At 44.0% G+C, this 45,409-nt stretch carries 46 protein-coding genes and 1 pseudogene (1 of these 47 running past the window's edge); 28 read left to right on the top strand and 19 right to left on the bottom strand.

Translation table 11 applies throughout. From position 1 onward, the window contains the following. Nucleotides 1-140 precede the first annotated feature (140 nt). Genes L3V30_RS19685 through L3V30_RS19675 form a run of 3 tightly spaced genes read right to left on the bottom strand, consistent with a single transcriptional unit; the run spans nucleotide 141 to nucleotide 2,597 of the window. On the bottom strand, nucleotides 141-1,496 hold the full coding sequence (locus L3V30_RS19685) for an FUSC family protein (protein ID WP_237309619.1): 1,356 nt from the start codon (nucleotides 1,494-1,496) through the stop codon (nucleotides 141-143). A gap of 14 nt (nucleotides 1,497-1,510) precedes the next feature. Further along, entirely contained in the window at nucleotides 1,511-2,374 is an 864-nt protein-coding gene (locus L3V30_RS19680; RefSeq protein WP_134646498.1) for an HlyD family secretion protein, read from the bottom strand. Nucleotides 2,375-2,384: 10 nt separating this feature from the next. Continuing rightward, the gene (locus L3V30_RS19675) at nucleotides 2,385-2,597 is read right to left on the bottom strand and encodes a DUF1656 domain-containing protein (RefSeq protein ID WP_237309617.1); all 213 of its coding nucleotides are present in this window, start codon (nucleotides 2,595-2,597) and stop codon (nucleotides 2,385-2,387) included. A 302-nt stretch (nucleotides 2,598-2,899) separates the two neighbouring features. Between L3V30_RS19675 and L3V30_RS19670 the strand changes: the two genes are divergently transcribed. Next, the gene (locus L3V30_RS19670; RefSeq protein WP_237309615.1) at nucleotides 2,900-3,817 is read left to right on the top strand and encodes a LysR family transcriptional regulator; all 918 of its coding nucleotides are present in this window, start codon (nucleotides 2,900-2,902) and stop codon (nucleotides 3,815-3,817) included. A gap of 221 nt (nucleotides 3,818-4,038) precedes the next feature. Here the strand turns inward: L3V30_RS19670 and L3V30_RS19665 are convergent, their stop codons facing one another. The 7 genes and pseudogenes from L3V30_RS19665 to L3V30_RS19635 form a co-directional block, all read right to left on the bottom strand. Then, nucleotides 4,039-5,031, bottom strand: coding sequence for a DUF2955 domain-containing protein (locus L3V30_RS19665; protein ID WP_237309613.1), 993 nt, complete (start codon nucleotides 5,029-5,031; stop codon nucleotides 4,039-4,041). Continuing rightward, nucleotides 5,021-6,084, bottom strand: a pseudogene (locus L3V30_RS19660) (HlyD family secretion protein). The gene L3V30_RS19665 and the pseudogene L3V30_RS19660 overlap by 11 nt, the downstream one beginning before the upstream one ends. 259 nt (nucleotides 6,085-6,343) lie before the next feature. Then, complete coding sequence (locus L3V30_RS19655; protein WP_237309612.1) at nucleotides 6,344-7,495, bottom strand: ABC transporter permease; 1,152 nt, start codon at nucleotides 7,493-7,495, stop codon at nucleotides 6,344-6,346. Next, nucleotides 7,492-8,658, bottom strand: a complete 1,167-nt coding sequence (locus L3V30_RS19650; RefSeq protein WP_031780620.1) for an ABC transporter permease — start codon at nucleotides 8,656-8,658, stop codon at nucleotides 7,492-7,494. Before L3V30_RS19650 ends, L3V30_RS19655 begins: the two co-directional genes overlap by 4 nt. A gap of 22 nt (nucleotides 8,659-8,680) precedes the next feature. Further along, nucleotides 8,681-9,661: an efflux RND transporter periplasmic adaptor subunit gene (locus tag L3V30_RS19645; protein ID WP_237309610.1), complete on the bottom strand. Its 981-nt coding sequence runs from the start codon at nucleotides 9,659-9,661 to the stop codon at nucleotides 8,681-8,683. 3 nt (nucleotides 9,662-9,664) lie between these two features. Further along, complete coding sequence (locus L3V30_RS19640; protein WP_005397359.1) at nucleotides 9,665-11,080, bottom strand: TolC family protein; 1,416 nt, start codon at nucleotides 11,078-11,080, stop codon at nucleotides 9,665-9,667. A gap of 130 nt (nucleotides 11,081-11,210) precedes the next feature. Further along, on the bottom strand, nucleotides 11,211-11,438 hold the full coding sequence (locus L3V30_RS19635; RefSeq protein WP_005377125.1) for a hypothetical protein: 228 nt from the start codon (nucleotides 11,436-11,438) through the stop codon (nucleotides 11,211-11,213). A 477-nt stretch (nucleotides 11,439-11,915) separates the two neighbouring features. Here L3V30_RS19635 and L3V30_RS19630 point away from each other — a divergent pair, with 477 nt between their 5' ends. Beyond that, the gene (locus L3V30_RS19630; protein WP_237309608.1) at nucleotides 11,916-13,535 is read left to right on the top strand and encodes a sensor histidine kinase; all 1,620 of its coding nucleotides are present in this window, start codon (nucleotides 11,916-11,918) and stop codon (nucleotides 13,533-13,535) included. Beyond that, the gene (locus L3V30_RS19625) at nucleotides 13,532-14,218 is read left to right on the top strand and encodes a response regulator (RefSeq protein WP_005397363.1); all 687 of its coding nucleotides are present in this window, start codon (nucleotides 13,532-13,534) and stop codon (nucleotides 14,216-14,218) included. The genes L3V30_RS19630 and L3V30_RS19625 overlap by 4 nt, the downstream gene beginning before the upstream one ends. An 80-nt stretch (nucleotides 14,219-14,298) precedes the next feature. Here the strand turns inward: L3V30_RS19625 and L3V30_RS19620 are convergent, their stop codons facing one another. Then, nucleotides 14,299-16,434 carry a TonB-dependent siderophore receptor gene (locus L3V30_RS19620; RefSeq protein WP_237309606.1) on the bottom strand — a complete coding sequence of 712 codons (2,136 nt, stop codon included), beginning with the start codon at nucleotides 16,432-16,434 and terminating at the stop codon, nucleotides 14,299-14,301. 117 nt (nucleotides 16,435-16,551) lie between these two features. Continuing rightward, nucleotides 16,552-17,484: an AraC family transcriptional regulator gene (locus L3V30_RS19615; RefSeq protein ID WP_203347176.1), complete on the bottom strand. Its 933-nt coding sequence runs from the start codon at nucleotides 17,482-17,484 to the stop codon at nucleotides 16,552-16,554. Between the two features lie 539 nt (nucleotides 17,485-18,023). Between L3V30_RS19615 and zwf the strand changes: the two genes are divergently transcribed. From zwf to gnd, 3 genes are read left to right on the top strand one after another with little or no spacing between them, the layout of a single operon-like run. Continuing rightward, nucleotides 18,024-19,526, top strand: coding sequence for a glucose-6-phosphate dehydrogenase (gene zwf, locus L3V30_RS19610; protein WP_005397367.1), 1,503 nt, complete (start codon nucleotides 18,024-18,026; stop codon nucleotides 19,524-19,526). Further along, a complete protein-coding gene (gene pgl / locus L3V30_RS19605) occupies nucleotides 19,523-20,239 on the top strand; it encodes a 6-phosphogluconolactonase (protein ID WP_152814862.1) in 717 nt (238 codons plus the stop codon). The genes zwf and pgl overlap by 4 nt, the downstream gene beginning before the upstream one ends. Before the next feature lie 37 nt (nucleotides 20,240-20,276). Further along, nucleotides 20,277-21,725: a decarboxylating NADP(+)-dependent phosphogluconate dehydrogenase gene (gene gnd, locus L3V30_RS19600; protein WP_005397369.1), complete on the top strand. Its 1,449-nt coding sequence runs from the start codon at nucleotides 20,277-20,279 to the stop codon at nucleotides 21,723-21,725. Between the two features lie 82 nt (nucleotides 21,726-21,807). Here gnd and L3V30_RS19595 read toward each other — a convergent pair whose 3' ends face one another. Next, entirely contained in the window at nucleotides 21,808-22,011 is a 204-nt protein-coding gene (locus L3V30_RS19595) for a hypothetical protein (protein ID WP_005464314.1), read from the bottom strand. Nucleotides 22,012-22,586: 575 nt separating this feature from the next. Between L3V30_RS19595 and L3V30_RS19590 the strand changes: the two genes are divergently transcribed. Next, on the top strand, nucleotides 22,587-22,724 hold the full coding sequence (locus L3V30_RS19590; RefSeq protein WP_005464410.1) for a hypothetical protein: 138 nt from the start codon (nucleotides 22,587-22,589) through the stop codon (nucleotides 22,722-22,724). Between the two features lie 60 nt (nucleotides 22,725-22,784). On the opposite strand, the gene L3V30_RS19585 is transcribed toward L3V30_RS19590, so the two are convergent. Beyond that, entirely contained in the window at nucleotides 22,785-24,545 is a 1,761-nt protein-coding gene (locus L3V30_RS19585) for a sigma-54-dependent Fis family transcriptional regulator (protein ID WP_237309604.1), read from the bottom strand. A 239-nt stretch (nucleotides 24,546-24,784) separates the two neighbouring features. Here L3V30_RS19585 and L3V30_RS19580 point away from each other — a divergent pair, with 239 nt between their 5' ends. Further along, a complete protein-coding gene (locus L3V30_RS19580; protein ID WP_237309603.1) occupies nucleotides 24,785-26,305 on the top strand; it encodes an aldehyde dehydrogenase family protein in 1,521 nt (506 codons plus the stop codon). A gap of 133 nt (nucleotides 26,306-26,438) precedes the next feature. Here L3V30_RS19580 and exsE2 read toward each other — a convergent pair whose 3' ends face one another. Continuing rightward, a complete protein-coding gene (gene exsE2 / locus L3V30_RS19575; RefSeq protein ID WP_005397379.1) occupies nucleotides 26,439-26,744 on the bottom strand; it encodes a T3SS regulon translocated regulator ExsE2 in 306 nt (101 codons plus the stop codon). A gap of 8 nt (nucleotides 26,745-26,752) precedes the next feature. After that, nucleotides 26,753-27,199, bottom strand: coding sequence for a type III secretion system regulatory chaperone ExsC (exsC, locus tag L3V30_RS19570; RefSeq protein ID WP_005397386.1), 447 nt, complete (start codon nucleotides 27,197-27,199; stop codon nucleotides 26,753-26,755). A gap of 387 nt (nucleotides 27,200-27,586) precedes the next feature. On the opposite strand from exsC, the gene L3V30_RS19565 reads away from it, so the two are divergent. The 20 genes from L3V30_RS19565 to L3V30_RS19470 all read left to right on the top strand — a co-directional run bounded on the left by L3V30_RS19565 (nucleotide 27,587) and on the right by L3V30_RS19470 (nucleotide 43,701). Next, nucleotides 27,587-27,994, top strand: a complete 408-nt coding sequence (locus L3V30_RS19565) for a YscW family type III secretion system pilotin (RefSeq protein WP_134646525.1) — start codon at nucleotides 27,587-27,589, stop codon at nucleotides 27,992-27,994. A 615-nt stretch (nucleotides 27,995-28,609) separates the two neighbouring features. Next, the gene (locus L3V30_RS19560) at nucleotides 28,610-29,470 is read left to right on the top strand and encodes an AraC family transcriptional regulator (protein ID WP_006741517.1); all 861 of its coding nucleotides are present in this window, start codon (nucleotides 28,610-28,612) and stop codon (nucleotides 29,468-29,470) included. A 148-nt stretch (nucleotides 29,471-29,618) separates the two neighbouring features. After that, the gene (locus tag L3V30_RS19555) at nucleotides 29,619-30,599 is read left to right on the top strand and encodes a T3SS regulon anti-activator ExsD domain-containing protein (RefSeq protein ID WP_152814876.1); all 981 of its coding nucleotides are present in this window, start codon (nucleotides 29,619-29,621) and stop codon (nucleotides 30,597-30,599) included. A gap of 12 nt (nucleotides 30,600-30,611) precedes the next feature. Next, a complete protein-coding gene (locus L3V30_RS19550) occupies nucleotides 30,612-31,040 on the top strand; it encodes a YscB family type III secretion system chaperone (protein WP_012841763.1) in 429 nt (142 codons plus the stop codon). Further along, nucleotides 31,028-32,911 carry a type III secretion system outer membrane ring subunit SctC gene (sctC, locus tag L3V30_RS19545; protein WP_237309601.1) on the top strand — a complete coding sequence of 628 codons (1,884 nt, stop codon included), beginning with the start codon at nucleotides 31,028-31,030 and terminating at the stop codon, nucleotides 32,909-32,911. The genes L3V30_RS19550 and sctC overlap by 13 nt, the downstream gene beginning before the upstream one ends. Nucleotides 32,912-32,916: 5 nt before the next feature. After that, nucleotides 32,917-34,218: a type III secretion system inner membrane ring subunit SctD gene (gene sctD, locus L3V30_RS19540; RefSeq protein WP_237309599.1), complete on the top strand. Its 1,302-nt coding sequence runs from the start codon at nucleotides 32,917-32,919 to the stop codon at nucleotides 34,216-34,218. Further along, entirely contained in the window at nucleotides 34,205-34,408 is a 204-nt protein-coding gene (locus tag L3V30_RS19535) for an EscE/YscE/SsaE family type III secretion system needle protein co-chaperone (protein WP_012841766.1), read from the top strand. The genes sctD and L3V30_RS19535 overlap by 14 nt, the downstream gene beginning before the upstream one ends. Before the next feature lie 17 nt (nucleotides 34,409-34,425). After that, on the top strand, nucleotides 34,426-34,674 hold the full coding sequence (gene sctF / locus L3V30_RS19530) for a type III secretion system needle filament subunit SctF (RefSeq protein WP_047009831.1): 249 nt from the start codon (nucleotides 34,426-34,428) through the stop codon (nucleotides 34,672-34,674). Between the two features lie 3 nt (nucleotides 34,675-34,677). Beyond that, nucleotides 34,678-35,037 (top strand): YscG family type III secretion system chaperone, encoded by a 360-nt coding sequence (locus L3V30_RS19525; RefSeq protein ID WP_237309597.1) that lies wholly within the window; start codon nucleotides 34,678-34,680, stop codon nucleotides 35,035-35,037. Beyond that, complete coding sequence (locus tag L3V30_RS19520; RefSeq protein WP_237309595.1) at nucleotides 35,034-35,669, top strand: YopR family T3SS polymerization control protein; 636 nt, start codon at nucleotides 35,034-35,036, stop codon at nucleotides 35,667-35,669. Before L3V30_RS19525 ends, L3V30_RS19520 begins: the two co-directional genes overlap by 4 nt. Before the next feature lie 8 nt (nucleotides 35,670-35,677). Next, a complete protein-coding gene (gene vscI, locus L3V30_RS19515) occupies nucleotides 35,678-36,022 on the top strand; it encodes a SctI family type III secretion system inner rod subunit VscI (RefSeq protein WP_005377202.1) in 345 nt (114 codons plus the stop codon). Continuing rightward, complete coding sequence (gene sctJ / locus L3V30_RS19510; protein WP_086012989.1) at nucleotides 36,022-36,768, top strand: type III secretion inner membrane ring lipoprotein SctJ; 747 nt, start codon at nucleotides 36,022-36,024, stop codon at nucleotides 36,766-36,768. Before vscI ends, sctJ begins: the two co-directional genes overlap by 1 nt. Continuing rightward, nucleotides 36,761-37,426, top strand: a complete 666-nt coding sequence (vscK, locus tag L3V30_RS19505) for a SctK family type III secretion system sorting platform protein VscK (RefSeq protein WP_114322286.1) — start codon at nucleotides 36,761-36,763, stop codon at nucleotides 37,424-37,426. The genes sctJ and vscK overlap by 8 nt, the downstream gene beginning before the upstream one ends. After that, the gene (locus L3V30_RS19500; protein ID WP_006741524.1) at nucleotides 37,405-38,043 is read left to right on the top strand and encodes an HrpE/YscL family type III secretion apparatus protein; all 639 of its coding nucleotides are present in this window, start codon (nucleotides 37,405-37,407) and stop codon (nucleotides 38,041-38,043) included. Before vscK ends, L3V30_RS19500 begins: the two co-directional genes overlap by 22 nt. 132 nt (nucleotides 38,044-38,175) lie before the next feature. Then, a complete protein-coding gene (locus tag L3V30_RS19495) occupies nucleotides 38,176-38,661 on the top strand; it encodes a CesT family type III secretion system chaperone (protein WP_237309593.1) in 486 nt (161 codons plus the stop codon). Between the two features lie 3 nt (nucleotides 38,662-38,664). Then, entirely contained in the window at nucleotides 38,665-39,828 is a 1,164-nt protein-coding gene (locus L3V30_RS19490) for a VopS family T3SS effector adenosine monophosphate-protein transferase (protein ID WP_006741525.1), read from the top strand. A 264-nt stretch (nucleotides 39,829-40,092) separates the two neighbouring features. After that, nucleotides 40,093-40,539 (top strand): type III secretion system chaperone, encoded by a 447-nt coding sequence (locus tag L3V30_RS19485; protein ID WP_237309591.1) that lies wholly within the window; start codon nucleotides 40,093-40,095, stop codon nucleotides 40,537-40,539. Between the two features lie 10 nt (nucleotides 40,540-40,549). Next, a complete protein-coding gene (vopR, locus tag L3V30_RS19480; protein WP_237309589.1) occupies nucleotides 40,550-41,524 on the top strand; it encodes a type III secretion system effector VopR in 975 nt (324 codons plus the stop codon). Between the two features lie 230 nt (nucleotides 41,525-41,754). Continuing rightward, on the top strand, nucleotides 41,755-42,213 hold the full coding sequence (locus L3V30_RS19475; protein ID WP_237309587.1) for a CesT family type III secretion system chaperone: 459 nt from the start codon (nucleotides 41,755-41,757) through the stop codon (nucleotides 42,211-42,213). Between the two features lie 9 nt (nucleotides 42,214-42,222). Next, on the top strand, nucleotides 42,223-43,701 hold the full coding sequence (locus tag L3V30_RS19470) for a cation transporter (protein ID WP_104969407.1): 1,479 nt from the start codon (nucleotides 42,223-42,225) through the stop codon (nucleotides 43,699-43,701). A gap of 75 nt (nucleotides 43,702-43,776) precedes the next feature. On the opposite strand, the gene L3V30_RS19465 is transcribed toward L3V30_RS19470, so the two are convergent. From L3V30_RS19465 to L3V30_RS19455, 3 genes are all read right to left on the bottom strand, one after another. Next, nucleotides 43,777-43,980, bottom strand: a complete 204-nt coding sequence (locus L3V30_RS19465; protein ID WP_005395134.1) for a hypothetical protein — start codon at nucleotides 43,978-43,980, stop codon at nucleotides 43,777-43,779. Between the two features lie 596 nt (nucleotides 43,981-44,576). Continuing rightward, nucleotides 44,577-45,320: an SDR family oxidoreductase gene (locus L3V30_RS19460; protein WP_047009819.1), complete on the bottom strand. Its 744-nt coding sequence runs from the start codon at nucleotides 45,318-45,320 to the stop codon at nucleotides 44,577-44,579. 63 nt (nucleotides 45,321-45,383) lie between these two features. Further along, nucleotides 45,384-45,409, bottom strand: partial view of a MarR family transcriptional regulator gene (locus L3V30_RS19455; protein WP_005395130.1) — the final stretch only. Its footprint extends 427 nt past the window's final position; 26 of the gene's 453 nt are visible here — the last part of the coding sequence; the start codon falls outside the window, past its right edge; its stop codon occupies nucleotides 45,384-45,386.

Raw genomic sequence — 45,409 nt, 5'->3', positions numbered from 1 at the left:
ACCTAAATCTGATCATCAAATCGATCTTGGATGTATTGAGATTATTGTGACTTCAGTATCTAATTAGTGAAAATATGACTTCACGTCATCCCTTATTCCATAAGGGGTTTTCATGATCTTGCCCTGGTTTAATTGCTTGTTTAAGCGGTTACGCGGGGATGAAACAGGTCATTAAATAACTTGGCGATCATCAAAATGAGCATGATGTTTACCAGCATGAGTAAAGGTGTTTCGATACGATACTCCGGGGTCAAGTTAAGTGCGCCTGAGGTTAATACCACTAATAAATTGACGCCTAAGACCCTATGGATCATCAGCTGTGGTGTAGAAAATACCTCCCAAATCAAAATAATATTGATGAAATAAAATAACCCTAGTTGCCAGAGCTCAGTCATCATGGGCATCAAGAAGATGTATTGCAGCAGTATCACTGAACCTGTTCCCAAAACGCCAAAGAAGGCACCTTTAACAACGCTAGGAGGCATTGTAGGTACTATTGATGAAAAGACACCGGCCAACATAGGGAAGATAAACCCACCTGGTACAGGGAGATAAATCCAAACCAATAACGAGGTGATAAACATCGATAGGCCTTGTAAAACCTTTCTGCGGTCTTCTTTCAAGTGCTGTATGAAAGTCCGGTGTTCACGATGCCAAGATGTTTTCTGTTTCACTTGTTCTGTCAATAAGGTACGACCAATTAGATGCGTGGTTGGCTGAGCGATATCAAATAGCGTCAGGTTTTGAGCCACAGGTTTCCAGTCAATATCATCACAGTGAGGCTTTTCCACTTGTTCAAGTAATCGTTCTTGAATACGTTTCATCTCTTCGAGGCGCTGATGCCACAGTTTTCGATGTTCTTTGAGGTGGTAACTGCCCGTGAGCGGTAATCCCAGTAGTTGGCACATCTTCTCAATGTTTGCTGTGTTGGTTTCAAGCGCATCAATATCAATGTCATTTGGTTTGTCCATAGCTTTAAGCAACACCTCACGGCTGCTCTCAAAGCGTTGAATGAAATTCTCTTCAGTATTCACTGGCCAAACCAAACGATAAACAACGGAGAAGGTAATGATGCCAAGGATAGTTTCCTGCATTCGAAGTACTGCGAAATGGAACGTCACTTGACTATCAAACCCTCCCATACAAGCGATAATAGAGCACACAGCAAAGCCTATGGAGAACACATAACCGTACTTTTCGTCGCTCGACATGAAAATGCATACACCTAAAAATAGGGTAAAAAAAGTCAGGAACAAAAAGCGATCTTGAGAAAATGCTGTGATTAGGAAAAAGGCATAGCCAATGCCCAGTAGGGTTCCCACTAGGCGATTATGACCTTTGTTTATCGAGTGAGCGAAGCTTTCATTTAATGCCATTACCGCGACGGCGATCGCTGCCCAATAGGGTTTCTCCCATTGAAACCATAAGGCGAGGCAGATTGCGATAACGATAGACAGCGCAGCTTTAATAGCTTCTTTGGTTGAGGCATTAAACATACATTTCACCGCATTTATTGTTTGATGATTTTGATGGATGCCGTCATACCGACGCGTAGTTGAAAATCTTTTGGTAAGTTGTCTAATTTCACTTTAATTGGAATGCGTTGAGCTAAGCGTATCCACTGAAAGTTAGGGTTCACATTAGGCAGTAGGTCGTTACCTGTACTACCGTCTTGCTTCGCGATGCCATAACCAATGCTCTTGATTTTACCTTCCAGCACCATTTCGTCGTGCATCATTAAGGTCACGTATGCTTTATCTCGTGGATCAACACCAACTAAATCCGTTTCTTTGAAATAGCCTTCGATCCAAAAGCTGTCTTCATCAATTAATGCTACAACTGGTGAGTTTGCGACAACTTGGGAGCCGGTGCGCAGATTAAAATTAGTGATGTAACCATTTGTTGGAGCGTACACCTTGGTGTAATCAAGGTTCAGTTTTGCTTCTTCGACGTTTGCTTTCGCCAGCTCCACGTTTGCGATTGCTGTCTCTACGGCGTTGTTCAAATTGTTCAACGTCAGCACAGATACCGCGCCAGGTGTACGCTTTTCTAGTTCCAGTGCACGTTGTTCTTCATTTTTGGCTTTCGCTAACAACGCAATGGCTTGCTTTTGAGCCGCCTGGGCTTTGTGGTAAGACGCTTTATAAATGCTTGGGTCAATCTCAAACAGTAAGTCGCCCGCATTAACTTGGGAGTTGTCTTCAACATATACCTTGATGACTTGCCCGGTTACACGGGGCGTTATAGACACAATGTACGCGCTGACATGACCATCTCTAGTCCAAGGATTGTTTGAGTATGATTGGTAGTAACTGAAAATCACAGTGCCAGCGGAACACAGTAATAAAAATGTGATTAGATAACGTTTTATCACGGAATTTGCCTCAAAAGATGGTTATGAATAGACCAATAACGCCAGTAAAAATCACAATTAGGCTCAGCTCAGCAAGTGCTGGAAACGCAACGTATTTGTGTACCCCTAATTTTGTTGCAACGGTTCCAACCAAAATGGTGAGAATGTAAGCCAATGCAATAACCAGCAACAAGGGTGGGAAGTAAACTTCACCCCACACAAGCTCATGTGGCATTGAGTTCATAGTGCTTTTCTCTATTTATTTGATGAATGCAAAGATAAGAGAAATCCTACAAATGTAATAATCGCTTTTGTAGGATCAAATCCATCAATGTATTTTTTTAGAGAGTTCGTAATGAGTTACGTCTGATGTCGAACGTGCTTTAAGGGGAGTGTGAGTGCGATAAGTTTTCGCATTTACGTGCGGAATAACTACGTATCTAATGATGAAGATAAAGGCCTCGGGTTAACCGTCGCTCTTTCGGGCTAGTATTCTCAATAACTTGTGATAGTTTAGCCATGTAGCCCTAAGATATAAGAAAACCTATGAATTTTAGTCTTGAACAACTATTGGCATTCGTTGCTGTTTACGAGGAGCTTTCGTTTAGCAAGGCTGCTGTAAAATTGAATAAGCACAGAACAACCATCGGGCAGGTTATTACGAATTTAGAAGATTTACTTGCTGTGAGCTTGTTTAATCGGGTTGGCCGTTCCGTAGAACCCACTGAAGATGCTCGCCTTCTTTACCACTATGCAAAGCAAACAATTGAACAAGCCCGTACGTTTGACAAAGTCGCATTGAGCCTTGCTCATGGTGGCTTAGAGAGTGTCAGCATTGCCTATTCTAGTGCCATCCCACATCGTTTGCTGGTGTTACTTCGTGTTCAATTAGCGGCAGATTTTCCGATGATGCGAGTTAACTTTTTTGTTCGTAACCGTAACGAGATCAAAGAAGGTTTAGCGACTGGTGAGTACCAGTTCGGTATTGTTAATGTGCATGATAGCCGTGCAATACACAGTCTAGACTCGACGTTTTTAGGTCACTTTGAATTTGTTCCCTTTGTCCAGAAAGGTGGTGAACTGGCTTCTATGGCACCCGACCGAGTGTTAACTGCGTTGAGGAATAGCAAGCAATTTGTGTTGCGATCTTTCGTTGAAGAAGGAATGGGTGAAAAAGTTATCGTCAGTTCGAATCATGAAGAAGTCGATCAGTTGGCTCTTGTTGTAAAAATGGTTGAAGCAGGGCTAGGGTGGGCGATTCTTCCTAGAACGCTGGCTCATTCCGAATTTTCTAATAATGATATAGAGCCCGTTGAAGTCTGTGAATTACTAGAAGGCTTTAAGTTTGGTTTTGGCCTTTGGTGTCAACCCTCTAAGCAAATAGGGGATGTAAAAGACTCTATCATGAGGGTCATTACGGCGTATCGGGAGAAGCTAATCCGCGATTTTAAAGCGACGCCATAACTGTATTCATCCAGACCACATTTATAAACAAGACTCAATTCGAGTCTTGTTTTTTTACTTGAAAAATTCTTCTCTTCTGATTGGACGTTAATGGTTATTGGGAGGGAGTAATCCTCTGTATGTGAGTATAAGATCGATGCTTTTTTTATTTATTCAAGCTTCGTTCAATGAGAAAGCTCATATCGCTCAGCCGCTGTTAGTTTAAGAAAGAGAGGCTGCAGTTATTTCACCTCTTGATCTGATCTAAATAAATTGAGAACCAGTACCCCTAGAACTATAGCGATAGAAATAGAGACGAATCGAGTCATTTGAGCAGAAAATGATTCGATGCCCGTATTGTTAATAATCTGGTAAGTCAGCACAGTGAAGTTAGTAAAAAGCAATTGATAGATGGTTAAGTGTGTCTGTCGACGTATTGCAAAACACGCTAGTTGCAGGCCACAAAAGATGGTAACGCCAAGTACAACGTAAGTAGGTGCACCTGTGGCTACTGCAAGCATGCATGGAATAGTAAACAAGATCCCTAGGCTTGTAGTGATAATTCGATACCGCCCAAAGGAATGACTGTCTTGATTAACTGGGTGCTTAATCATGCTGCCAAATGTTATTGCGATCAATAGCGTTTGAGAGCTTCCAGATGATATTAGCGCGTACAAAACAACACACAATGCGGTTGCTTTAAAGACGATAAGCCCGGTATGTTCGTTTGCACCATCAAGAGTGGTTTGGTCTGGTTGTATATCTTTTTCGTCCCCAGGGAATAACCAAAAGCTAATATATGTGGCAACCAACGCAACAATGAAGCTAGTAAATAAGACCCATGGCAACCCCTCAAGCGACAACCCCATTTGTTGGCTTGTGACCACGATAATCAATACAACAATCAAAGTGAGTGTCGAAACGATGTCTTTGGGATCGCGATGACTTCGGTAATAACTCCAACAGAGAAGTGACCAAGTAAACAGTAAGAAGCCACTAGGAGAGCTCATGAGCGCTCCTGCTAAAGTTACGATGCCAAAGCTGAGAAGTGAGAGTATTACCAGCAATTTCAACATCATGTTGAACGGGGGTTTAGATGGCATCAGTGTTAGAAAAATCACAACGAATATTGGCGCGATAAAGGGAGTAGGTGCACCTGAATACTGTAAGTAAAACAGTAAAAGAATCGGAGTGAAAACCAATCTAATGATTGGGTTTGCTGAACTATGAAACATAAGTCCAGATACTCAACACTCTCATCCAGAAAGAGGCCAGCCACTCTCCAAAGGTGCTTTGCTCAGTTAAAAAAGCGACCGTTGCTTTCGAACCATAACGTACGTTTTCGGGAATATCTCCGCCTTCAAAAACAATATTTACAGGATAGCGCTGTGCGTTTAAGGAATTATTGTCTGCAACCAAAAAGCCAGTTGTCGGATCGACGTCGTTACTGCCACCAGTACCCCAACCAATGCTTTCTACTCGCCCTTCAAACACTCTGCCAGGTAAAGCATCCAACACAATCTTTGTTTTTTGTCCCGCACGAACATGCTCGAGTGAGTTTTCGCGAACAAGCGCTGATACCCACACGCCTCTCGGATCAATGAAAGTGACAAGAGGTGAGCCAGTCGTCGCTTTTTGCCCAACAGTGAGTTGTAAGTTAGAAACGATCCCCTTTGATGGAGCAATCACTTTCGTCCGTTGTAAGTCGAGTTGCGCTTTTTCAAGATTTGCTATAGCTGCGAGAATCTGGGGATTATCTTGCCCTTCGGGGCCAAGATTATGCTTGGCTTGAGCTAAGGACGCTTCTGCTGCCTCTAATGTGGCTTGAGCTCGTGCTTTGGCTTCGATGGCGTTGTCTAGCTCAGATTTACTCAATACCCCTTTTGCGGCGAGCTCGGTTACGCGAGCTGCTTGTTCTCTGCGTTGTCACGAGCTGCGAGTGATTCAATGACCTTAGCTTGTGCCACTTCAACAGCCGCTGTGTTGGCTCCAATGTTTTGGCCAGCAATGGCTAAGTTTGCTTCGGCTGAACGCAGATTAATTTGATAATCTCTTGGATCAATTTCGAAAAGCACATCACCAGCATTAACGACTTGATTATTACGAACATGGATTTCAGTTAGGTTCCCCGAAACCTCTGGAGTAATACGGACAAGATAAGAATGAATCCGAGCGGTGCCAGTGATTGGTGTTACTCGATCAGCCCACAAGCTATATAGCCAAACCACAAAAACGAGGCCAATAATAATAAAGCTTAACTTTCTGGAAGATGATTCCGCTTTAGACATCCAATTCTCTCTTGTTACAATACGTTAGGTAAGCAATGTTACAACATGTGACATAAACAATGCTTCCAAAAAATCAACTATTTGTCGATAAGGCTATAGGATTGTTCCGAAGGTGCCATTTAGAGAGGCTGAAGCATGCTAAACGAACTTTCCAATCACGTTGGCTAACATCGCCAATAAAAAAGGGGCGATACTTCGCCCCTCAGATCGTCCATCAGGTTTTTGATTTGTGATTATATCTTTGAGCTGTAGAGAGAAATCAACTTAGACTTTCTGTTACAACTGGCTTGTTATTGCGCTTAGCAATCCAGTACGCAACGCTACCCCAAAGCACGGTGAGTGCCCAAAGTGCCGTCCAATGTGGAGCGACTTGTTGCCAGGTTGCCCCCATTTGGTTTAGCGCTAAGAAAGCTTTGATCGCCCATGTACTTGGACTTAAATCTGCAATCCATAGTAGGGGAGCAGGAATGGCTTCAATCGGCCAAATAAAACCCGCCAAGAAAATGAGAGGCATAGAACTCACGAGGACGACTAAGGTAACCAGTTCACGCCGAGGTAATAAGTAACCCAGCCAGAAGCCTAGTCCGCAGCAACCTAAAAAGAACGGGAACAACATGGCCAGTAGTTCGCTCACATTGGCGATATGGTTTACGCTCAAACGTTCGAAGCTAAAACCAAAATAATAGGCGCCGAGTAAATAATAAATTGCCACAAATACTAACGTTCTCACAAGCAGCAGCGATCCCGTTGATACTTGAGACCAGTAGCCACGACCATGACGCTGTGTTCCCGTTTGTAATCCAACCGCCATGATCAACGTTTGTTGTAAAATCAGAACAAATACTGCTGGCACTACGTATTCGATGTAACCCATGGTTGGGTTGAACGTCGGTTTCATATTAAGCTTAATAGCAGAGTAATTATGGCTAGCCATACTCATGGGCACACCATCTATCACCATTTTACTGACTTTCACTTGGGCCCCTAATGTGCCTCCCGCTTGGGCCAATCCCTCTACCACGGTTCCGTACACGAGAAAATACGAGGCGTCCGCAGCATAGGCTAGAGTCGGGCTTTTACCTAACATGAGGTCTTTGTAAAAGTGTTCCGGTATGACTAAAAAACCGGTGATCTCTCGTTGTAAAAATGCTTGTTTTGCATCAGCAATCGTATGAAGTCGAGTAACTACGTTGACTTGTGGAGTGGCATCAACCATACGTTCCAGCTTTAAACTCGTCTGACTACCATCTAAATTAACAATCGCGATTGGTTGTTCACGAGGCGTTTGTTGTGCATAAGGCAAAGGGTATAAAAACGAGTAAAATACGACACCACCAAAAACGGTCAACGTAACGACTGGATTGGTTAGAACGGCCTTCAGTTCCGCTTTAATCAGTTGCCACAATGTCATACCGCCTCCTTCGCTTGGCGTGTTGATGAAGCTGTTCGATGTTTACCCATCAAGGCTGCGGTAATGAGCAAGGGCACAACGTAGCCAACCATAGGCCATAGCGAGCTTAAAGATTGTGCGGCCGATGCTCCATAGCTTGCTTGACTCACTTGCACTTCAATGTAATGGGTAATCGGCAATAATGAACGCCATGCATAAGCGAGCGTGTTCATGTCAGAAACTGGGAATGTAATTCCCATGAACGCGAAACTTGGAGCCGTAAACGCGCCAGCAAAACTCATCGCACGTGCAGGATCCATCGACAAGAAGAAGAACAACGCCCCCATAATGATACAGGCGATAACCGTCGCCAATTGTGCTAATAGCATAACCAAAAAACTGCCTTCCATTGGCCAATCAAGCACGGAATAAAACCAGTATAAGAACAATGCACCTTGCGCCATAAAGACCGGAATGTACTGACTTAATAGGGAAGTGAGCTTGGCGTATGGCTTTTCGCCCAAAAACGCAAAGCCATTCTTTCCACCATAAATGCGAAAGTGCGCGGTAAGAATCAAAATAGTGCTTACTACAATACATATTTGCCAAATGGCTGGCACGATAGCCGTTACCAAAAATTGTGCGTAGTTATTGTTACGGTTAAATAATGCGGTTATTTGTGTCGACACGGGTACAGCCTGCCCAGCCGCCGCTAGCGTTGTGGTGTTACCCTTAGCCAAGTTGCTCATTACTTCAACCTGAGCATCGAAATAGCCTTGTGCTTGCGCAACGGCAGAGTTGATCAGTTTCGCAACCAAAATGTACTGACTGTTGTAAAAGACAGAGAGTTGAGGTTGGCGGTGTTGGAGAATATCTTGATCGAATTTAGATGGGATAACCGCGTAAGCGTAGATATCGCCTTCAATCATCGCATTTTTTGCTTCGCTTGCACTGGTGTAGTGATAATTAACAGCCAGACTCGACGACGCATCCAAAGATTGAATGAGCTTTCGAGAAAGTTGGGAATGTTGCAGATCAACCACACCGATTGGCAGATCCCGGGCAATGCCCGCAGAGAACACTCCCCAAATCATCATCGCGAGCAAAATCGGTATCCAAGTAAGGCACGAAAGCAACCACTTATCTCGTCGTAAGATATGCCGCTGTGAAATCTTAATCGTCATAGCATTAACCTAGTGGTTGTGATTAAAGTTCAACGACAACACTCATTCCCATACGCAGTTCAGGTTCGGGTTGAGCTGGACGAGCTTCTACTTCAAAGGTACGAAGATCAAAACCTTGAGAAGCATCGGTTGCTCTCCACGTTGCAAAGTCACCCATAACGGCAACATGCGTTACTTTGAACTCAACATTTTTATTTAAGGCAGGCAAATAGGCATCAAAGGTTGCTCCTTTTTTAAAGTGTTGAAGGTAATCTTCACGCACATTAATTGTCGCCCAGGCATCTTCTGTATCTATCACAGTAACAACCGGGAAGCCCTGAGGTGCTAATTCACCACTTTGAAGTAGAACTTGAGAGACTTCGCCGTCAAACCAGCTGTAGATCTGAGTATCTTTCGCATACGCTTCTACTTCGGCTACGGCACCTGATGCCATGCGCGCTTTTTCCGCCGCCGCCACTTTGGTTTCACTTCTGGCGCCTTCTTTTGCCATTTCATACATTTGAAACGCGGCACTTTCTGTGTATTTCGCTGCTTGCCATTGCGTTAAAGCTTCATCGCGCTTTTGTTCTGCAACCACGCCATCGTTATAAAGGTTATTCACACGATTGTAGGTTTTTTCCATTAAATTCGCGGCGGCTCTAGCTTTCATCCACTGATCTTTTGCTGCTTGGATTTGTTGCTCACGTGCGCCTTTCTCAGCTTCTTGAGCTAAGGCGTCCGCCGCTTTTTCACCTGCTTTTGCTTGTTCTAACTTCGCTTCAATTTCAGGACTATGAAGGGTAAAAATAAGCTGGCCTTTCTCTACATCGTCGCCTTTACGGACCATGACCTCATCAATACGCCCTGGAACTTTTGAGGAAATGCTGTATTGCTGGGCTTCAATTAATCCCTGTAAGCGGATCGGTTCCGGTTGATAGGCTTGGTAAAATTGATAGCCAACCCAAGAGGCAACACCCAAAGCACAAAGTGAGAGTAAAACGGGTTTTAGTGATTTAGCTGCCATGATTTATTTCACCTCTTTGGATGTTGAAGCAGGGATATAAGCGGTATTTTGATATTGTTCGAAGCTGTTCATTTCACTGCTCAATGCGAGTAGTTTGGTTAAAGATATTAAATAGCGGAAACGTGCCGCTGAACGTTGTGTTTCTATACTCGCGACATAAAGTTGTGCATCCACAACATCCAGAGAAGACGACAGACCCTGAGTAAATGCTTTTTCACGCAAGCGCAGGTTTTCGTTAGCGAGTTCAATGCTAGATGCGAGCCCTTGTACTTCATCAATGGCTTGCTGAGCCTCCAAGTATGTCTTTTGGACTAGCAGCGATAAATCTTGTTTGGCTTGGGACTTTAATGAATCGACCTGCGAGACGACGCTTTGAGCTGCTTTGACTTTTTCGCTTCGCCCTGTTGATTCAATCAGTGGAATGCTCACACCGACACCAACTAACCAGTCAGGCTTCATTTGGCTTGCGAGAGAATCGTCTTCATACAAGCTGTAGTCTCCGTAAAGGTAAACTTCAGGATAGTATTTCCCTTTTTCTGCTTTGATTAAGCTAGAGGCTTGTTTGTGTTTAGCGCTCAGAAGTTCTAACCCCGGATAGGTAAGCAACGTTTGATCGACAAAAGCGGTAAGAGGGGGAAGACTGTCGTTGATAAACAAAGATTCAGCGGGCTCTACGGCATCATCTTGCGCAAGTAATTTACCTAATGCTGCTTGAGCAATACTCAAATCGCTGGCGGCTTTACGTGTTTCTACTGATGCTTTATCTAGAGAAGCCTCGGCTTGCAGGCGCTCAACGTGTGCGATTTGTCCTTGCTCTTCAAGCTTAATGGCAAAATCTCTATGCTTTTTTAGTCCAGCTTCAACCGCTTGCCGCGTTGCGAGTACTTCCTTTGCCAGCACGACAGAAAAGTAGTACTTCGACAAATCTTCAAAGCGCGCTTGTTGTTCCATTAGAAGCTGGCTTTTAGCCTCATCTGTTTTGCCTTCTGCTGCTGATTGAGCCGCAGAAATACGACCACCAGTAAAAATTGGCCAAATGGCACGAATAGACGAAGAGAAAATATCGCGTTCGGTTATGGTCGAAGTGGTATTAGCTAAGGCACCAAAAATAGGTTGAAAAGCAGGAGGTACGTTAATGTGTGTTCCTGTGCTGTCTAGGATCTGTTTTCCCGACAGCGTGATATCGGTATCTAAACGCGTGTAATTCGCGCCAATGGTAACCTGAGGTAAGTTGAGATTGCTGGTGGCACTCTCTTGGTATTGGTAATTCTCGACGTTTGAGCGTTGAGCTTTAAGAGAATAGTTGTTTTCTAGCAATAGCTGCCATGCGGTATCAAAAGTGATCGGTGCCGCATGACAGGCAAGGGAAATCGAGCTGCTAAGTAAGCCCAGTATCCAAAACTTTCCTGTTTTTTTCATAATGGCTGCTTTGTCGTAGAGTATAAGCTCTAATATAAAGGATTCGTAACTTGGTGTTAAGTAGGAGGGGAAATTGGGTAGTAGTATGCGCCCAGTTATGTTTGTGCTGGGCGCGGGAGATGTTACAAGTTTACTTCGTATATGGACAGTGAAACTCTGCTCTCCACTCAAGCTGACGAGAACCTCGCATCGTATTCAATAGGTCTTTTCCACTCATTTGAGGGAACGATAACAGGACCTTGAGATCAGAAGTACCGCCTCCGTTTTTTTCATAAGCCCTGACGTGTGTAAACGTTGAATACATATTCTCTGACAGCATCGCCTTATTCAGGCATATTCCAAAGGTATCGCGTTCCATGTTTGGTGTTCCTTCTAACTATAAATGCACCTCTGTTTATAGTTTTCCAGTTTTCAGATGGTGTCTAAGTGTTTGTCATATAGTCAGTATTTGTGTTTTGTTTTATTTGTGTCCAAATCACTGACATCAATGTTGAGCTTTTAATAGACTTCCAGCTTCACTGCTTTCTAACCGAAACTCTCAATGGTTTCGTTGATTAAAAATTATACGCTGGAAAGTCTAAAAACGCCTCAAAAACCGCTAAAATCGATGTGATCACGATCATGTTTTAAAGGGCAATTTATGTATGGAATTGAGTATCAGAGAGGAATGCTGAATTTGGTGAATGGTTGTAATTTTATGTTTCAGCTCGTCGATTAATTAACCGTAAACTCTGCGGTTTGCTTGCCTTCCTCACAGATTTATCACCGCAACAAAGCCATGCTGTTAACTGAGTGTTAACGTAATCGCTTGGGAGTGAATCATAAGGATGTATCAATGAGTTGGAAAACGATCAGCTTTCGTAAGCGAATGCTCATTATTATGACGCTGTCGGGGTTGATAGAGCTTCTATTGCTTGTCGCTGCAGGATTCACTTATCTCAAAATCAATCAAGAGCAAGAAATGGGAGAAAAAGCACTAGGTGTTGCCCGTTTTTTAGCAGACTCCGCCGTTGTTCGCGAAATGGTCGCAGCCCAAAATCCTCAGCCATACCAACTTCGTTTCCGAGAATTAACCGAAGCCATCGGTGCTGCATTCATCGTTATTGGCGACCATAAGGGAGTGCGCTTAATTCACCCCGTTGATGAGCGGTTGGGTAAACCAATGAGAGGTGGTGACAATCGTCGAGCGCTAGAGCAGGGGTTGTCTTATGTCTCGACAGCTCAGGGGTCGTTAGGTTATTCAGTTCGTGGTAAAGCCGCGATTTTTGACGAGCAAGGGAACATCATTGGTGTGGTTTCGGTTGGCTATTTGCTCGACCGGCTGCAAGACCGCATCGAACCATTTTTGGCCTTTTTGATTTTAATGGTCATCGTAGTTGTTGTCGCTAATGCCATTGTATCCAATTATGCGTCGAGAAAGTTTCAGCGCGCCATTTTGGGGTTCGAGCCTGAAGAGATAGGGCGGTTGTACGGCGAATTAGAAGTGACGATGAGTACCATTAAAGAAGGCGTGTTAAGTATTGATGCCCAAGGGATACTTCGCTCGATCAATCGTAGCGCCTGTCAGATTCTCGGTATTGATAGAGAGGCAGCTCTTAATAAACCGTTGACTGAGACGTTACGCGATAGTGACTTATATACGGTGCTAGAAACCGGACAGGAAGATCATGATATTGAGATATTCCTTAATCATAAACGTCTGATCGCAAACCGTTCGCCAATTTATGTGGATGGAAAAATAGTGGGGGCAGTATCGAGTTTCCGTTTAAGGGATGAAATCAACGACCTAACCGAGCAGTTATCACAAACCAAAGAATATGCAGATTTATTACGTTCGCAAACCCATGAGCATCGAAATAAGCTAAACACCATTAGCGGGTTAGTTCAGATGGGTGAGCTGGATGCCGTACAAAAGTTAATTGGGCAAGAAACCGCACACTATCAAGCGATGATCGAATTTTTAAGAGACACCGTTAAAGACCCGTTAATTGCTGGTATGTTGCTTGGAAAAACTGAACGTGCTCGCGAGTTAGGCTTACAGCTGGTGGTTGAAGAAGGCAGCCGTTTGGAGCCTCTGCCTGAGTGGCTAAATTCGGAAGACCTTGTCACCATTCTGGGCAACTTAATTGATAATGCTTTCGATGCAACGTTAACCTCGATTCGTGATGAATCGAATGTCGCATCGGAGCGCAGAAATATCGATGTGTCAGTGAGCGATTACGGAAATGAAGTGATACTTGAGGTGATAGATCAAGGCTGTGGTTTACCAAGCGATATAGAGCCGCAGGCGCTATTTAAAAAAGGGGTGTCGACGAAATCTCGTCAAAATCGGGGGGTAGGATTGCATCTTGTCAACCAGTTGGCCACTCGATATCACGGCCATGTTGAGATGATGCCCAACACAAATTATGGAACAAGAATAACGGTGTATTTACCCAAGGAAGAACAATTATGAGTATGGCGACTCGCGTAATGATCATTGAAGATGATCTGGCTATTGCTGAGCTGCACCACAAATACTTAAGCCAATTGGCAGGTTTGGAAGTGGTCGGCATTGCGACCACGAGAATGGAAGCGGAAATGCAACTCGATATTCTTAAGCCAGACCTGTTGTTGATGGATGTATACCTTCCTGATGGAACAGGGCTTGAGATACTCAATACATTACGTGCGAACAACCAAACTTGTGACGTCATTTTGATTACCGCGGCAAGGGATGTCGATACGCTACAACAGGCAATGAGAGGGGGAGTCGTTGATTACCTACTCAAACCAGTGATGTTTCCACGTTTAGATGCCGCACTGAAAAAGTATGTGTCCCAACGCCAACAACTAGACATCGCAGAGAGTTTGGATCAGAACCTCGTTGATAAAATGCTGCAGTCTCACGCCAATCAAGACAACTTGCCGAACCGATTACCGAAAGGGATTGATGGTGTAACCTTAGATAAGATCAGAGAGTTGTTCCCAAATGGTAGTGTGCTTACCGCTGATGAGGCAGGCGAAAAGATCGGTGCTAGCCGAACAACGGCAAGGCGCTATTTGGAGTATCTGATCAGCACTGGTGAACTAGAGGCTGATTTAAACTATGGGTCGGTAGGTAGGCCTGAAAGGTGCTATAAAAAAGTGACGCGGTAGCGTTTATATTGATGCTCTATGCAAAATAAAAAGCGATGGCTTATTGTAGAAACCATCGCTTTACAAATTATTGCAAGAGACTAGAAGTTGTATTCTAACTTCGCTTCAATAGAACGCTCAGCGTTAAACCAACAGTTATTTTTGTCGTAACAAGAATAATATTCTTTATCGAATAGATTGCTTGCAGAAAGGGTGACGCTAGCCCCTTTCATTGATTCAGATACTGTTGAGAAATCGTAACTTGCTGCCAAATCAAACAAGGTGTAGTCAGGCACTTTTTCACTGTTTTGAGCATCAATTTGTGCTTCTCCGACATAGCGAACGCCAGCACTGGTACGAAGGCCTGAAAGATTTCCTTCAAAGAAGTAATTTGCCCATAGAGAGGCCGTTTGCTCAGGTACCCAAACCGGCGTTTTACCTTCTTGGTTGTAATAACTGTCCTCGGTAATCTCCATATCGGTATATGTATAGCCTAGAGTGAAATCAGCTTGTGCTGTGGCTTGCCATTTTGCCTCAAGTTCAATACCTTGTGATACCACTTCGCCCGCTTGATAGTTCGGTGCATAAGGATTATTCGGATCGGTCAAGATCGCGTTTTTCTTCGTAATATGGAAGAGTGCTAAGTTACCTGAGATATCACCAGATAATGGGGCGTATTTAAAGCCTAACTCCCATTGATGACCGGTTGATGGCTCAAATGCTTTACCAGAAGAGTCGGCACCCGCAATTGGCTCAAAACTTTCCGAGTAAGTAAGATATGGCGAGAGACCAAAGTCTAGCTCATACAAACCGCCGACTCGGAAAGATACGTTGGTGTCGTCTAACTCTTCCTTGCTGTTGGATATTGTTCCTAGATAATCGCTCACGGCGTCCGTATTTAAATCGTATTTATCCCAACGAAGACCTGCAATCATTACAAGTTGGTCGTAACGAACTTGATCTTGCAAATAAACGCCAATTTGCTTCGTTTTGATATCTAAGTTTTGTTTGTATTGGAAATTCAGTGCATTACGATCAATGCTGTTGTGGTCAGGATTGAAGATGTCCTGAGTTAGCGAATACCCAAGCGTATCTTTGTATTTTACATCCGAATCTAGATACTGATAATCAATTCCGAACAATAAGTTATGTTCAAAGTCTCCTGTTTTAACGTAGCCAGATAGTTGGTTGTCAATCACAAAGGATTTGGACTTTTCATCGGTTAAATAGGCATTTCGACCAACGGTACGGTTATCCGCTTCAAGTGCACCGTTATATGTGTTTTCCTGATAGGCATCGGCGGTCATGTAGCGGGCATTCTGTAGAAATTGCCAATTGTTGTTAAAGTCGTGTTGGACTTTGTAACCCATCATCAGAACTTCGCGTTCGTAAGTGTTCCAGTCCTCATCCCCCAAATAAGTGCTTGGTGACATCGAGCCAAGTGGGTTGTCAATCACTGAGCCAGACGCTGGCACGGTCGTGTAGATACCTGCTGATGGATCATTTTGATAGTAAACATTCACGTTGACTAAGGTGCTTTCTGTGGCTTGCCAATTGAAAGATGGAGCGAGGACATAACGTTCGTCTTCAGACGTATCGGCTTGACCATCTCGCTGTTTTGCGAGGCCGATAATACGGTAATCAACATTAGAATCACCAATTTGTCCTGTGGTGTCGAACGTCAGTTCTTTTAGGCTGTTAGTCCCAGTACTAATCGAGACAGAGTGCGAAGGTGTTGACTGAGGCGCCTTGGCGATAATATTGACCATGCCTCCTGGTGGAATATTGCCGTAAAGAACAGACGTTGGCCCTTTAAAAACCTCGATTTGTTCAAGGGCAACGGAATCGACCTGAGGTTGAAGATTCCAGCCGTTGTACAGCAAAGGCAGACCATCATAAAAGTTGGTGTAGTTAATAAAACCACGAATATTGAATAGGTCAAGTCGGGAAACGGCACCGCCACGCAGCTCTGTATTTACGCCAGGCGCGTAACGCAATGCTTCGCTCACCGAGTTTACGCCGCGCAGGTCCATGTCATCTTTAGTGATTACCGTGATCGCTTGCGGCGTTTCTTCCGGTTCTAAAACGGTTTTAGTTGCGGTGTTTCGGTATGTTTCGCCAAGTACTGTGATAGTTTCGTGCTGAGAAGTGCTCTCAGTGGCACTGGCGTGACCAGCAATAAGCGCGGATACCACGACTGCAACCGCAGAACGATGAAATCGATTCGGACTTTCCATATTTATTAATTCCACTACTTTTATTTGTTGATAATGATTGTTGTTTGCATTCTATAGCGAAAGAAATAGGAAAAGTTAACAATTTGGTGCAAAGCCAGAACCTAAGTGCTTAGGCTTCTATCTAATAGGCGTGGCTTCGTTCGGTTTGACAGGTATCCAGTAATGCATTTGGGCATTCTCGCTCTCAACCTCATAGTCTTCTGGATAAACTTCTAACTCGTATCCATCAATACCGTGATAATTGGAATAGGGGAGCCAGTGCAAAATGAACCACTCAAGCGTCGCCGCTAGATTTGATGCTTTACCTATGTGCGTAATCACTGCGTAGGTTTGCTTAGGAACAACCAGAAGATCTGGTTCTTGCGTAGAGCCTTTGGATATTGAAGTTCTTGACGCTGAGTTGTACTCATAACCAGCCCAATACTCGAGTTGCTGGTTGTTTGAATACGCTTTTGTTACGTCAATCACACCAAGATAGTTTCTTTCCAGATGAGTATGGTTTTCAGATGAATAGAGCTGTGACCATAATGAGGGCACTTTGGATTGGAAGTTGGGCGTTGCGGAAAACAATCCATAAATAGGTTCATGATAACCAGCAAGCACAAAAGCAGGTTTTGTTTCTATTCGAACTTCGATAAAGCACTTATGTCTATTTTCGTCTTCTGGTGTATCGCGCAATGTTAAAGGTTGCCTCAAGCCCGTTAGTTGCTGAGCTTTACGATAATCTCGAGGGCTCTTTGAAAACATATTTTTGAACGCTCGACTGAATGCATGTTCAGAAGCAAACCCCATTTCTATCGCAATATCTAACGAGCGATCTGATGTATGGATTAAGCGTTCAGCCGCAAGGCTTAGTTTAAGCTCTCTAATATAGTGAGCGACGGACACGCCAGTGTGTTGCTGGAAAACGCGTTGCAGTTGCCAACGTGACCAGCAGCTTGCTTTCGAGATTTCATCCACGCTAAGTGCGATATCTAGATTGTTGTGAATGTAATCAAGCACAGAGTGTATTCGGTTTATCGGGTGCAGATTCTTTGTGCTTGGTTTCATGACATTCTACTTTCGCATTAATAGTATCCTCATTATCTTTAATTGAGTATCATTATCAATAGAGTAAGAGGATAAAATTCAGGCCACATAGATCACAATAAAATTGTAATGGATTGCAAGGGTGGGTAAGGATTGTCCATATTAGAGTTTTTGCTTAATTTTTGTCTTACGTTAGTGCAACTTTTTTTATCCATAAAATACAAATGTTTATGATGTTTTGTGCAACTTATTTAAACGTTTGCACTGGCAAGTGTTGATGTAAATCAAATAGTCGTAGACAATACTGCACCGTGTCGGACTCTCCTCCAGCGAGTACAGTGTGTACTTTTGAGACATAAGTGACCTAAATGACCTTAATACGTCGTGTTTCCAACAGATTTGGGAGTGCTACTTCTTGAGGTTCTTTGGGCCTATAGACTTTACCTATCAACGTAATAGGTAAGACCAATTTTCTATTTTGAGGTGCCATTGATAGGGTTGGCTCATCCTTTAGCCGTATCCGGGCACACAATAAGTACCTCGTTTTTAAGGGAAAGATGATGGTAATACCAGAAAACAGCAGCATCGTTATTTTTGGTGCTTCAGGTGACCTTACATACCGTAAGCTCATTCCTGCTTTATACCACCTCTATGCGAACAAACAGCTTCCAGAAAATTTTGCCATTCTGGGTGTAAGTCGCACTGAATACAGTGATGAGTCTTACCGCGCGAAGCTGAAAAAATCGCTTCAGGAAATGGAAAAGACTGAGCCAGAAACGCTTGATGCATTTATTAACCATCTGCACTACCAAGCTATCAATACTTCTGACACACAAGATTACAGTAAGCTATCTTCTCGTTTAGACCAACTTGCTGACGAATATCGTTTCGATCAGCGCAATACGCTTTTCTACTTAGCAACCCCACCAAGTTTATACAGTGTGATTCCTGCAAGTCTTGCAGCACACGGCCTAAACAAAGAAGAAGATGGTTGGAAACGCCTGATTATTGAGAAACCATTCGGTTATGACCTTGAATCAGCACGTATTCTGGATAAAGAAATTCACGAGCACTTCCAAGAGCATCAAATTTACCGAATTGACCATTACTTAGGTAAAGAGACGGTACAAAACCTTCTTGTACTTCGTTTTTCAAACGCGATGTTTGAGCCGCTTTGGAACCGTAACTTCATTGATTATGTTGAAATCACGGGAGCAGAATTCCTCGGCGTAGAGGAGCGTGGTGGTTACTACGACAACTCGGGTGCCGTGCGCGATATGTTCCAAAACCACCTGCTACAAGTATTGGCGATGGTGGGTATGGAGCCACCTGCACAGATCAATGCAGATTCGATGCGTGATGAAGTCGTTAAAGTACTCCAGTGTTTAAAACCTTTGGACGAAAACGCTCTGCGTAACGATCTAGTATTAGGTCAATACACCGCTTCTGAAGTTCGTGGACAAAGTCTACGTGGCTACCGTGAAGAGCCGGGGGTTGCAGATGATTCTCGTACCGAAACGTACATCGGTTTGAAAGCATACATTAACAACTGGCGTTGGAATGGCGTGCCATTCTACGTGCGTACTGGTAAGCGTCTTCCAACACGCGTGACTGAAGTGGTTATCCACTTTAAACAAACACCGCACCCAGTGTTTGGTCAAAACGCACCAGAAAACAAGCTGATCATTCGCATTCAGCCAGACGAAGGCATTCAAATGAGCTTTGGCTTGAAAGAGCCAGGCGCAGGTTTTGAAGCGAAAGAAGTGAAAATGAACTTCCATTACGCTGACCTACAAGAAACGCAAATGCTAACTGCGTATGAGCGTCTTCTACTTGATGCTTTGAATGGTGATGCTACGCTATTTGCACGTAGTGATGCGGTGGAAGCGTGTTGGCAGTACGTACAGCCAATTTTAGATTTTAAACAAGATCCACAATCCCTCTTCGGGTACGCATGCGGCACATGGGGTCCTAAAGAGTCAGACGACCTGCTACAGCGTGATGGTCGCGCTTGGCGCTTCCCATGTAAAAACTTAACAGATACGGATTACTGTGAACTATGATCAACCATAAGATCTACCAAACAGCAGAGCAGGTAGTTGAAAGCCTAGCTAACGACATGAAAGCGTTCAGCGAAATGGGCCGACCTGTTCACATCTCTCTTTCTGGCGGCAGCACTCCTAAAATGCTGTTCAAACTGTTGGCTTCAGAGGCTTACGCAACCTCTATTCAGTGGCAAAATCTCCACTTCTGGTGGGGTGACGAACGTTGTGTCGCACCTGACGATGCGGAAAGCAACTACGGAGAAGCGAACGCGCTACTGTTTAGCCAAGTAAACATTCCAACAGAAAACATCCACCGTATACGCGGTGAAGATGACCCTAAAGTGGAAGCGGAACGCTTTGCGAAAGAGATGTCAGAGGTGATTCCGACTGAAAACGGAACCCCTGTGTTTGACTGGATCTTATTAGGTGTTGGTGCAGATGGTCACACCGCTTCTCTGTTCCCTGGCCAAACCAATTATGATGATGCGAATCTATCTCTTGTGGCGCCTCATCCTGAGTCGGGCCAACTTCGTGTGTCAAAAACGGCACGCGTTTTAGAAGCAGCAAAACGCATCAGTTACTTAGTGCTTGGTGCAGGAAAAGCGGACATCGTTGAAGAGATCAACAGTTCACCTGCACACGCACTGCCATACCCAGCGGCTAAGATTCAAGCGAAATCTGGTCTGACGGAATGGTATTTAGATTTGGACGCAGCAGCAAAAATTGCTTAAACGCTGCTCGTCAATGAAACAAAATTGGAGAGAAACAATGAAAGGTGATATCGGTGTAATTGGCCTAGCGGTAATGGGTCAAAACCTTATCCTAAACATGAACGATCACGGCTTCAAAGTGGTCGCTCACAACCGCACTGCTGCTAAAGTAGACGAGTTCCTGGAAGGTCCAGCGAAAGGCACGAACATCATCGGTGCATACTCTCTAGAAGAACTAGTAGAGAAGCTAGAAACGCCACGTAAAGTGATGCTAATGGTTCGCGCAGGTGATGTGGTAGACAAATTCATCGACGCGCTAGTCCCTCTACTAGATAAGGGCGACATCATCATCGACGGTGGTAACACAAACTACCCAGATACAAACCGTCGTGTTGCTGCACTACGCGAAAAAGGCATCCACTTCATCGGTACTGGCGTATCTGGTGGTGAAGAAGGTGCACGTTTTGGCCCATCTATCATGCCTGGCGGCGCTCCAGAAGCTTGGGAAGCGGTTAAGCCAATCTTCCAAGGTATCTCTGCAAAAACTGATGCAGGTGAGCCTTGTTGTGACTGGGTTGGTAACGACGGTGCGGGCCACTTCGTTAAGATGGTACACAATGGCATCGAATACGGCGACATGCAGCTGATCACAGAAGCTTACCAGTTCATGAAAGACGGTCTTGGTATGTCTGCAGACGAGATGCAAGCGGTATTCGCTGAGTGGAACAACACTGAGCTAAACAGCTACCTTGTTGAAATTACGGCTGACATCCTTGGCTACAAAGACGAAGACGGTGAGCCTCTAGTTGAGAAAATCCTAGACACTGCTGGCCAAAAAGGTACAGGTAAATGGACGGGTATCAACGCTCTAGACCTTGGTATTCCTCTAACGCTAATCTCTGAGTCCGTATTCTCTCGCTGTCTATCTGCACTAAAAGATCAACGTGTTGAAGCTGAGAAACTGTTCGGCAAGACAATCACGCCAGTAGAAGGTGACAAGCAAGAGTGGGTTGACGCACTACGTCAAGCGCTTCTAGCGTCTAAGATCATCTCTTACGCTCAAGGCTTTATGCTAATGCGCGAAGCATCAAACGAGAATGGCTGGGACCTAAACTACGGTAACGTTGCTCTTATGTGGCGTGGTGGTTGTATCATCCGTTCTGCGTTCTTAGGCAACATCCGTGATGCATACGAAGCGAATCCAGAACTAGCATTCCTAGGCTCTGATGATTACTTCAAAGGTATCCTACAAAACAGCCTAGTAGCATGGCGTAAAGTGGCGGCTAAGTCTCTAGAAGCAGGCATCCCAATGCCATGTACGACTTCTGCACTAACATTCCTAGACGGTTACACAACAGCTCGTCTACCTGCGAACCTACTGCAAGCTCAACGTGACTACTTCGGTGCTCACACTTACGAGCGTATCGACCGTGAGCGTGGTGAATTCTTCCATACGAACTGGACGGGTACAGGCGGCGACACAGCGTCTACAACTTACGACGTTTAATCGTTTTAAGTAAATCGACTAAGTATAAAAGGATGCCTAAGCATCCTTTTTTGTGTTTGGCTTTATGAAACTCAAAGAGCGCCTAGGCGCTCTTTTCTGTGGTCGTTTTCTTGTTTTGATAAAACCTGTCTTTGAGGTAGAGAATTGCGCTGACCACAAGAGCCACTACAGAAACAGTAAATAGGGCATACATGCTGAGAATCCATGCGAATGTAGCCGTCAAAAACGCAATGAAGGAAAACATTCTGCTGAAAGACATCACATGGCCAAGTTTGTTACTTTTCATAAACGCCTCCCAAAGCTGAGTGGGGATAGACAAGTGTGGTCATATACCACGCTTTGATTGTCTGTTCTTTTTTGGCGTTTCACACAAAAAATCGGCTAAAGATTTCTCAAAAAAAGTGAAATATTGAACTGGTAGACAAATCCATAAACGGACTTACAAATATATGAATGCATTTGTCTATCACTTCAAAGTTTTTGCTGTGCGGATTAAGGCCTTTTAACGCTATTATTGCAGCCTTCGAGTTTACTAGGCGTAATTTCAAGTCAATAATTCCGGGAAGCTCATCCTCATTATCAGTCACGATGAAAATCACTTTTCTTTGCTTAACAATACTTTATTGAATATGTGTGATTGCATCAGATTTGAGAATGAAACTAAGGTTGCAAGAAAGGCGAAAAAGAGTGCTAGGTAAGCCTTTGAACTACGCCTATAATTAGCGCCCACATGGAGGATGTTTAATAAATGAACATCCTCTATTTTTTGAAACCAGCAACAAGGATCCAGTAAAACGTGTTTTTCTGGTGTTGTTTACGTTGACCAAGAAGGTGATTAACACAACAAATTGAGGTTCTAAGATGACTCTTAACAAGTACTTTGTTTTCATTCCGGCAGAATTGGATCAGGAAATACACAAGGACAACCAAGTGATCTCTGAGAAGGAAACTCAACGTCAGGCATTAGTAAAACAGGCTCAACAACAAGGTGGCCTGTAAGCTAGGTTTCAAATAGAAAGAGCACCGCAAAGGTGCTCTTTTTGTATCTGAGGTTATGGATTAACCCAATATGCCGAGGCTTTTCAGCTTTCTATAAATCGTATTTCGACTGACGCCAAGCATACGAGATGTTTTGCTGATGTTCCCCTGATTGGCTTGATATGTTTTGAGCAGTTTGTCTTCGACGGTTGCACGCAGTTCTAACGTGGGTTCGGCAGTGGTTGTTACGTCTTGAGCCTGGCTGAGCTTCTTACTCAGGTGAGTCGGTACGTGAGTGAGCTCTAACGTTTCTTCACCTTGCGCCATTAACGCGGATACTTTGATTAAACTATCGAGTTCACGCAAGTTTCCAGGCCAAGAGTAAGAAAGCAGTAGAGAAAGTAGGTGAGGACAGAGTTGTTGTTCAGATTCAGCGTGACGTCGATGAATATTCTCGATCAGTTGTTGCTTATCATCTCGCTCTTCGAAGCGAGGCAATTCGATGATCAAACCATTGAGGCGATAGTATAAATCTTGACGGAACAATCCTTCGCTAACCAAGTTCTCGATATCTTTATGTGTGGCCGCAATGATTTGCGTATCGACTTGAACACTTTGGTTTGAACCCACAGGAAGCACGGTTTTATCTTGCAATACATGCAGCAAGCGGCTTTGAGCTTCCAAGGGTAAATCTGCGATTTCATCCAGAAACAAAATCCCCTTGTGCGCTTGGCGAATTTTTCCCTGATAGCCTTTGCTGTTTGCGCCAGTAAACGCACCAGCCACGTAGCCAAACAATTCGGACTCAACCAAATCTTTCGGTAGTGCGCCACAGTTGACGGAAACCAACGGCCCCGTTTTTCTCTGGCTGTTTTTATGTAGCGCTTTCACAAACTCATTTTTACCAACCCCAGTTTCTCCGAGAATCAGTAAGCTTATGTCTTTATCGATAACGCGATTGGCTTGTTGCCAGCAATGTTCGACAGTAGAATCGCCGTAATGCAGATCATTGGAAGCGGTAACGGAACGAGACTTCACTTTTTTGTCGGTCAGCGGCTTTGTTTTGAACACGAAAGGGTGCTCGTCACTTTGGATAGAAAGAATGTCGTCGAGCGATTGCCCGATGACGTTTTGTTGAGCAAGGAGCTGAGAAGCAACTTGGTTGTGCGCGAGAATCTGTCCATCTTCATTAGCGATGATAATCCCTTGCCATCCACTGTTTAGTAAGCCTTTTTCACACGCCAAATCCACACGAATATGCCCTTGTGGAATCAAGTTTAGCAATTGATTTTCAACTTGCTGAACCATGTTCTGTACCAGCACTTGCGTTGAGAAATCATGTTTCTTTTGTTCGCTGGTGATATCTAGCACGCCAATCAAATGACCAAGATGATCGAAAATAGGATTGGCCGAGCAGCTAATAAAACGATGGTGTTGGATAAAGTGTTGATCGCCGATGACTGAGACCGGTTTTGCTTCAACTATCGCAGTCCCAATCGCGTTGGTGCCTTTGACCTTTTCTTGCCAGCACGCACCAGAGCTTAGCGCAATTTCGGTCAACTTCTCGCGGAACTTAGGTTGTCCCCAACTGCCGATGATGACGCCGTCGGCATCCGTCAGAATTAAGCGGCTGTCACTATGAGCAAAAAGCTGATTAAACAGCGGGAGAGCAAACTGGGTGACGGTTTCCAATAAGAAGTTGAGTTGGTGACGCCTATTTTGAAGTGTCGCTGGTGTCACTCGAATATCTTCAGGGCGTCGACGCTGTTTTAAACCCGCCTGTTCACTTCGGATCCATGAAGTTGAAAGCCAATTGTTATCGCTAATGTGTTGAAGTTCCATGACTGTACCATTTTGTCACAGTGAGGGTGTGCCATTTTGGAACACTTGAACATTGGTGTTCACACCATACATCCGCTCAAACATCGCTCACTTGGTTTGTTATCGCTTGGTAATCATAGTTTTACATTTAGTTAACAACAAGTGTGGTGTAGTTGGCGTGTGACTTGCGTAATGCTCTTTGTGAACAGTGCGATACGACACTGCAATAACACATTGAACGAGAAACAAAAGGAAGAGTTATGATCTATGCACAGCCAGGTAGTGAAAATGCCATTGTTAACTTTAAATCGCATTACGATAACTTTATCGGTGGGGAATGGGTAAAACCAACGGGCGGTGAGTACTTTGATAATATCTCACCAATCAACGGACAAGCGTATTGTAAAGTTGCCCGTTCTGGCGAGGCAGATATCAACTTAGCATTGGATGCTGCACACAACATCAAAGCAAAATGGGCGAAAACCAGTGTGACAGAACGCTCTAACATCTTGCTGAAAATCGCTGATCGTATCGAACAGCATTTAGAAGAACTTGCAGTTGCAGAAACATGGGAAAACGGCAAACCAGTTCGTGAAACCTTGGCAGCGGATTTACCTTTGGTGGTAGATCATTTCCGTTACTTTGCTGGCTGTATTCGCGCACAAGAAGGCAGTGCGGCGGAGCTGGATGAGCACACCGCAAGCTACCACTTCCCGGAGCCGATTGGCGTGGTTGGTCAAATTATTCCATGGAACTTCCCAATGTTGATGGCGGCTTGGAAGCTGGCACCGGCACTTGCGGCAGGTTGTTGTGTGATATTGAAGCCAGCAGAACAAACGCCAACGTCGATTCTGGTTCTTATGGAAAAAATCGGAGATCTACTGCCACCGGGCGTCATTAACGTTGTTAATGGTTTTGGTTCAGAAGCGGGCCAAGCGCTCGCAACCAGCAACCGCATTGCGAAGTTAGCGTTTACCGGCTCAACACAAGTTGGCAATCACATTCTAAAATGTGCAGCGGACAACTTGATCCCATCGACAGTGGAGCTAGGTGGTAAATCTCCAAACATTTACTTCTCAGATGTTTTCGATTACGAAGATGAGTACCTCGATAAGTGTATCGAAGGTACGCTACTTGGTTTCTTCAACCAAGGCGAAGTTTGTACCTGTCCATCTCGCGTATTAGTTCATGAAGCGATTTACGATAAGTTTGTAGAGAAATTGACGGAACGTGCGCAGTTAATCAAGCAAGGTAACCCGCTCGATACCGATACTCAAGTTGGTGCTCAGGCTTCTCAAGAACAGTTTGATAAGATTTTAAGTTACCTCGAAATCGGCCGTGAAGAAGGCGCAAAAGTGGTCTTTGGTGGTGGTGTATCTGAACAGCCAGAGTCAATCAATCAGGGTTACTACATTCAGCCAACGATGTTGGAAGGCCACAATAAGATGCGTATTTTCCAAGAAGAAATCTTTGGCCCCGTCATTGCCATCACTAAGTTTAAAGATGAAGCGGAAGCTCTGGAAATCGCGAACGACACCGAATATGGCTTAGGCGCAGGCGTTTGGACTCGTGATGCGAACGTCGCATATCGTATGGGCCGTAATATCGAAGCTGGTCGAATCTGGATTAACTGTTACCACGCTTACCCTGCACACGCTGCGTTCGGTGGCTATAAAAAGTCAGGTATTGGACGTGAAACACATAAGATGATGCTGGATCACTACCAAAATACGAAAAACCTATTGATTAGCTACAGTGTTGATCCACTAGGCTTCTTCTAAATGAAGTAGTTAACAAAGAAAAAGCAGTACTAACCAAAACCCCGAGCCTTCGGGGTTTTTTATTGCATGGGCTTGCGGGTGGGAGGGTGTATATACGTGAAATTTATATTTTGAACCCATCTATATTGCGTGCTCAGGAACGTTGAATTACGGTCACTTTTCGTTCAAGTAGTTTTTCGACCGCGGTGTTTTGCTTTTCAAGACTAAACTGCTGATCAAAATCCAAGACGCGATTACAAGACTCAAGACTCGCAAACTGGTTTAAACATTCGCTAAGTTCTCTTTTAGAGCTCATTCGAGCCAAACTGCTTTCTGATGAAGAGAGTAGGGTCACTTTGCGGCCATGAAATGTTCCTTGTGGCAGAGCATCACTTTGCTGTGCTTGCTTTACTTCATGAACCGGTAAGTTAGTGTATTTAGATTGGATGTCGTTGGACATAGAGACACCTAAACTCTTAAGTCTAAAGTTTGTGGCATCGGAGCTACCTCAGCAGTGGCGACATGAGCAGACAATAACGACTCCCACGACTCACTTTGCGTCAACAATTCAGCCAAAGCAGTTTCAAAATACTCATAATCCAGTCGCTTAATGTTAATGAGTCGGTTTAAACAGAGTACATGTCGATGATTATCTAAACTAAAGAATAATTGATGCTCAGGCCAGTGATAATTAAAGGCTAGGAAAGAACGATAGAGATCGGAATTAACGATTTGAAGACCAACAATCTCAGCTTCGAGCTGGAGGGTTGTCGATTCAGGATGAAAGATGATATGCACTCTTAGATTATCATCAAACGCTAAGCTTACTTCATTTTCCGTTAGATGCAGTGCAGGCAAGCCTATTTGATGAGCAAACTTTAGCAAAATCTCATCGATAGTTTGGCGTGCTGACATAGGAATAGTCCCTTTTGAAATTTTATCAAGGAAAATATTAGATGTATCTCTTCGTGTTTATCAATATTGGTCGGTTGTTATTATATTTTGGTTTTTAATTTCGGTGAGCTAAATAGAACAGCGATAACAAATGTGCTCTGATGCATATTGTGGTTGTTCTTAGATATTTAAATATCTTTGTTCTCTAATATACCCACCTAATTGAAAGTGTATTAGGGCGCAGTCACTATGAGTTAAATTAAATCTAATGTTAAATCTGTGTTGTTGAAGAATGCGATTTATTGTCCGCTTGTAGTATAAATATAAGTTGATCTTTTATATTTTTACATAAAGAATTGTGTGAAATTAAAATGAACTAAGTCTATAAAATAAGTTTATGGTGTCATAATGAACAATTCTATGTGGGCTGGTTTTGTCGGACTATTCCTACTAAGTGGGTGTAGTCAATCTGTGCCGATTGTAAGGGAAGGTAGCTTTGACACAAAGAGTCAGGCGACACTCTATGGTTGGGTTTCTGTCGATGGATACTTTCCACCTTCGATTACGTCTCTTGATGTGGAAATATGTAAAGTGATTGAAAATCAGTGTCTTAGATCTGCATTGCAGCACTACCAAGGCGTTCAATTACCCGTACAGTATTCATTTTTAATTGCACCGATTCAAGCTGGTGACGGAAACATGAAGATAATTGGAAAGCTATACTCGAATGGGGAACTTGTAGCGGAAAAAGAAAAGAACTATTTATTTTCAGTGGAGGGAAAACAGGAAAACTTGATACTCGTGCCAAAAAAATAACCAGATGAAAAGTAATCGGTTACATTTAATTAGACCTTACTAAATTATTAAAAATAAAGATTTGCTCTTTCCTGTTGTGAAAGTTTTGTTGTTTTTTACAAACATTAATTACATGGTTTAAGTCATCGGGTCAGTTGTTTTTTAGACTTATACTTGTTGCAAAAATAGCATTCTTTATGATTATATCTCGCTCCTTGAACACGTTGGCTTGGCGTTTTAGGCTATAAAAAATACAATTTTAAGATTTTGGAAATTTCAGTTTGTTCGATAAACGATACCATAATCTATTTAATTTTATTCTAATGTATAACAAAAATCCTAAACTTTAATAACGAAATGATATTTAAGTTTTGGCTAATAATAAACGCTATCTGATAAAAATAATAAAGACGGACAGCAGAGTTTACTAAGATAAACTTTTACCTTTAGGTAAGGGTAATGCTTAGGATATTCGCTAATTATTCGGGGGGTATGGTAAGTGATATGAACTTCTATGCTCTTTTCTTTGCTTCTTTAATTGATATAGCAGTACTTAGAAATAACAACAACCAAAGTATTGCTTTGAAAGTTTCTCAACACTCGTACTGAGAAACTCAAAATAATGAAGGGTAGAAAATGGATGTGTCAGGCCAACTAAACACAGAAAAGGTCGGCTCGAGCTCGCGAAAAATTCGTAGTTTTTCCCGCTATGAAAAATCTGACGAAGTATTTCACTCAGACCAATCTCACATTGTTGTCGTTCACAATGGTCAGCTTCGAGTTCAAACAGGTGATTGCACAATCGATGTTGCGGCAGAAAACGGGGTGTTTCTATCCCAAGGGGATTACTTATTCGAGTACTCGCCCTTAGACGGGGCATACAAAGCGTCGATTATAACCTACGACAACGAACTCGTTAGTCAGCTATTACAAAAGCACAGTGATCTTTTGATGATGCTGCCCAAGGTAGATAAAGTTTGTTCTGGCTTGTTTACTTTTGGTTTGAACATACTCGTAGAGCAAGTGCTTTCCAGCATGCAGACGCTTGAGCAACAGGCGTATCCAGATGCGATCATGTGCCTAAAATATGAAGAGTTACTCATTCTTTTGCTGCACGGCAAAGGAGGAGAATCACTCTATGCGTTGCTGTCACAACAAACTAACCGAACATCGGAACGGTTACGTCGATTTATGGAACAACACTATCTCAAAGAGTGGAAGTTGACTGACTATGCGCAAGAGTTTGGTGCTAGCTTAACGACTTTTAAAGAGCTATTTAATGAGCACTATGGCATTTCTCCAAGAGCTTGGATCAGTGAGCGCCGATTGTTGCACGCTCATAAACTCCTGTTGACGAGCAAGATGAGCATCGTGGATGTGGCGATGGAGGCTGGGTTTTCTAGTCAGTCTTACTTTACGCAGAGTTACCGCCGTCGTTTTGGAACGACGCCAAGCCGTGTACGTTCGGGAGACGATCAAGTAGCTATCGCGAAATGAAATGACTTGGGACTAAAATTTTCTGACTAATTTTGAAAGTCACTCATCAGCGTAAATTCTATTATGCGTCATGTAACAACGAACGATTAAAAATTATTACACCTCTTTCTTTCTGGATCGTTCGAGAGGGGTGCGGAGACGAACATAAATGAAAAAGCAGCATTGGCGACGCCGTTCGCTTTTTCCAGACAGCATTGTGACACAACGGAAAGTGACTGTTTTGCAGAGAGGAGCTCGATATGAAAGTGCTTCTAGATCAACGCAGGATTTCAATGTTGTGCACGTCAATCACCGACAATTGTTGAGTGAAGGCGTCATTAATTATGAACAGTTATCTTTACTTCAGCGCTTGTTGGATAGAAGCGTCGTCGATAGCCTGTGCGCAAGCCAGTTGGTGAAAACGTATCAAAAGCTCGGTGCGTCGCTTGACCGATTCGCCATGCGTTTATTTTTGGAAATTGGGTCGCAGCTCAGTGATAGCCGCACACTCGTGACCTTTGAACAAAGACTGGAATACATCAACGCGCGTCTTGGTTTTCGCTTCAATTTAGCGGTGCCAAAAACGTTGATGCTTTGTTTTCATTTATCGCTAAACGAGTGGATTAACCGTCAAGTTGATCAAAGCGCTTTGCATGCCTCCATTAAAGTGGAACAGCTTATCAATCAGCTCGATATTCAAAAGGAATATTGGTCGAAACTATTGGGAGAGGACACCAGTGCGGTGTTTGTACAACAGCAACTCGATTTAATTGAGCGCCAACAACACCAGTTGAAAGATCAACTCGGGACGTTGAGTGAACAACAGATGCAAGTGATTGAATGTCATCGTTCGTTAATTGAGAAGTGGCAACCGTCCTTAGACGAGCTCAAAGGGTTCGCAGAGTACACTTCTACGACGGCTCAGTTTATCTCTGAGTGGAAAAAGTGGTGTTCGGAAGTTCGACTTGAGGCTCCTGAGCTGAACGAAGTCTGGGATGCATGCGATGTGGTTTACAACGACCAAAATGCGGTTGCGAAAGTATGGCAGTGGTTCAAGAGTATGCAAATTGTTGGAGACATCGATCACTACTATTTTGACACTCAAAGCGGCCAGTGCGGCCAGGCTTGCAATCACCTCAGCCAGATTTAAATAGGGCGTTAAATGTTAGATAAGATGATGAAATCTTTAGCGGAAACGCTAAAGGTAGGGGATTTTATTGCCTCAGAAAATGGCTCTTACAACATCGAGGTTGATCAGTTGTCACTGACCATCAAACAACACGCATCATGGTTTTTATGGGAAGCGGCTTTACCTTTCCAGTTTAAAGAGCATCTAGATTATCAACAAGAACAAGCGTTACAACGTTGCATGCAGCTCTCATTAAAAACAATCCGTGAAGATGGCTGCGTACTAACAGCAAATGATGATCAGCAGCTGATTTTACAAAGCAAAGTGAGGATCGAGGACTGTTCGATTGAGCTGTTCTCTTCTTTGCTTTCTAAGCACGTTAATCTATGTGAGCGTTATATGGCATTATTGGAGCACGAGCGCGTGAACCACACGATTAATCATAATGTGTGGTTGCCATGATGCGAAAAGTCTTTCCGAATATCAGACGTGCTGCCACAAAGATACTGTTGTGTGCTGTGAGCTTTGCTCCGTTGGGATTCGCACAAGCAACAGACTTACACTGGCCCGAACAACCATTCCGATACTATGCAGATAACGACTCATTAAAAGAGTTGTTGAATAACTTTGGCGCAAACTATCGCGTTTCGGTTTCTGTGAGTGACAAAGTTAATGATCGAGTGAGTGGACGTTTTACTCCTGATGATCCGGCTGAGTTCCTCGACTACTTATCGCAAGTCTATAACTTGATGTGGTATTTCGATGGTGCCGTCTTACATGTCTATAAGGCGACAGAAACGCGCTCACGTTTACTCCAATTAGAATTATTGACCGCCAGAGAGCTACGAAGCACGTTAATTTCCACTGGAGTGTGGGATTCGCGCTATGGGTGGAGAGCCGCTGAAAGTAAAGGGTTGGTTTATCTTGCAGGTCCTCCACGTTATGTCGACTTAGTTGTACAAACGGCCGAAGCATTAGAAACGCGCCTGCTGCAGAAATCGAATTCAACCGACGAGTTATTCGTTGAAATAATTCCTTTGAAGTACGCTTCTGCAACGGATAGACAAATTGCATATCGAGATCAGACCATTACGGTTCCGGGTATCGCATCGGTTTTAAAGCGAGTCGTGTCTGGTGTTCAAACTCAAGTGACGAGTGCGTCGAACAAAGAAGTTACCAGTTCAGATAAGCCTGTAAAAAGCAATAAAACCGCCTCAGTTCATGGCGGAGCAACGGTTGAAGCAGAGCCGGGCCTTAATGCGATTATTGTTCGTGATACTCAAGCGCGATTACCGCTCTATCGCAAACTGGTCGCTCAATTGGACCAACCGCAATCAAGAATTGAAGTTGCATTATCGATTGTCGACATCAGTGCCAACGATTTAAGTCAGTTAGGCGTGGATTGGCGAGCGGGAGTATCTGTCGGAAATAATCGAATTGTTGATATCAAAACAACAGGGGATGTGAGTTCGGGTGATGTGACTCTCGGTAGCGGACAAAATTTTAAGTCTTTGCTTGATTCAACCAATCTGAATTACCTGTTGGCTCAAATCCGTTTATTGGAATCTCAAGGCAGTGCTCAAGTGGTTTCAAGACCAACACTGCTAACCCAAGAAAATGTCGAAGCTGTACTGAACAACAGCAGCACGTTTTACGTCAAGCTGGTTGGTAAAGAGACCGCAGCACTGGAAGAGGTCACGTATGGCACGTTACTGAGAATTGTCCCGCGTATCGTTGGTGACAGGTTTGCTGCCCGACCAGAAATCAATCTGAGCCTTCATCTCGAAGACGGGGCAAAGATTACCGATGGTGGTGTCGACGGCCTTCCTTCCGTTCGTAAAACTGAAATCAGTACCTTGGCGACGGTGAAGCAAGGACAGAGCTTGCTCATCGGTGGTGTCTATCGAGATGAAGTGAGTCATCAGTTACGTAAAGTACCACTGTTGGGAGACATCCCATATTTAGGTGCATTGTTTAGAAGTAATACCAACACTAAACGCCGCACGGTGCGCATGTTTATTCTAGAACCGCGAATCGTTGTGGATGGTATTGGCGATAGTGTGTTGATTGGTAATGAGTATGATCTGCGACCAAGCATTGGCAAGCTCAACAACATTTCCAACAACAGTGCTGAATTTAAATCGGTCGTCGAAGTGTATAGCTGCACATCAAAGACTCAAGCAGAGCGCTATCAGCAAGACTTATTGTCACAGCAACAGTCGTCTCAATTGACGCAGTGCCAATTGCCGACAGGGCAAAAGGGTTGGCGTGTAAAAGTATTGGAATGCGATGACTCACAAAGTGAGTGTGTGCGTCCATCAGAGGAGCCTTAACCGCGATGCAGCAATGGAAAATTCGTATTTTATCAGGCGTGCATTCCGGAGTTGAAGTCACCTTACCTGAGGGCGCTCTTGTGCTTGGCAGTGACGACTTTATCGCAGATCTCGTGCTGTCTGATGCTGGGGTCGAAGCTAACCATTTCACGTTGGTTTGCCAGCAAGACTCGGTCATTTTACGAGGCTGCAAAGAGGCAAATATTAACGGTGAAAACATCTCTGTTGAAGATGATGGGATCGAGTTGTCACGCCATGCCGTTGTCTCTGTAGGCGTTGTGAAGTTCGCACTGGGGTACGCAGAAGATGCGTTAATCGTGAGTAACGTCAGCGACGAATCTAGCGAACAGGATACACCTGTTGTTGCTGTACAACGCTCTAGCTGGAAAAAAACAACGCTCATCGCCTTGCTTTGTAGTTTTGTCCCGAGTGTCATTTTTGCTGGTATGTGGTACAGCCAAGCTAACGGAAACAATAATGAGACTGTCACAGAAGCAGAACCCATTGTTTTGGTGCGCAACATCTTAGGCGAGCTCAAACTTAGCGACGTTCGTGTGGAATGGAATGCCGCCGCACGCCAAGCGGTTTTGGAAGGCTATGTTGAAGATCGAACTCAGAAACTCGATCTGCTTGGTCGAATTGATGTATTAGGTATCAATTACAAAAGTGACTTAAGAACGATGGAAGAAATCCGTCGCGGGGTTCGATTTATTTTGCGAAACCTCGGCTATCACCAGGTGAAAGTCGAAAATGGGGATGAGACGGGCACACTGTTACTGACGGGTTATATCGATGATGCAAGCCGCTGGAACCAAGTTGAGCAAATTTTAGAGCGAGACGTACCGGGCCTCGTAGCGTGGAAGGTTGAACTGCAAAGAGCGGGTGCCTACATGGATACGCTAAAAGCCTTATTGACGGATGCGGAGCTACTGAAAAAAGTCCAGTTGGTTACCAGCGGTGATCGCATCGAAGTACGCGGGGAACTTGATGATATCGAAACGACTCGATTTTACGGTGTGACTCGAGACTTCCGAGAACAATATGGTGAAAAACCATATTTAGTTTTGAAATCCATACCTAAGGTGAGTAAAGGCACCAACATCGATTTCCCGTTTCGTAGCGTTAACTTTGGTCAGGTTCCATATGTGATTCTGACTGATAACGTTCGTTACATGGTTGGTGCAAGAACGCCTCAAGGCTACCGCATATCCAGTGTTACGCCAGTTGGCATTGAGTTGGTCAAAGGCGGGCGGGTGATAACAATAGAACTCGGATACGAGGGCGAGACGAACAATGACAAATCTTGAACAAATTTTAAATAACGACAAAAACGGTGCGGAAGTGCACAAGATTAAGAGCAAGCTCTTAGAAGCACAAGCGGTGGTGAAACGTCAGTTGGATTTAGGGTGCTCACCACAGCAGTACCAATTGCTACTCAAACAGTATGAAGCTTACACCGCCGCACATGCGGTCGTTGAATCATACGAAGCGAACTAAAAATACGAGGAAGTCTTATGTCATTTTACGATGCTAGTAACAGTGTAAACCTTGATGATGTTAAAACTAAGTTAGAAAAACAAGCGAAAGATGCCAACACAGAAGTGACGACAGCCATCAAGAACCTAGAAACAAACGCCGATGATCCATCTAAGCTGGCTGAACTTCAGCACGCGATCAACAAATGGTCTGTTGTTTACAACATCAATGCGACCACTACTCGTGCGATTAAAGATGTGATGCAGTCGATTCTCCAGAAGGTATAAAGCATGGAACGAGAAATGCGCCAATTGCTGGCTGAAATCGCGCTGATGGCAACCGGTATGCATCGTCATCAAGAAGCTAACACGATTGCGGACGGCCTTGAAGCAAGCTCTGGTTCTGAAGAGACCGTGGTGATGATTCGTGCAATGAGCCTCATGAATAAAGGCTTGTACGAAGAGGCTCATCAATTGCTCGAACCACTTTGCAACGCCTATCCAGATCTGATCAGTTTAGCGGCCCTTGCTTCCGCCAAAGCTGGTTTATTGAGCAAAGCGGAAACCTGGGTAGAACTCGCATCACAGGGAAGCGAAGAAAGCCAAGCATTTGCTGCAAGCTTTTCTCAGGACATTAGGAACCTTGGATGATCGTTGATTCAAGTAATCTAACTCTTCAGCCTCAACCTCTGCGCCAATCGGAGTCGCGCCATTATGAGCGGAGCGATGAAGATAAGATGAATGTGCTCATGGAGCGTAATGCCAAGCAAGCGGAAGCCTCACAAGCCTCTCCAAAAGAGACGTTAGAGAAAACAGAAGCGAAATTGGCGGACATCAAAGCGTGGTATGAATCACTAAAAGACGCAGATGTTGTCAGTAAACAAAGCGTCTTATCGTCGTTGAATGAAGCGTTCTCCGATCCTCAAGTTAAACGAGAGGCAATGTGGTACGCCTTTCATGAGACGAAGAGTGCAAAGGGCACCGAACACCCGCAAGCCGATTTATTAAAGGTGTTGAAGCAGGAGTTGTTAGGGGATTTTTCGGGCCAGCTTATTGCCGAACCACCTGTCGATGAAGCAGCACTTAAAGAAATGTTGGCGCAGCATTTTCCACTGGGTGCCCAGAAAGAACAAGCCTTGTGGCACAGTTGGGCTGAGTTGAAGTCGTTACCTGATATGGCATCAACACTGGACATGGTTCGTGATGAGCTTAGCTTCATGATCCAAAAAAATGCGATGGTGAAAAACATCGTGACTCATAGTCACAAGTTAGATTTGTCTTAGGAGTACATATGATAAACACGCAGTACACCGAGGTGATGCAAACCAACATTGATAAGTTGCAGGATGCACAAGTCGAGGACGGTTTAAGTGAACGTTTCGAACAAGCCATGTCGGTTCCCGAGGCGAATAATGGCTTGGAGGGCGGTTTGCTCGAAAACATCAGCGAGTTAAAAAATACTATCGATAACGCGAAAAGTAACCTGCAAGACAACATGAAGATGGTGGGTGATGATCCGGCGCAATTACTGCAAATGCAGTGGGCACTGACGCGCATTACTTTTCAAGAAGAGCTGATCGCGAAAACCGTGGGTAAAACCACACAAAACGTAGAAACCTTATTGAAGGCACAATAGTGATGATGAATAAAATGAGAGCGGTTTTCATCATGCTCACGTTGTTTCTGGTGGGTTGTCAGACCGAGCTGTACACCAACGTAACTCAGAAAGAGGGGAATGAGATGTTGTCGATCTTATTATCCGAAGGTGTCGTTGCAACAAAAGAACCTGACAAAGACAACACCGTCAAGTTAATGGTAGACAGTTCTCAAATCGCCTTCGCGGTAGACGCGCTGAAGCGAAAAGGGTATCCAAGAGAGCAGTTTTCTACATTGAAAGAGGTGTTTCCCAAAGACGATTTGATCTCGTCGCCATTAGCAGAACGAGCACGTTTGGTGTACGCGAAATCTCAAGAACTTTCTTCAACCTTATCTCAGATTGATGGCGTGCTGGTGGCACGTGTTCATGTTGTTTTGGAAGATCAAGATCTACGTCCAGGAGAGCGTCCAACTCCTGCGTCTGCCTCTGTGTTTATTAAACACGCGGCGGATATTGCGCTTGATTCGTATGTTCCTCAGATTAAATTATTGGTGAACAATAGTATTGAGGGGTTGAATTACGATCGAATCAGCGTAGTGATGGTACCCTCATCAGAGGTACGAGTTGCTACTCAAAACAATCAATTTAAAAGCATTTTGTCGGTTCAGGTCACCAAAGAGACGGCGAATAATCTTATCGCCATTTTGGTGTTCTTGGTAGCTGCGCTTATCGGTTCAAATATCGCTACTTTTACTTGGTGCCGCAGGAACACAAAGCGTGGTTAAACCAGAAACACCACTCGCGCAGGTACAACATCAGTTTAACTACGCGCCTTGCCAATACATCCATAAAAGTTGGATAGAACAGAAACAGCCTTGGTTACTAAATATTGAAGGTTGGAGAGATAACCCCATGTTTAACCAATGGTGCATAAATGAGTGGGCGTTATCTCCAGTTCCAGAGACGGCTTTTAACAAACCTTGCCATAGCTTGGCGTTGCTCCCAGCGGATGCGTTGAACCAACTCGTACTGATGGTGGGCGGAGCTTTACATTGTGTGGCAATGCGAGGCGTTGTTTTAAAACATCCGAAACAGGTTCTGAACAACGTCTTTGGATTGGAAGGCGCTCGGTTCTTGATTCAAAACGGGCCGATGTTGTTATCCAGTTGGCCGCAAGGTTGGCAACATCCGTTGCCAGAATCATTGGATGAGCGGTCTGTTGAAGCAAAAATGCAAGCGCTTGGGTACTCCTGGATAAGGTTTGTTTTAGTTAACTCGCCAGAAGACATTGTCCTGCGTTGGCAATTCAAACTAGAACAGCAGCTCAGCGAGAGTACGGAAATGGCTAGCTGGTTGGCAAAAGATCAGCGAGATCTGGCGTATCGACTCACAAAAAAAATTGCAAAACAGGTTATTCCCCAATGGTTTCATTTGTTGAAATAAAAACAGACAACTTGCAGCTGGCACCTGGCTTAAAGGTGCTGAAAGCGAAAGATTATGCCAGTTATCTTGATTCGCAACACTTAGTTGAAGCCGCGAACTCCAAAGCTGAAAGCATAATTGCTAATGCCCAACAAGCCTACGAAACTGAAAAACAACGTGGTTATCAAGATGGTCTCGCACAAGCCAAGATTGAAAATGCGCAAACGATGGTTGAAACCCTAGCGCGTTGTAATGATTACTATCAGCAAGTCGAAGAAAAAATGACAGGCGTGGTGTTAGAAGCGGTACGTAAGATCATCGATACCTTTGATGATGTCGATACCACGGTGAGCGTCGTGCGAGAAGCGTTGCAATTGGTGAGCAACCAAAAGCAGGTCATTTTACATGTCCATCCAGAGCAGGTTGTTGATGTGAGGGAAAAGGTGGCTGGTGTATTGAGTGATTACCCTGAAGTCGGTTACGTTGACGTGGTAGCAGACGCTCGCTTGAAAAATGGAGGCTGCATTCTGGAAACTGAAGTCGGGATCATCGACGCCAGTATTGATGGACAGCTGCATGCATTAAAGCAAGCGATGGTGAAGCAACTCAGCGAGCGTAAAATTACGATTCATGAATAAATCTTAAAAAACTCAGTACTTGCTGAGTTTTTTCATTTTAATGCCTTTAAACAAAAAAAATCCGACCATTTCTAAAATATTCACTGCCATAAATCCTTAAGAATACACCTAAGAAAGCTGCTTAGGTGATAAGTGTTGCAACCAAGCAGAGCCTCTAAAACAACAAAAATAGGATTATTTAGTCGAATGGCTAATGGATTTATAACTTCTTTACTGACAGATTTTGCCAGCCGCTGCCAACTGGAGTCGCTGGTTTTTGATGAGGATGATTGTTGTCATCTACTCATTGACCAAAACACAGCAATCACAATTCGCGCACAAGAAGATCGCCTGACACTTATTGGGCTGATTTCAGGCGATAAGCCGAGTGATGATGTTTTGCATCAACATATGAAAGATGCCTTAACGCAAGGCTCTCCAGCGGTATTCTGGGAGGCAGAAACGGGATACATCGGTTTCACACACCTGCACCAGCAACTGTTAACTGCTTCTTTTCTTGATGAATCATTAGCGAATTTCATCGAATGGCTAAAAAGTGCGAACACGCAAAAAGTAATCAATAAAACAACCGAAGTCCCGGTAACGAGTACTACTCATTTTTCCACATTAAGGGTTTAAAACATGATCAGTTTTGGAAGTGTTAGCGCATTGCAGGCTGCCATGCCGCAAGCTCGCAACGAGATACTAAACGAAGGCAAGCTGAGTATTGGTGGCAAAGAATATCAAATCAACGCAGCGACCCAAGAATTTACTCGTACCAATCCTACTAATGGTGCGGTAGCGCGATTTTTTGAAGCGACAGGAAAATTGTTTCGCGAAGGCAGCTCACAATCGGTTGCGAAAGCCCTTACAAAAGCCGTATTTGATAATGAGCAAGGCCAAGCTCAGCGTTTACGAGCTGCTTCTTCTGTTGAGCATGGACAAATGTTCTTCAAAGATGGAAACATAAAAACCGCATCAGATGTATTAAATGCATTCGCAAAATTGGATAGCAAAACGGTCCAATCGCACTCTGCTGAGCTAAACCAGTTAGCGGAGCGAGCAATGACAGAATCAATGCTAGAAACCGATTCTGGTAAAAACCTCACATCACTGATTGGAGAAAGTGCAGCGAAGTCGCTTGCTGGACGTGTAGTAAAAGACTACGGCGGTGGTGTGTCTGCAGCGCAAAAAAATCCAGCAGGTAGCATCAATCAAATGCAAGCGGTGTTTGATATGGAGGTGATGCATCTTAAATCGGCGCAACGCCATATCGAAGGTCTAGCAAGCACCGATCTAAGCCAAGGTGTATACGCTGAAGGACTGGCAGAGGACGCGTTTAACAAAAGTGGCGTCACCGATAATGTCGAACGAGCTGCGGCGTGGATCATTAATGCTTCTAACTCTAAAGGAAACGATGCCGAAAACATTACGTCTTTACTTAAAGAGTACGCGTCTAATGGTAAAGACTTATTGAATATGGACAACTTAAAAGAGCTACACGCTCGATTGGTACCTGATGTTGAACGTGACTACCGAGGGCCAAATATTTCGGGTGGTACTTTGCCTTCAAGTATTGGCGGTGAGGGGATGCTAAAGCAGCACATTGAAGGATTTTTGAAAGAAAACCCAGTGGCGGATAAAGATCTGGGTAAACACTTGTTTGCAGGAGTCATTGGGTATCACGGGTTCACCGATGGAAACGGTCGCATGGGACGCATGCTATACGCGATAGCAGAACTTCGTAACGACTCATTCAATCCTTTGGCTATGAACGCAGAGAACAGCCTTCACGGCATCAAGTAATTTTTCTCTTCTATTCCAATTTTAGAGCGGCGATTGCCGCTCTTTTCTTATTTCTTTATCCAACTTACTCTTCATTTTTCTACCTCGCTAAAACGGCTAATAGCAATAAAATTGAGACGTTTAAATAAAGCTCTTGTGTCTATCACGCCATAAAATCGCTCTTATCCTTATGAGCTTATTTAAATAAGCCGTTATACCCAAGTCGTCTCGCTGCATCATATATTTCGAGGCTACTTAGGTATATTAAATTAGACAGGACACAACATGGATACAGGAAAGATTAATATGCTTCTCTCTGAATTGGGAGAAGTGCTGAACCTTGAGCGCGTGACAGCGTATGACGATCAAATGTGGTCACTGCATTTTGCTGAAAATAACAGTGTCGATGTTCTGCTTGTGGAGGAAAAAGGCGAGTTGTTGATTTCTAAAAACCTGCACATAGAACAAGAGGATATTACGTTAGACAAACTTCAAGTTTTACTTGAATACAACTTCTTATATCGAGAAACCGGCGGTGTGCAGTTTTGCGTTAATCCAACCACTAAAGATGTGGTTCTTCAGGTTGCCATCGCGGCCGAGAGTGAACTCACCAATATTGCTAACTTAATGGTTCAACTGAATGAGCTAGTGGATACTTGGGCTCAGCTATTTCAGAACAATACGGTTGTAGATTTTAGCCAAACAGACGTACACGCATTTATTCAGGTTTAAGGCATCAAACATGGTCAATATTAATACATCACACATGCATTCGTTGAGTCAGTTAACATCCCATTTGGCGACACAAAATCAAGCTGACGATAAAGAGGTTCGAGCGCATAATGGCAAAGATATTTTTGTTAAAGAAGGGGCGCCCAAAAACAAAAGCGTCAGCGCGCGTATTAGCCACCAGAATAAAGCGAAAGACATTGTGGTGAATCTGCTCACGAAGCAGGGCATTCCTAAAGATGTTGCGAAGCTGATGCTGAAAAATGTGTTGAACGGTGAAAACAAGTTAACGCTTGGTAGTCTGAAAAACCTAGAGAGATTGTCGTCTGGTCCGAGCTCACATTGGCCAGCCGCGCAAACGGCCTCTTCTTCCAAAACCAATAAAGCTTCATCGAGTGTCGCGCTGATCAACGAACATAAAGCTAACCTTCAAAAGCTTGGTGATTTTGCCTGTACAGACTTAAATACATTTGGTGTAAAAGGTTCGCAGTTTTATGAAACCAAAGGAAAGCCTAGACTAGAAGCGCTGCACGCGAATCAAGCGCGAATCATGCAAGATCAACGAGCGACTATGTCCGCAAACGGAGTTCAAGCTGCAGCACAAAGAGGAACCGCACCGCAATTAAGCACCCTACAGAACATTGCTAAGGCAGTACAAAACGCGAAAGCCGGCTGCTGTACTACATTTGCCTTTGCTGCCGCGGCTGAGATGATTCAAGGCATGTCAGGCACACCTGAAGGTGAGCCTAAAGTAGAAGTGGTTGCGTTTAAAAAGGGTCATTCAGGTACACACCTTTATGTACTGGTTGGTCGACAAGAGGGGAGTGATATCAAAGATCCATCAACATGGAGTAAGGATGTGAAAATTGTTGATCCTTGGGCAACATCCGCATTCGGTGCACCAATGTTTGGAGATGCGCAGCGACCACCTGTTTCGAATATGTTCCCGCCAACAGAAGTCATTTTTGATAGCCATAAACTGGGTTAGTCGCTCTGCAAAAGAAGTGAGCAAACACATAATACTAATCTTCTAACCTTTATTGAAAGAGCAGCCGTGAGCTGCTCTTTTTTATTACTCTGGCAACTCATTTTTACAGCGAGATTTCTGCGGAAAACCTCACAATGAAGGCGAAAAAGTGACAAAAATAAAGCCATTACCGACATCGTTCAATCTGCAATCGTTGTTCAATAGAGTTATTGAAACAAAAGGAAAAAGTTATGAACACGATTCAAAAACTGCTCTTGGAGTTTTGCCAACTCAATGAGTTGCCCGAACTGAATTTTGAAGACAATGAACGTTGTCAGCTACTGGTCGATGATCGCTACATGCTGTATTTCATCGCGACAGATACGGATGACTTAATGTTGTCCGTGACGTTCGGAGGATTAGAAAAGTCGGGCGAACAAAGACTCAAAGGTTTAGAGCTTCTTGCTCATGCTAATTATCAGGGCATCGGTAGTGGCAGCCTTGCACTTGCTTTAGCCCCAAATGGTCGACAGCTTGTCTTAGCGGGACGTAAACCCGTTGAGCACCTAAACACGACGAATCTTACTGCTTGGTTTCATGAGGTTATTGAACAGACTGAATTGTGGCAAGCGCGTTTTGCAATGTTGGATCAAGCGATTCCAACCACCCCTAATCATGAACAAGCTCATGTTCAATCACTTCGTGTGTAGGAGAGAAAAATGGTCAATACAACGCAAAAAATCAGCCAAAGCCCAGTACCTGATCTAGAACAGTTTCGTGCAGTCGCTGCGCAAAAAGATGACCGAGTGATCAGTAAAAGAGGTGAGGTAAAAGAACCTTCAACGTTCCATAAAGGTCACAAGTTTGCTTCTATCCACGAAGGCGTGTTGAGAAGCAAATACACTAAGTTTTTCCAAGAAAACATCAAAACTCACCTTGATTTAAAGCAGGCGCTACTTAAGCAAGAAAAACCTGAGGTTGCGCTGTTGGCTTACTCCCTAGTGAGTCCTTCTGGTTATCGCGGTGAGCCGCTTACTGAGCGCAAAATCTTAGAAGTTGTCAGCTTGTTGGATGAAGTCAAGGTGAGCAGCGATACGTACCAGCAGCTTAAAAATACGTTTGACGCGATCAGCAAAGATCCGCGTATGCAGGTGAGTTTAGAGGCTCAGTACCCGGGGAAAATGGATGGTTTTGGCGCCGAACTGTTACAGATGGGCAAAGAAAAACTGAAAGGTTCTGGCGTTAATGCTGTCATCAACCTAGCTTTGCCTGGCGTAGGGCTATTAATTTCAACAGGACGTGAGCTGCACAAAGCGGCAGTCAATGGCGATGCTGAAGCTTACCACCATCAGCTGGAGCAAATTTCGCAGCTTCCAGGGCGAGACCAACGTCTCTCTATGCCGATGCAACAAACATTAGCCCAAGGTCATGCAATGTTATCAGCTGAAGGCGCAGTTGGGGCGACATTGGGCATGGCGACAGGTAGTTTGGGTACTTTTGGTGTGAGCTCCGTAGCGACAGCGGGTGTTACGCCGATAGCAAAAGAAGCCATTGGTTCGGCTGCCACGACTGGCATCATCAGTGGTGGTGGCTTTGTTGCGAACCAAGCTGGAGCATACGGGTTAAATACGGAAGTCAAAGAGCAACTCATGCAAGGTGAGATGTCTGGTGTTTTACCAAGGCTTGAAGTTTCTAATGCCAAAGGAGACTTTACCTTCAGCATGCAAGATCCAGCTTCTGTACGCGCATTAATGGCGTACCTTGGCCCTAAAGAGAACACGGCGATGACATCACCTCAAGCGCCTAAAGAAGCACAAGAGATGGAAGCGGCTCGCTTAACGTTGAAAAAGATGTTGGGCTCAGAGTCAGGTGAACACTTAGTCCCTGACGTTGATTCTATCTTGAAGTTAAGTCCAGAAGATGCGCCAAGTAAAACTGAGGCAACTGCTCATAGTGCGTTTAAAAAGCTATTGGGCGAAGATTGGGATTGGCTCATGCCTGCAGTTCGAGCGATCGATAAAGGTGAGGCGAGTCAAATCAATGAAAAGCTGACTTACAAACTGCCACTTGATGCAGAAAATGGACGAGTATACCTTGATAAATGCCCAAACCTGAGTGACGCTCAGTTGGATGCATTAGATAAACTGGGCTCACCAAGTCAATTGCGACTGATGTACTTAGCGGAAGGTTGGGTTTAATTGAAAGTAAGGGAGCAGATGCTCCCTTACCGTATATGGTGTTTTGCCGGATGTTTATCTAGGCGTTAAATTGGCCTACTGATTTCGCTTAAAAAAGCGCTCGGCATTAGCAAATAGAGATTCACAGTGCTTTTTCTGCTTGTCGTAGTCAGCCGAACCTTCTGGCATTGCGTCTAATACTTCTTTTGCGCTGTGGTATTCTTTTACCATCAACTCAAATTTATCTTCATAATTGCTTTTTTTATTCTTTTTTTGAAAGCTATCTCGTTTTTTTCTCATTTTTATTCCTCTAGAGCGTGTTTATAAAAGGTCAATCTAATTAACCTCTACTTTTATAGGAATAACGAAGTCAAAATGGTTTAAATTAAGTCTAAATATTCCATTGTCATCGCGCTGATTAATATATTTCACCGCTAATGACTATTCCTAAATAGTGATGATATATACACGAAGTGGCTATGCGCGTTATGTCTTATTTTGACGATTACTGATTGTTTTTATAAGGTTAAATTCCTTATAAACCTATCGATGTAAAGACAGCGCGTTGTGATAACCATGCTAAGAGAGCTAACTCTCGCTCGTATTTAAATCAAAACTGAGGCTATTTAATGGAAGATAAAGAATAAGTTGCTACAGGAGTTGAGTAACGAAATGACTCGAAAGAAAACTAAGAAGAGACTCGAACTAAATATTTCATCAATAGCTCACGGTTAGGAGCTGGGCTCACTATACACCGATTATAAGAAATAGATAGGACTTTCTATTTTTCTTCAGAGAAAACTGCCCATGAAGGAAGCTTGCGCGTTGCAAAGCAATACCTAAAGATACAAAGGCATGCGTACATGCCTTTGTATTTGTGCCTAGCACACTTGGCGCTATGGTAGGTAGGCGCCGCCACATACTGGATTGTATGTGCCCGTGATATGTCCGCTTTTTTCACTTGCCAAGTAGCTCACGGTGTTTGCTACGTCTTCAGGTGTGGCAATTTTCTGCGTTGGTGTGAACATTCGAATGGTTTCTTTAAACTCTTCAGGAGCACCTTTTGTTGCGTCTGTTTCTACAAGACCCGGAGCAACGACATTAGACGTAATCCCGAAGGGACCAAGTTCTTGGGCGAGGTATTTACTAAAGCTATCAAGTGCACCTTTTGCACTACCATGAGCAATAAAGCTTGGTGCAGGGGCTTCTGATAAGGTGCTAGAGATAAAAATTAAGCGACCAAACTGGCTGGCTTTCATATTTTCTACCGCCAATTTTGCCGTTTGATATGCAGCGTGCATTTCGTCATTTAGCTTTTGTGAAAACTCTTCCCACGACTGCTCAGTGAAAGGTTTAGCGGTAAAGCTCATGTTTGCGTTTGAGACAAGAACATCAACGCCACCATGTTCATTTGCGATGCTGTCGAACATTCCTTGTATTTGTGCGTCATCTCGAACGTCAGCTTTTAAAGTGTACGCCTCACCACCGGCGTTTTGAATTTCTTGAGCTAACGCTTCCGCGACCGCAGTACTATTTACGTAGTTGATAAAAACTCGGTAACCATCTGCAGCGAGTGCTTTTGCTGTTGCTGCACCAATTCCACGAGCGCCACCTGTAATTAAAGCATTGCGTTTTGTCATCGTATTTCTCCAAGGTTGAGCCTGACTGTTAAACCAGCTTCTGTCGCAACGTACGCTGATAAGTTAAATTTGTCCGTTAAGCTTGCGTA

The organism is Vibrio sp. A1-1 (assembly GCF_021728175.1).
GTDB classification, from domain to species: Bacteria; Pseudomonadota; Gammaproteobacteria; order Enterobacterales; family Vibrionaceae; genus Vibrio; species Vibrio diabolicus.
The sequence above is the reverse complement of the archived record's forward strand: the minus strand, read 5'-3'. Positions and strand labels throughout refer to the sequence as shown.

What these genes read in the sequence shown, in the direction of transcription:
- L3V30_RS19465 (WP_005395134.1), bottom strand. Translation starts at nt 43,980, where the DNA reads ATGAGAAAAAAACGAGATAGCTTTCAAAAAAAGAATAAAAAAAGCAAT.
- L3V30_RS19475 (WP_237309587.1), top strand. Translation starts at nt 41,755, where the DNA reads ATGAACACGATTCAAAAACTGCTCTTGGAGTTTTGCCAACTCAATGAG.
- L3V30_RS19655 (WP_237309612.1), bottom strand. Translation starts at nt 7,495, where the DNA reads ATGACATTGTGGCAACTGATTAAAGCGGAACTGAAGGCCGTTCTAACC.
- sctD (WP_237309599.1), top strand. Translation starts at nt 32,917, where the DNA reads ATGCAGCAATGGAAAATTCGTATTTTATCAGGCGTGCATTCCGGAGTT.
- vscI (WP_005377202.1), top strand. Translation starts at nt 35,678, where the DNA reads ATGATAAACACGCAGTACACCGAGGTGATGCAAACCAACATTGATAAG.
- L3V30_RS19580 (WP_237309603.1), top strand. Translation starts at nt 24,785, where the DNA reads ATGATCTATGCACAGCCAGGTAGTGAAAATGCCATTGTTAACTTTAAA.
- L3V30_RS19625 (WP_005397363.1), top strand. Translation starts at nt 13,532, where the DNA reads ATGAGTATGGCGACTCGCGTAATGATCATTGAAGATGATCTGGCTATT.
- exsC (WP_005397386.1), bottom strand. Translation starts at nt 27,199, where the DNA reads ATGTCAGCACGCCAAACTATCGATGAGATTTTGCTAAAGTTTGCTCAT.
- L3V30_RS19685 (WP_237309619.1), bottom strand. Translation starts at nt 1,496, where the DNA reads ATGTTTAATGCCTCAACCAAAGAAGCTATTAAAGCTGCGCTGTCTATC.
- L3V30_RS19525 (WP_237309597.1), top strand. Translation starts at nt 34,678, where the DNA reads ATGGAACGAGAAATGCGCCAATTGCTGGCTGAAATCGCGCTGATGGCA.
- sctF (WP_047009831.1), top strand. Translation starts at nt 34,426, where the DNA reads ATGTCATTTTACGATGCTAGTAACAGTGTAAACCTTGATGATGTTAAA.
- L3V30_RS19470 (WP_104969407.1), top strand. Translation starts at nt 42,223, where the DNA reads ATGGTCAATACAACGCAAAAAATCAGCCAAAGCCCAGTACCTGATCTA.
- L3V30_RS19630 (WP_237309608.1), top strand. Translation starts at nt 11,916, where the DNA reads ATGAGTTGGAAAACGATCAGCTTTCGTAAGCGAATGCTCATTATTATG.
- L3V30_RS19620 (WP_237309606.1), bottom strand. Translation starts at nt 16,434, where the DNA reads ATGGAAAGTCCGAATCGATTTCATCGTTCTGCGGTTGCAGTCGTGGTA.
- L3V30_RS19565 (WP_134646525.1), top strand. Translation starts at nt 27,587, where the DNA reads ATGAACAATTCTATGTGGGCTGGTTTTGTCGGACTATTCCTACTAAGT.
- L3V30_RS19665 (WP_237309613.1), bottom strand. Translation starts at nt 5,031, where the DNA reads ATGTTTCATAGTTCAGCAAACCCAATCATTAGATTGGTTTTCACTCCG.
- L3V30_RS19595 (WP_005464314.1), bottom strand. Translation starts at nt 22,011, where the DNA reads ATGAAAAGTAACAAACTTGGCCATGTGATGTCTTTCAGCAGAATGTTT.
- L3V30_RS19590 (WP_005464410.1), top strand. Translation starts at nt 22,587, where the DNA reads ATGACTCTTAACAAGTACTTTGTTTTCATTCCGGCAGAATTGGATCAG.
- L3V30_RS19555 (WP_152814876.1), top strand. Translation starts at nt 29,619, where the DNA reads ATGAAAAAGCAGCATTGGCGACGCCGTTCGCTTTTTCCAGACAGCATT.
- L3V30_RS19485 (WP_237309591.1), top strand. Translation starts at nt 40,093, where the DNA reads ATGGATACAGGAAAGATTAATATGCTTCTCTCTGAATTGGGAGAAGTG.
- L3V30_RS19675 (WP_237309617.1), bottom strand. Translation starts at nt 2,597, where the DNA reads ATGAACTCAATGCCACATGAGCTTGTGTGGGGTGAAGTTTACTTCCCA.
- L3V30_RS19585 (WP_237309604.1), bottom strand. Translation starts at nt 24,545, where the DNA reads ATGGAACTTCAACACATTAGCGATAACAATTGGCTTTCAACTTCATGG.
- L3V30_RS19615 (WP_203347176.1), bottom strand. Translation starts at nt 17,484, where the DNA reads ATGAAACCAAGCACAAAGAATCTGCACCCGATAAACCGAATACACTCT.
- vopR (WP_237309589.1), top strand. Translation starts at nt 40,550, where the DNA reads ATGGTCAATATTAATACATCACACATGCATTCGTTGAGTCAGTTAACA.
- L3V30_RS19500 (WP_006741524.1), top strand. Translation starts at nt 37,405, where the DNA reads ATGGTTTCATTTGTTGAAATAAAAACAGACAACTTGCAGCTGGCACCT.
- L3V30_RS19550 (WP_012841763.1), top strand. Translation starts at nt 30,612, where the DNA reads ATGTTAGATAAGATGATGAAATCTTTAGCGGAAACGCTAAAGGTAGGG.
- L3V30_RS19520 (WP_237309595.1), top strand. Translation starts at nt 35,034, where the DNA reads ATGATCGTTGATTCAAGTAATCTAACTCTTCAGCCTCAACCTCTGCGC.
- gnd (WP_005397369.1), top strand. Translation starts at nt 20,277, where the DNA reads ATGAAAGGTGATATCGGTGTAATTGGCCTAGCGGTAATGGGTCAAAAC.
- zwf (WP_005397367.1), top strand. Translation starts at nt 18,024, where the DNA reads ATGGTAATACCAGAAAACAGCAGCATCGTTATTTTTGGTGCTTCAGGT.
- L3V30_RS19650 (WP_031780620.1), bottom strand. Translation starts at nt 8,658, where the DNA reads ATGACGATTAAGATTTCACAGCGGCATATCTTACGACGAGATAAGTGG.
- pgl (WP_152814862.1), top strand. Translation starts at nt 19,523, where the DNA reads ATGATCAACCATAAGATCTACCAAACAGCAGAGCAGGTAGTTGAAAGC.
- L3V30_RS19490 (WP_006741525.1), top strand. Translation starts at nt 38,665, where the DNA reads ATGATCAGTTTTGGAAGTGTTAGCGCATTGCAGGCTGCCATGCCGCAA.
- L3V30_RS19670 (WP_237309615.1), top strand. Translation starts at nt 2,900, where the DNA reads ATGAATTTTAGTCTTGAACAACTATTGGCATTCGTTGCTGTTTACGAG.
- L3V30_RS19640 (WP_005397359.1), bottom strand. Translation starts at nt 11,080, where the DNA reads ATGAAAAAAACAGGAAAGTTTTGGATACTGGGCTTACTTAGCAGCTCG.
- L3V30_RS19535 (WP_012841766.1), top strand. Translation starts at nt 34,205, where the DNA reads ATGACAAATCTTGAACAAATTTTAAATAACGACAAAAACGGTGCGGAA.
- exsE2 (WP_005397379.1), bottom strand. Translation starts at nt 26,744, where the DNA reads ATGTCCAACGACATCCAATCTAAATACACTAACTTACCGGTTCATGAA.
- L3V30_RS19645 (WP_237309610.1), bottom strand. Translation starts at nt 9,661, where the DNA reads ATGGCAGCTAAATCACTAAAACCCGTTTTACTCTCACTTTGTGCTTTG.
- L3V30_RS19460 (WP_047009819.1), bottom strand. Translation starts at nt 45,320, where the DNA reads ATGACAAAACGCAATGCTTTAATTACAGGTGGCGCTCGTGGAATTGGT.
- L3V30_RS19560 (WP_006741517.1), top strand. Translation starts at nt 28,610, where the DNA reads ATGGATGTGTCAGGCCAACTAAACACAGAAAAGGTCGGCTCGAGCTCG.
- L3V30_RS19635 (WP_005377125.1), bottom strand. Translation starts at nt 11,438, where the DNA reads ATGGAACGCGATACCTTTGGAATATGCCTGAATAAGGCGATGCTGTCA.